The organism is Streptomyces sp. NPDC005962, from assembly GCF_040629205.1.
Lineage (GTDB): Bacteria > Actinomycetota > Actinomycetes > Streptomycetales > Streptomycetaceae > Streptomyces.
Genome location: NZ_JBEXVE010000011.1, coordinates 172,360 through 226,914 on the forward strand (window position 1 = coordinate 172,360; position 54,555 = coordinate 226,914).

59 protein-coding genes (2 of these 59 cut by a window edge) are annotated in these 54,555 nt (G+C 71.1%); 28 read left to right on the plus strand and 31 right to left on the minus strand.

Annotation, left to right across the window (positions count from 1 at the left end):
• The 6 genes from cbiE to ABZ370_RS20390 form a co-directional block, all read right to left on the minus strand.
• Positions 1-500: the start of a precorrin-6y C5,15-methyltransferase (decarboxylating) subunit CbiE gene (gene cbiE / locus ABZ370_RS20365; protein ID WP_358622578.1), read on the minus strand. The gene continues 754 nt to the left of window position 1, outside the view; the window shows 500 of its 1,254 coding nt (coding positions 1-500); its start codon is at positions 498-500; the stop codon falls past the left edge of the window.
• A gap of 228 nt (positions 501-728) precedes the next feature.
• Positions 729-1,385, minus strand: a complete 657-nt coding sequence (locus ABZ370_RS20370) for a GNAT family N-acetyltransferase (RefSeq protein ID WP_358622581.1) — start codon at positions 1,383-1,385, stop codon at positions 729-731.
• 200 nt (positions 1,386-1,585) lie between these two features.
• Positions 1,586-2,413 (minus strand): MetQ/NlpA family ABC transporter substrate-binding protein, encoded by an 828-nt coding sequence (locus tag ABZ370_RS20375; protein ID WP_358622584.1) that lies wholly within the window; start codon positions 2,411-2,413, stop codon positions 1,586-1,588.
• 27 nt (positions 2,414-2,440) lie between these two features.
• Positions 2,441-3,253, minus strand: coding sequence for a methionine ABC transporter permease (locus ABZ370_RS20380; protein WP_358622587.1), 813 nt, complete (start codon positions 3,251-3,253; stop codon positions 2,441-2,443).
• Positions 3,250-4,293, minus strand: coding sequence for an ATP-binding cassette domain-containing protein (locus ABZ370_RS20385; protein ID WP_358622589.1), 1,044 nt, complete (start codon positions 4,291-4,293; stop codon positions 3,250-3,252). The genes ABZ370_RS20380 and ABZ370_RS20385 overlap by 4 nt, the downstream gene beginning before the upstream one ends.
• A 412-nt stretch (positions 4,294-4,705) precedes the next feature.
• Positions 4,706-5,359 carry an HAD-IA family hydrolase gene (locus ABZ370_RS20390; protein ID WP_358622591.1) on the minus strand — a complete coding sequence of 218 codons (654 nt, stop codon included), beginning with the start codon at positions 5,357-5,359 and terminating at the stop codon, positions 4,706-4,708.
• Between the two features lie 149 nt (positions 5,360-5,508).
• Here ABZ370_RS20390 and ABZ370_RS20395 point away from each other — a divergent pair, with 149 nt between their 5' ends.
• Together ABZ370_RS20395 and ABZ370_RS20400 are read left to right on the plus strand one after the other, a co-directional pair.
• On the plus strand, positions 5,509-5,877 hold the full coding sequence (locus ABZ370_RS20395) for a hypothetical protein (protein ID WP_358622593.1): 369 nt from the start codon (positions 5,509-5,511) through the stop codon (positions 5,875-5,877).
• Positions 5,870-6,295 carry a hypothetical protein gene (locus tag ABZ370_RS20400; RefSeq protein ID WP_358622596.1) on the plus strand — a complete coding sequence of 142 codons (426 nt, stop codon included), beginning with the start codon at positions 5,870-5,872 and terminating at the stop codon, positions 6,293-6,295. Before ABZ370_RS20395 ends, ABZ370_RS20400 begins: the two co-directional genes overlap by 8 nt.
• Before the next feature lie 225 nt (positions 6,296-6,520).
• Here the strand turns inward: ABZ370_RS20400 and ABZ370_RS20405 are convergent, their stop codons facing one another.
• From ABZ370_RS20405 to ABZ370_RS20415, 3 genes are all read right to left on the minus strand, one after another.
• A complete protein-coding gene (locus ABZ370_RS20405) occupies positions 6,521-7,024 on the minus strand; it encodes a GNAT family N-acetyltransferase (RefSeq protein WP_358622598.1) in 504 nt (167 codons plus the stop codon).
• Between the two features lie 117 nt (positions 7,025-7,141).
• Complete coding sequence (locus tag ABZ370_RS20410) at positions 7,142-7,663, minus strand: sigma-70 family RNA polymerase sigma factor (protein ID WP_358622600.1); 522 nt, start codon at positions 7,661-7,663, stop codon at positions 7,142-7,144.
• Between the two features lie 115 nt (positions 7,664-7,778).
• Positions 7,779-8,939, minus strand: coding sequence for a glycerophosphodiester phosphodiesterase (locus tag ABZ370_RS20415; protein ID WP_358622603.1), 1,161 nt, complete (start codon positions 8,937-8,939; stop codon positions 7,779-7,781).
• Positions 8,940-9,200: 261 nt separating this feature from the next.
• On the opposite strand from ABZ370_RS20415, the gene ABZ370_RS20420 reads away from it, so the two are divergent.
• Entirely contained in the window at positions 9,201-9,875 is a 675-nt protein-coding gene (locus tag ABZ370_RS20420; RefSeq protein WP_358622606.1) for a lysophospholipid acyltransferase family protein, read from the plus strand.
• 250 nt (positions 9,876-10,125) lie between these two features.
• Positions 10,126-10,944, plus strand: a complete 819-nt coding sequence (locus tag ABZ370_RS20425; RefSeq protein WP_358622858.1) for an alpha/beta hydrolase — start codon at positions 10,126-10,128, stop codon at positions 10,942-10,944.
• 631 nt (positions 10,945-11,575) lie between these two features.
• Here ABZ370_RS20425 and ABZ370_RS20430 read toward each other — a convergent pair.
• From ABZ370_RS20430 to ABZ370_RS20440, 3 genes are all read right to left on the minus strand, one after another.
• Positions 11,576-12,532, minus strand: a complete 957-nt coding sequence (locus ABZ370_RS20430; protein ID WP_358622861.1) for an aldo/keto reductase — start codon at positions 12,530-12,532, stop codon at positions 11,576-11,578.
• Positions 12,532-13,962, minus strand: coding sequence for an argininosuccinate lyase (gene argH / locus ABZ370_RS20435; protein ID WP_358622609.1), 1,431 nt, complete (start codon positions 13,960-13,962; stop codon positions 12,532-12,534). The genes ABZ370_RS20430 and argH overlap by 1 nt, the downstream gene beginning before the upstream one ends.
• Before the next feature lie 84 nt (positions 13,963-14,046).
• Positions 14,047-15,243: an argininosuccinate synthase gene (locus ABZ370_RS20440; RefSeq protein ID WP_358622612.1), complete on the minus strand. Its 1,197-nt coding sequence runs from the start codon at positions 15,241-15,243 to the stop codon at positions 14,047-14,049.
• Between the two features lie 398 nt (positions 15,244-15,641).
• Between ABZ370_RS20440 and ABZ370_RS20445 the strand changes: the two genes are divergently transcribed.
• Both ABZ370_RS20445 and ABZ370_RS20450 read left to right on the plus strand, forming a co-directional pair.
• Positions 15,642-16,826 (plus strand): PP2C family protein-serine/threonine phosphatase, encoded by a 1,185-nt coding sequence (locus ABZ370_RS20445; RefSeq protein ID WP_358622615.1) that lies wholly within the window; start codon positions 15,642-15,644, stop codon positions 16,824-16,826.
• Positions 16,827-16,880: 54 nt separating this feature from the next.
• Positions 16,881-17,153 (plus strand): hypothetical protein, encoded by a 273-nt coding sequence (locus ABZ370_RS20450; protein ID WP_358622618.1) that lies wholly within the window; start codon positions 16,881-16,883, stop codon positions 17,151-17,153.
• On the opposite strand, the gene ABZ370_RS20455 is transcribed toward ABZ370_RS20450, so the two are convergent.
• The gene (locus ABZ370_RS20455; protein ID WP_358622621.1) at positions 17,134-17,583 is read right to left on the minus strand and encodes an ATP-binding protein; all 450 of its coding nucleotides are present in this window, start codon (positions 17,581-17,583) and stop codon (positions 17,134-17,136) included. The genes ABZ370_RS20450 and ABZ370_RS20455 overlap by 20 nt on opposite strands.
• 167 nt (positions 17,584-17,750) lie before the next feature.
• Between ABZ370_RS20455 and ABZ370_RS20460 the strand changes: the two genes are divergently transcribed.
• The 4 genes from ABZ370_RS20460 (at position 17,751) to ABZ370_RS20475 (ending at position 21,215) form a co-directional block, all read left to right on the plus strand.
• Positions 17,751-18,584, plus strand: coding sequence for a helix-turn-helix transcriptional regulator (locus ABZ370_RS20460; protein WP_358622624.1), 834 nt, complete (start codon positions 17,751-17,753; stop codon positions 18,582-18,584).
• The gene (locus ABZ370_RS20465) at positions 18,581-18,838 is read left to right on the plus strand and encodes a DUF397 domain-containing protein (RefSeq protein ID WP_358622627.1); all 258 of its coding nucleotides are present in this window, start codon (positions 18,581-18,583) and stop codon (positions 18,836-18,838) included. The genes ABZ370_RS20460 and ABZ370_RS20465 overlap by 4 nt, the downstream gene beginning before the upstream one ends.
• A gap of 153 nt (positions 18,839-18,991) precedes the next feature.
• A complete protein-coding gene (locus ABZ370_RS20470; RefSeq protein ID WP_358622630.1) occupies positions 18,992-19,897 on the plus strand; it encodes a hypothetical protein in 906 nt (301 codons plus the stop codon).
• A gap of 142 nt (positions 19,898-20,039) precedes the next feature.
• On the plus strand, positions 20,040-21,215 hold the full coding sequence (locus ABZ370_RS20475) for a Cmx/CmrA family chloramphenicol efflux MFS transporter (protein ID WP_358622633.1): 1,176 nt from the start codon (positions 20,040-20,042) through the stop codon (positions 21,213-21,215).
• On the opposite strand, the gene ABZ370_RS20480 is transcribed toward ABZ370_RS20475, so the two are convergent.
• Positions 21,199-21,777, minus strand: coding sequence for a hypothetical protein (locus ABZ370_RS20480; RefSeq protein WP_358622636.1), 579 nt, complete (start codon positions 21,775-21,777; stop codon positions 21,199-21,201). The genes ABZ370_RS20475 and ABZ370_RS20480 overlap by 17 nt on opposite strands.
• Positions 21,778-21,910: 133 nt before the next feature.
• Between ABZ370_RS20480 and ABZ370_RS20485 the strand changes: the two genes are divergently transcribed.
• The 3 genes from ABZ370_RS20485 to ABZ370_RS20495 all read left to right on the plus strand — a co-directional run bounded on the left by ABZ370_RS20485 (position 21,911) and on the right by ABZ370_RS20495 (position 24,548).
• Positions 21,911-23,281 carry a ferredoxin reductase family protein gene (locus ABZ370_RS20485; RefSeq protein ID WP_358622638.1) on the plus strand — a complete coding sequence of 457 codons (1,371 nt, stop codon included), beginning with the start codon at positions 21,911-21,913 and terminating at the stop codon, positions 23,279-23,281.
• 14 nt (positions 23,282-23,295) lie between these two features.
• Positions 23,296-23,742: an FMN-binding protein gene (locus ABZ370_RS20490; protein ID WP_358622641.1), complete on the plus strand. Its 447-nt coding sequence runs from the start codon at positions 23,296-23,298 to the stop codon at positions 23,740-23,742.
• Between the two features lie 62 nt (positions 23,743-23,804).
• On the plus strand, positions 23,805-24,548 hold the full coding sequence (locus ABZ370_RS20495) for an FAD:protein FMN transferase (protein WP_358622862.1): 744 nt from the start codon (positions 23,805-23,807) through the stop codon (positions 24,546-24,548).
• Positions 24,549-24,572: 24 nt separating this feature from the next.
• Here the strand turns inward: ABZ370_RS20495 and ABZ370_RS20500 are convergent, their stop codons facing one another.
• A complete protein-coding gene (locus ABZ370_RS20500) occupies positions 24,573-24,959 on the minus strand; it encodes a DUF488 family protein (RefSeq protein ID WP_358622644.1) in 387 nt (128 codons plus the stop codon).
• 51 nt (positions 24,960-25,010) lie between these two features.
• Between ABZ370_RS20500 and ABZ370_RS20505 the strand changes: the two genes are divergently transcribed.
• On the plus strand, positions 25,011-25,601 hold the full coding sequence (locus ABZ370_RS20505; RefSeq protein WP_358622646.1) for a pyridoxamine 5'-phosphate oxidase family protein: 591 nt from the start codon (positions 25,011-25,013) through the stop codon (positions 25,599-25,601).
• An 86-nt stretch (positions 25,602-25,687) separates the two neighbouring features.
• Positions 25,688-26,686 (plus strand): bile acid:sodium symporter family protein, encoded by a 999-nt coding sequence (locus tag ABZ370_RS20510; protein ID WP_358622648.1) that lies wholly within the window; start codon positions 25,688-25,690, stop codon positions 26,684-26,686.
• A 542-nt stretch (positions 26,687-27,228) separates the two neighbouring features.
• On the opposite strand, the gene ABZ370_RS20515 is transcribed toward ABZ370_RS20510, so the two are convergent.
• The 6 genes from ABZ370_RS20515 to ABZ370_RS20540 form a co-directional block, all read right to left on the minus strand.
• The gene (locus ABZ370_RS20515; protein ID WP_358622651.1) at positions 27,229-27,810 is read right to left on the minus strand and encodes an arginine repressor; all 582 of its coding nucleotides are present in this window, start codon (positions 27,808-27,810) and stop codon (positions 27,229-27,231) included.
• A 19-nt stretch (positions 27,811-27,829) separates the two neighbouring features.
• Positions 27,830-29,032 carry an acetylornithine transaminase gene (locus ABZ370_RS20520; RefSeq protein ID WP_358622654.1) on the minus strand — a complete coding sequence of 401 codons (1,203 nt, stop codon included), beginning with the start codon at positions 29,030-29,032 and terminating at the stop codon, positions 27,830-27,832.
• A complete protein-coding gene (gene argB / locus ABZ370_RS20525) occupies positions 29,029-30,009 on the minus strand; it encodes an acetylglutamate kinase (RefSeq protein WP_358622656.1) in 981 nt (326 codons plus the stop codon). Before argB ends, ABZ370_RS20520 begins: the two co-directional genes overlap by 4 nt.
• Entirely contained in the window at positions 30,006-31,163 is a 1,158-nt protein-coding gene (argJ, locus tag ABZ370_RS20530; protein WP_358622659.1) for a bifunctional glutamate N-acetyltransferase/amino-acid acetyltransferase ArgJ, read from the minus strand. The genes argB and argJ overlap by 4 nt, the downstream gene beginning before the upstream one ends.
• Positions 31,160-32,188 (minus strand): N-acetyl-gamma-glutamyl-phosphate reductase, encoded by a 1,029-nt coding sequence (gene argC / locus ABZ370_RS20535; RefSeq protein WP_358622662.1) that lies wholly within the window; start codon positions 32,186-32,188, stop codon positions 31,160-31,162. Before argC ends, argJ begins: the two co-directional genes overlap by 4 nt.
• A gap of 100 nt (positions 32,189-32,288) precedes the next feature.
• Positions 32,289-33,401, minus strand: a complete 1,113-nt coding sequence (locus ABZ370_RS20540) for a hypothetical protein (RefSeq protein ID WP_358622664.1) — start codon at positions 33,399-33,401, stop codon at positions 32,289-32,291.
• Positions 33,402-33,527: 126 nt separating this feature from the next.
• Between ABZ370_RS20540 and ABZ370_RS20545 the strand changes: the two genes are divergently transcribed.
• The 4 genes from ABZ370_RS20545 (at position 33,528) to ABZ370_RS20560 (ending at position 36,390) form a co-directional block, all read left to right on the plus strand.
• On the plus strand, positions 33,528-33,971 hold the full coding sequence (locus ABZ370_RS20545; RefSeq protein ID WP_358622666.1) for a hypothetical protein: 444 nt from the start codon (positions 33,528-33,530) through the stop codon (positions 33,969-33,971).
• Positions 33,972-34,143: 172 nt separating this feature from the next.
• Positions 34,144-34,500 (plus strand): YciI family protein, encoded by a 357-nt coding sequence (locus tag ABZ370_RS20550; RefSeq protein WP_358622668.1) that lies wholly within the window; start codon positions 34,144-34,146, stop codon positions 34,498-34,500.
• A 48-nt stretch (positions 34,501-34,548) separates the two neighbouring features.
• Positions 34,549-35,793 (plus strand): sigma-70 family RNA polymerase sigma factor, encoded by a 1,245-nt coding sequence (locus ABZ370_RS20555; RefSeq protein ID WP_358622671.1) that lies wholly within the window; start codon positions 34,549-34,551, stop codon positions 35,791-35,793.
• 78 nt (positions 35,794-35,871) lie between these two features.
• Positions 35,872-36,390, plus strand: coding sequence for a nucleoside deaminase (locus ABZ370_RS20560; RefSeq protein WP_358622674.1), 519 nt, complete (start codon positions 35,872-35,874; stop codon positions 36,388-36,390).
• Between the two features lie 25 nt (positions 36,391-36,415).
• Here the strand turns inward: ABZ370_RS20560 and ABZ370_RS20565 are convergent, their stop codons facing one another.
• From ABZ370_RS20565 to ABZ370_RS20575, 3 genes are all read right to left on the minus strand, one after another.
• Positions 36,416-36,940: a hypothetical protein gene (locus tag ABZ370_RS20565; protein ID WP_358622676.1), complete on the minus strand. Its 525-nt coding sequence runs from the start codon at positions 36,938-36,940 to the stop codon at positions 36,416-36,418.
• Between the two features lie 101 nt (positions 36,941-37,041).
• Positions 37,042-37,650 (minus strand): histidine phosphatase family protein, encoded by a 609-nt coding sequence (locus ABZ370_RS20570; RefSeq protein ID WP_358622679.1) that lies wholly within the window; start codon positions 37,648-37,650, stop codon positions 37,042-37,044.
• 98 nt (positions 37,651-37,748) lie between these two features.
• On the minus strand, positions 37,749-39,194 hold the full coding sequence (locus ABZ370_RS20575; RefSeq protein ID WP_358622682.1) for a PLP-dependent aminotransferase family protein: 1,446 nt from the start codon (positions 39,192-39,194) through the stop codon (positions 37,749-37,751).
• Here ABZ370_RS20575 and ABZ370_RS20580 point away from each other — a divergent pair.
• Together ABZ370_RS20580 and ABZ370_RS20585 are read left to right on the plus strand one after the other, a co-directional pair.
• Complete coding sequence (locus tag ABZ370_RS20580) at positions 39,193-40,206, plus strand: DMT family transporter (RefSeq protein WP_358622684.1); 1,014 nt, start codon at positions 39,193-39,195, stop codon at positions 40,204-40,206. The two genes, ABZ370_RS20575 and ABZ370_RS20580, sit on opposite strands and share 2 nt — an antisense overlap.
• A gap of 117 nt (positions 40,207-40,323) precedes the next feature.
• Entirely contained in the window at positions 40,324-40,524 is a 201-nt protein-coding gene (locus ABZ370_RS20585; RefSeq protein ID WP_358622687.1) for a DUF1918 domain-containing protein, read from the plus strand.
• Positions 40,525-40,561: 37 nt separating this feature from the next.
• Here the strand turns inward: ABZ370_RS20585 and ABZ370_RS20590 are convergent, their stop codons facing one another.
• Positions 40,562-41,827 (minus strand): family 10 glycosylhydrolase, encoded by a 1,266-nt coding sequence (locus ABZ370_RS20590; RefSeq protein ID WP_358622690.1) that lies wholly within the window; start codon positions 41,825-41,827, stop codon positions 40,562-40,564.
• Between the two features lie 180 nt (positions 41,828-42,007).
• Between ABZ370_RS20590 and ABZ370_RS20595 the strand changes: the two genes are divergently transcribed.
• The 3 genes from ABZ370_RS20595 to ABZ370_RS20605 all read left to right on the plus strand — a co-directional run bounded on the left by ABZ370_RS20595 (position 42,008) and on the right by ABZ370_RS20605 (position 47,158).
• Entirely contained in the window at positions 42,008-44,335 is a 2,328-nt protein-coding gene (locus ABZ370_RS20595) for a xyloglucanase (protein ID WP_358622692.1), read from the plus strand.
• Between the two features lie 261 nt (positions 44,336-44,596).
• Complete coding sequence (locus ABZ370_RS20600) at positions 44,597-46,249, plus strand: IS200/IS605 family accessory protein TnpB-related protein (protein ID WP_358622695.1); 1,653 nt, start codon at positions 44,597-44,599, stop codon at positions 46,247-46,249.
• A 48-nt stretch (positions 46,250-46,297) separates the two neighbouring features.
• Positions 46,298-47,158 carry a 3-hydroxybutyryl-CoA dehydrogenase gene (locus ABZ370_RS20605; protein WP_358622697.1) on the plus strand — a complete coding sequence of 287 codons (861 nt, stop codon included), beginning with the start codon at positions 46,298-46,300 and terminating at the stop codon, positions 47,156-47,158.
• Positions 47,159-47,335: 177 nt separating this feature from the next.
• On the opposite strand, the gene ABZ370_RS20610 is transcribed toward ABZ370_RS20605, so the two are convergent.
• Entirely contained in the window at positions 47,336-47,878 is a 543-nt protein-coding gene (locus tag ABZ370_RS20610) for a GNAT family N-acetyltransferase (protein ID WP_358622700.1), read from the minus strand.
• Positions 47,879-47,899: 21 nt separating this feature from the next.
• Positions 47,900-49,156, minus strand: a complete 1,257-nt coding sequence (locus ABZ370_RS20615; protein WP_358622703.1) for a hypothetical protein — start codon at positions 49,154-49,156, stop codon at positions 47,900-47,902.
• A gap of 176 nt (positions 49,157-49,332) precedes the next feature.
• Between ABZ370_RS20615 and ABZ370_RS20620 the strand changes: the two genes are divergently transcribed.
• The 3 genes from ABZ370_RS20620 to ABZ370_RS20630 all read left to right on the plus strand — a co-directional run bounded on the left by ABZ370_RS20620 (position 49,333) and on the right by ABZ370_RS20630 (position 51,227).
• Positions 49,333-49,926 carry a hypothetical protein gene (locus tag ABZ370_RS20620; RefSeq protein WP_358622705.1) on the plus strand — a complete coding sequence of 198 codons (594 nt, stop codon included), beginning with the start codon at positions 49,333-49,335 and terminating at the stop codon, positions 49,924-49,926.
• Positions 49,923-50,090, plus strand: a complete 168-nt coding sequence (locus ABZ370_RS20625; protein WP_358622707.1) for a hypothetical protein — start codon at positions 49,923-49,925, stop codon at positions 50,088-50,090. Before ABZ370_RS20620 ends, ABZ370_RS20625 begins: the two co-directional genes overlap by 4 nt.
• 342 nt (positions 50,091-50,432) lie before the next feature.
• Positions 50,433-51,227, plus strand: coding sequence for a DUF1868 domain-containing protein (locus ABZ370_RS20630; RefSeq protein ID WP_358622710.1), 795 nt, complete (start codon positions 50,433-50,435; stop codon positions 51,225-51,227).
• Between the two features lie 20 nt (positions 51,228-51,247).
• Here ABZ370_RS20630 and ABZ370_RS20635 read toward each other — a convergent pair whose 3' ends face one another.
• Both ABZ370_RS20635 and ABZ370_RS20640 read right to left on the minus strand, forming a co-directional pair.
• Positions 51,248-51,523, minus strand: a complete 276-nt coding sequence (locus tag ABZ370_RS20635; RefSeq protein ID WP_358622713.1) for a hypothetical protein — start codon at positions 51,521-51,523, stop codon at positions 51,248-51,250.
• Positions 51,524-51,709: 186 nt separating this feature from the next.
• Positions 51,710-52,477 (minus strand): MgtC/SapB family protein, encoded by a 768-nt coding sequence (locus ABZ370_RS20640; protein WP_358622864.1) that lies wholly within the window; start codon positions 52,475-52,477, stop codon positions 51,710-51,712.
• A 285-nt stretch (positions 52,478-52,762) separates the two neighbouring features.
• Here ABZ370_RS20640 and ABZ370_RS20645 point away from each other — a divergent pair, with 285 nt between their 5' ends.
• Positions 52,763-53,020 carry a hypothetical protein gene (locus ABZ370_RS20645; RefSeq protein WP_358622865.1) on the plus strand — a complete coding sequence of 86 codons (258 nt, stop codon included), beginning with the start codon at positions 52,763-52,765 and terminating at the stop codon, positions 53,018-53,020.
• A 50-nt stretch (positions 53,021-53,070) separates the two neighbouring features.
• Here the strand turns inward: ABZ370_RS20645 and ABZ370_RS20650 are convergent, their stop codons facing one another.
• Both ABZ370_RS20650 and ABZ370_RS20655 read right to left on the minus strand, forming a co-directional pair.
• Positions 53,071-53,601 carry an NUDIX hydrolase gene (locus ABZ370_RS20650; protein WP_358622716.1) on the minus strand — a complete coding sequence of 177 codons (531 nt, stop codon included), beginning with the start codon at positions 53,599-53,601 and terminating at the stop codon, positions 53,071-53,073.
• Between the two features lie 92 nt (positions 53,602-53,693).
• Positions 53,694-54,555: the 3' portion of a transcriptional regulator gene (locus tag ABZ370_RS20655; RefSeq protein WP_358622718.1), read on the minus strand. Its footprint extends 476 nt past the window's final position; 862 of the gene's 1,338 nt are visible here — the last part of the coding sequence; its start codon lies off the right edge, out of view; the stop codon is at positions 53,694-53,696.

The following is a 54,555-nucleotide window of genomic DNA, read 5'->3' on the forward strand; positions in this document are numbered from 1 at the left end:
TCGCAGATGACGAACGTGCGGTGCACCGGGCCGAGGAGCAGAGCGAGTTCGGCGGGGCCGGCGCCCGGGGAGGTGAGGACGGCGACCTTGGTGTGGGCGCGGCAGACGTTGACGGCGCGCCGCAGATCGCGGCTGTGGGCGACGACGACCTGGGCGTCGTCCCAGGGCATCCCGGCCCGGGCGAAGGCGGCGGCGACGGAGGAGACGGCGGGCACGACCTCGACCTCCAGGCCGTGCTCGGGGGCGCGCAGGGCGCGTACGACGCCGAAGAAGCCGGGGTCGCCGTCGGCCAGGACGACGGCCGAGCCGCGGTGCTGGGCGATGCGACGGGCGGCGAGGTCCACACTGCCGAGCCGGATGCGTTCGGCGCCGGGCGGGATTTCGGGCAGCGCCAGGTGGTGGGCGGCACCGGCCACGAGGGTGGCCGCGCCGAGGGCGGATCGGGCCACGTCCATGAGCGGGGAGCCATCCCAACCGATCACCGTGACGCGGTCGGCCATCGTCGTCTGTCTCCCCAATGTGTCGCAGGTCGGTCACGGGTGGTGCGAGCGGGTCGTGCGCGCGGGCGGTACCGCGTGCCGTGGACGCGCGTATCGCGGCGGTGGGCGGGTCCGGCCCGCAGGGTGCTCAGCCCGGAGAGGTTACCCCGCCTGGTCCGGGCCACCGGACCGGGGGCAGGGGAGGAGGTGGTGCGCCGGGGGCGCATTGGAGGCCCGGCACGCCGGGGTTCAGCGCCAGTCGGTGTACTCGGAATACGTGGGGAAGACGCTGATGCCCTCGACCTCGTCCCGGTGCTCGGGCATGCCCTCCAGGTCCTCGGGCAGCAGACTCCAGACGATGAGGTCGGTGCGGAGATCGGTCCAGCCGCCGTCCTCCATCTGCGTGCGCGCTATGCAGGCGTTGCGGAGCACGCCTTCGCTGATACAGCCGACCTTCTGGGCGACCTGCTGCCCGGCGGTGTTCCCGGCGGCCGTACGCAGCTCCATCCGCTCGAACTTCTGGTCCTGGAACAGCCAGCGGGCGACGGCCAGCACCGCCTCCACGGCATAGCCCTCGCCGCGCGCCCACGGGGCGGTGATATAGCTGATCTCGGTGCCCAGGACCTTCCAGTCGGTGTTGCGCAGATGGACGATTCCGACAAGCCGCTGAGTGAGGAATTCGGCGACCGCGAGGACGATTCCGCGCCCCGTGGTGCGTTCGGCGGGGGCGAGCCGCATCGCCTGGTCGCGTGCGTCGCGGGGGGCGTACGGGTAGGGGGCCCGACTCCAGGTGACGACGAGTTCGTCGTTCATCATGTCCGTGAGCGCGGGCAGGTCCGCTTCCTCGAACGGGCGCAGCACCAGCCGTTCCGTGCTGATGGAGATGTCCGGGAAAGTGGATGTCATGCGCCGCTCCGTAACCGGGGTCGTTTCAAAGTCGTGGCGAGCCTTGGCGAGTCAAGGCGAGTCGTGGCGAAGAGCCCAGCATGCAGCATCGCTCCGGCGAAATGCAGCACGGGGTGCGGAAACGGAAGGCTCCGCATCCGATTATCGCCCGGATGCGGAGCCTTGCGTGTTCGGTCGGTCGTTTTTCAGAATGGTATGTCTCAGAACGACGCGAGTACCGATCCGTCGTACTTGTCCTTGATGAACTTCTTCACCTGCGGAGAGGTGAGGAGCTTGGCGAGCTTCTTGACCCGCGGGTCGTCCTCGTTGCCCTTCTTCACGGCGAGGAAGTTGCCGTAGGGGCTGTTGTCCGGGGACTCCAGGATCAGCGCTTCCTTGGCGGGGTTGAGCTTGGCCTGGATGGCGTAATTGCCGTTGATGACGGCGGCGTCCACATCGTCCAGGGACCTGGGCATCTGGGGCGCCTCCAGCTCCTTGAACTTCAGGTCCTTGGGATTGTCGGCGATGTCCTTGGGGGTGGCCTCGGTGCCGACGCCCTTCTTGAGCTTGATGACGCCGTGGTCGGCCAGCAGCTGGAGCGCCCGGGCCTCGTTCACCGCGTCGTTGGGGACGGCGACGGTGGCGCCCTTCTTGAGGTCGTCGGCCTTCTTCACCTTGTGCGAGTAGAGGCCGAGCGGCTCCAGGTGCACGGTGACCACGGGCACGATGTCGCCGCCGCGCTTCTTCTTGTAGTCGTCGAGGAACGGCTTGTTCTGGAAGTAGTTGGCGTCCACCGAGCCGTCCTGGGTGGCGGGGTTCAGCGAGTTGTAGTCGGTGAACTCCTTGACCTGCAGCTTGAGCCCCGCCTTCTTGGCCAGATGGTCCTTGACGTAGTTCAGTATCTCCGCGTGCGGGACGGGGTTCGCGCCGACGATCAGCGCGCCGTTCTTGTCGGTCTTCTCCGCGGTGGGCGGGGAGCAGGCGGACGCACCGGCGGCGAGTGCGGCGGCGGCGAGCAGGGCGGCGGTGGTTTGGAGGCTGTTACGCACGAAAAGTGCCTTTCGGGGGACGAGGTGTCAGGGAGTCTTGGTCAGCTGGGCGGACTCGCCCGGCTCGGCGGTTCCGGCCGTGGCTGCCGAGTTGGCCGCGTCGGTCGTCGCGGCGGCCCGGGCACCGGCGGTCTTGCCGGTCCGGGAGCGCAGCAGGACCAGCCGGGGCGCGCCCGAGGCGGGGCTGCGGTGGGAGAGGGCGCGGGCCGCGACGTCACCCGCGAACTGGAAGACGGAGATCACCACCGCGAGGATGGCCACGGTGACCCACATCAGCTGGGTCTCGAACCGCTGGTAGCCGTAGCGGACGGCGAGGTCGCCCAGACCGCCCGCGCCGACCGTTCCGGCCATCGCCGAGTAGCCGATGAGCGCGACGATCGTCGTGGTCGCGCTGGAGATCAGCGACGGCAGCGACTCGGGCAGCAGGACCTTGCGTACGACGGTCCAGGTGGAACCGCCCATCGACTGCACGGCCTCCACCAGTCCGCCGTCGACCTCGCGCACCGCGGTCTCCACGAGCCGGGCATAGAAGGGGATGGCGCCGATCGCGAGCGGCACGATCGCGGCCGCGGGGCCGATGGTGGTGCCCACGATCGCGCGGGTGAAGGAGATCAGCGCGACCATGAGGATGATGAACGGCATCGAGCGGGCGATGTTGACGATCTGGCCGACGACCTTGTTCACGACCACGTTCGGCAGCACGCCGCCCCGGTCGGTGAGCACCAGCAGCACGCCGAGCGGCAGTCCGCCGACGATCGCGATGGCCGCCGACCAGCCGACCATCCAGAGCGTCTCCAGACATGCCTGCTGCAACAGTGGCTGCATCTCGGACCAGGTCACTTGGCGCCCTCCTTGAGCACGGCGGTCTGCGTCGCATCCACATCGGCCACGTCGACCTGGAGACCCTGCTCCCGCAGGAAGCCGATCGGCACGACGTTCTCGTCGAAAGGGCCGGGCAGCTCGATGCGCATCCGGCCGACCTGGTTGCCGCCGATGGTGTCCATCGCGGCGCCGAGGATCGAGATGTCGATGTTGTACGTACGGGACAGCTGGGAGATCACCGGCTTGGCCGCGGCCTCGCCCTGGAACGTCACGTCCACGACGGTGCGGTCCGGGCCCGAGGGGGCGCCGCCGACCGGGAACAGCTCCTCGGCCAGCTGGGAGCCGGGGGTGGCGAGCAGGTCGGTGACCTTGCCGGACTCCACGATCCGCCCGCCGCTCATCAGCGCGGCCGAGTCGCAGATCGTCTTGACGACGTCCATCTCGTGCGTGATCAGCAGCACGGTCAGGCCCAGCTGCCGGTTGAGGTCGCGCAGCAGCTGGAGGATCGAGCGGGTGGTCTCGGGGTCGAGCGCGGAGGTCGCCTCGTCCGACAGCAGCACCTTGGGGTCGCCCGCGAGCGCGCGGGCGATGCCGACGCGCTGCTTCTGGCCGCCGGAGAGCTGGGCGGGGTACGCCTTCGCCTTGTCGGCCAGGCCGACCAGGTCCAGCAGCTCCAGGGCCTTGCGGGTGCGCTCCTTGCCGGAGACGCCGAGGATCTCCAGCGGCAGCTCGACGTTGTCGCGCACCGTGCGCGAGGAGAGCAGGTTGAAGTGCTGGAAGACCATGCCGATCCGGCTGCGCGCCTGGCGCAGCGCGGACCCCGCGCGCTGCCCCCGTCCCGCGAGCGCCGTGAGGTCCTGACCGGCCACGGTGACCGTGCCGGACGTGGGGCGCTCCAGGAGGTTGACGCAGCGGATCAGGGTGGACTTCCCGGCGCCGCTCTGACCGACGACGCCGTACACCTCACCCTCGCGGACATGCAGATCGACGCCGTCGAGGGCGGTGACCTCGCGGCCTCGTGAGCGGTAGACCTTTGTCAGGTCCGTAGTGGTGATCACAGGGTTTCCGTCACTGTTGAGTGCAGGGCGGTTGTGCCGCCGGGCACGGTTCATTCCTTACGGAAGCGGCGTGGGCGGGCCGAGGGCGTGCGCCATGTGTGGGCGCGGGCTCGGGGTCCAGGTGACGCGGGGCATGGCGCGGTCCGCGCGCGGGCGCGCGGACAGGACGCGGCGGGTCTCGCTTCGGGGCGCGAGGCTCGGGCGGGGACCCTCAGCGGTCACACATTCGACACCGACAACGAGCACCGGGCGTCATCGTCGCCTCGGTCGCAGGGGTGCGGCAGCTCGTCGTGGTCATGGCCGCCAGTAAACCAGAGACCCTTACGGGCCGATCAAGCATGTCCGCATGACGGACGGAGCAGTCCAGTCCGTGGACAGCGGAGGAGATCGTTCCGGGTTCGGCGGAGTCCGGTCACTCCCCCGCGACGATCTCCACTGCCCCGTCTCCCCCGTCGACGACGCGTGCCGACACGGCCGACAGGTCCTCCACCACGATGTCGGCGTCCAGCTCCGCCCGGCCGGTCGTTGTGGTCAACGCCACCGTCCGCATCCCGGCCGCCCGGGCGGCGGCGAGCCCGGCCGGGGCGTCCTCGAAGACCACGCAGCGGGCCGGGTCGGCGCCCAGCTTCGCGGCGGCCAGCAGGAAGGGCTCGGGGTCCGGCTTGCCGCGGGTGATGTCGTCCGCGGTGATCAGCAGCCCCGGGCGTATCCCGGCCTCGGCGAGGCGCGCCTCGGCCAGTGCGCGGCCCGCGGAGGTCACCACGGCCCAGCGCTCCTCGGGCAGCCCGGCCAGCAGGTCGAGGGTGCCGGGCAGCAGCTTCACCCCGCCCGGGACGTCCTCGACCTCCAGCTCGTCGATGCGGCGGCGGGCCTCCGCGACGCGGTCGGGCGGGAGCAGATCGCCGATGATGTCGGTCGCCGGACGGCCGTGCAGCTCGACCCGCGCGAACGCCTCCGTCACGCCGTACTCCCCGGCCCAGCGGGTCCAGCAGCGGACCACGGACTCCATGGAGGAGACGAGGGTTCCGTCGTTGTCGAACAGCAGCGCGTCAGCGGTGATCCTCATGGGGCGCAGCGTACGTTGCGTGACGCGCCGGTCCGTGAACCGGCCGTCCCGGGGTGCGGGGCCGATCGCAACGCGGTCATTCGGGCCGATTACAGTCGTCCCATGCTTGTCACCCCCTGTGTGCGGGACCGCACCGCGCGGAGGTTCCGTTGTTCGACCTGCTGACCGCCGTACTCGGCGCGGCCGCCCTCGCGCTCGCCGCGTGGTGCGGTTTCGCCGCCTACCGTGACCAGCCCACCAAGGACTGGCACTTCATCGGCATGGCCGTGGTGTCCGTGCTGGCGATCGTCCAGCTGGTCATCGGGATCGTGCGGCTGGCCCAGGGCGACGACCCCCGGCAGGGCGTGGCGATCTTCATCGCGTATCTGATCGGCTCGGCGTGCGCCGTGCCCGTAGCGGCGTTCATGTCGCTGGCGGAGCGGACCCGCTGGGGCTCGGCGACGGTCACGGCGGCGGCCGTGGTGCTGGCGGTGCTGGAGGTACGGCTGTACGACATCTGGGGAGGCGTGGGTGGCTGAGTCGACCGAATCGACGAAATCTGTGCGCACGGGGCTCGGGCAGGGGCCCGGCCGACTGCTGGTGATGCTCTACGGGGTGTTCACGGTGGCCGCGGCGTCCCGCTCGATCTACCAGCTGATCGCCCAGTACGACGAGGCACCGCTGGCCTACATCCTCTCGGCGGTCTCCGCCGTGGTGTACGCCTTCATCACGGTCTCGCTGGTGCGGGGCGGGGAGGGTGCCCGCAAGGCGGCGATGGTGTGCTGCGCGGCGGAGCTCCTGGGCGTCCTCACGGTAGGCACCTGGACCCTCGCCGACCCCTCGGCCTTCCCCGACCAGACGGTGTGGTCGGACTACGGGATGGGCTACCTCTTCATCCCGATCTTCCTGCCCGTGACGGGCCTCATGTGGCTCCGCCGCGCCCGCCAGGCCGGATAGCTCCCCCACTCCGCCCCTCCGATGTGCGGCTCCGCCGCGTGGCAGGGGCTCCGCCCCGGCGGGGGTGCGGGGGCGGAGCCCCCGAAGCGGGGGTCTGGGGGCGCAGCCCCCGGGTTCGGGAAGGGGCGGGGTGGGGCAATCGCAGGGCGGCCACCGCGACGGCGGACGGGCTGGGGGCGCCGGTTGGCGGGCCCCAGCCCGTTCGCTATGGGCTTGCCGGAGGCGTTACGCGCTGGCGGCGAAGGCCACCGCGGCGGCGTCCTTTTCCAGGGTGACCAGGCTCAGGCGGCGGTTGACCTCCTGGGTGGCGACCTGGGCGTAGCCGTACTTGCGGTACAGCCGCAGGTTGCCATCGTTGCGGTGGCCGGTGGCGAGCCGGTAGCGCTTGGCGGCGCGCTCCTCCGCGAGCTGGGCCTCGATCGCCGCGAGCAGGCGCCCGCCGAGACCGTGGCGCTGCATCCGCGGGTGGACGATGAGCTTGCCGATGGCGGCCGTGCCCTTGTCGTCGACGGCGGCCCGGACGGAGCCGACGACCTCCTCGCCGAGCCGGGCCACCAGCACACAGCTCTGGCCCAGTTCGGCGCGCAGGTCGTCGAGCGTCTGCGTCAGCGGCTCGATGGAGTAGTCACCGTAGAGCTCGGCCTCGCCCTGGTAACACAGGTACTGCAGCTTGAGGATCTGCTCGGCGTCGTCCGCGGTCGCCGCGGAGATGGTCACGCTCATGCCCATGTGCGCATGCCTCCCCTTTGTTCGGTCCACCGGCCGCCTGAGGGTAGGGGCGACCGGGGTTCATTGCCTGGATGGAGCCGGGCGCATGGTTGCGGCCGCCTCCTGGGCGCCGATTGTCTAACGCTCCTTTCCCCACGGTTCAGGAGCCGCAACCTCCGCCGTGAGCATTCTGCGCAGGCAACCCAGACATCGGGAACGTACCGGGCCCAGACTGCCCTGTGAGATAGCCAACTCGGCCGCGATCTCGCGATATGTCAGGTCGGACCGGGACAGCATCGCCCCGAGCAGTCTCGGGCAGCGGCCGGGCAGTCGGCGCACCGCGGCGCGCAGCGCGCGCCCGGTCTCGGCGGTGAGCGCGGCGTGCTCGGCGGGGCGGGGTTCGGGGCCGCTCGGCGGGCCGTCGCCGACCGGGTCGTACGGGACCTCACGGCGTGCCCGGCGCCGGGCCCCGCGCACCTCGGCCCGGACCGCGCGGCGCAGCCAGCGCGCGGGCTGGGGCGGCGGGCCGCTGTCCCGGGTGCGCTCCAGCAGCCGCAGCCAGACGGCCTGCTCCAGCTCGGCGGGCTCGACCCCCGCGCCGTACGCCTCGGCCGCCGCTTCGGCGGCGAGCAGCGGACGCAGTTGCTCCACAAGGTCCATGCCGGGCGGGACGTGGCGGGCTCGGCACCCGGTTGCCGGAGGGCGGGTCTCTCACCCGACCGGGGAGGCGGTGGGCCGCGCCTTGACGCACACGGCGCGGCCCACCGGTCCCTGACTACTTGCGGAACTCCGCCGCCGCGAGGAGGGCGGTGTCCGGGTTGTCGGAGAAGAGCCCGTCGATGCCGGTGGCGAAGTACGCCTTGAAGACGCCGAAGGAGTCCCCGTACGCGTTGGGGTCGCTGCCACGGCGGTAGTCGGTCGGCAGGAAGGTGTTCTCGTTGCGCACGGTGTACGGGTGCAGGACGAGCCCGGCCGCGTGCGCGTCCTTGACCACGCTGGTCGGGGTACCGAGCTTGCCGTCGGACGTACGCGGGATGATCACCGTCAGGTCGGGGCCGATGCCCTGCGCGTAGGTCGCGATCCACTTCAGGCCCTCGGGCTTGACGAGGTCCGCGACCGTACGCGGGTCGTTCGCCTCGACGAAGTCCCACGGGCGGCTGGTCAGGGTCGACAGCAGCACGACCGACGGGGTGTCGACCAGCTTGCGCAGCCGCTGGATGCTGCTCGGCTCGAAGGACTGGAGGAAGAGCGCCGCGTCCTTCTTGTGGCGCCCGTACTTACGGAGCAGCTTGGCGACCCGCTCCTCCAGCCCGAGGCCGAGCTTGCGGAAGTAGGTGGGGTGCTTGGTCTCGACGTACAGCCAGACCTTGCGGCCCCGCTTGTGGCCCTCGCGCTCGGCCCACTGGAGGACCTCCTCGAAGGTGGGCACCTCCCAGTGGCCGTCGTAGAGCGTGTTGTGCTGGCGGTTGCCGGGGATGCGCTCCTTGGCGCGCAGCGTCTTCAGCTCGGCGAGCGTGAAGTCCTCGGTGAACCAGCCGGTCAGCTTGGCGCCGTCGACCGTCTTGGTGGTCTTGCGGTCGGCGAACTCCGGGTGGGCGGAGACGTCGGTGGTGGCCGTGATGTCGTTCTCGTGACGGCACACCAGCTGCCCGTCCTTGGTGGGGACGAGGTCCTGCTCGACGATGTCCGCGCCCATGTCCAGCGCGAGCTGGTACGAGCCGAGCGTGTGCTCGGGGCGGTAGCCGGAGGCGCCCCGGTGGCCGATCACGGTCGGCACCGGCAGCCCGTGCACGGGCCCGGGCTTCCCCGCGGTACCCGCCTCCGCGGCGGCCGCCGTGCCCGCGCCGCCGCCCAGGGCCACCGCTCCCGCGCCGAGGGCCGCGGCCCCCAGAAGGGCGCGCCGCCCGGGCTGTTGCTCGCGCTGTTCGGGCTCCATGAGCACTCCTCGTTCTGGTGTCCAGCACCGTCAATTCCTGTCAGAGAACGGGCTGATGGTAGGGGGGTGTGCCTTATCTGCGGGAGACCTGCGGCGAAACGCGTGGGAAACGGGTGTCAACACTGCGTATCAGGTGGGTGAACCCGGTGTGCGAGGCGACATGACCGGCGAGTATCGTCCTCAACGGCGTTTCTGTGCGGCACCGGGTTGACGGACCGTACGGCGAGACGCCCCCGACCTTGACCCCGACCGGAGGGCCCGTTGTCCCGTTTCGTGTTCCTGAAGGCAGTACTCGGTCCGCTGATGCGCCTGATGTTCCGTCCACGGGTCGAGGGCGCGGAGCGCATTCCCGGCTCCGGTCCGGTGATCCTCGCCGGGAATCACCTCACCTTCATCGACTCCGTGATCCTGCCCCTCGTCTGTGACCGTCAGGTCTTCTTCATCGGCAAGGACGAGTACGTGACCGGCAAGGGCCTCAAGGGCCGTCTGATGGCCTGGTTCTTCACCGGCGTCGGCATGATCCCGGTCGACCGGGACGGCGGACGCGGCGGCGTCGCCGCGCTGATGACCGGCCGCCGGGTGCTGGAGGAGGGCAAGGTCTTCGGCATCTACCCCGAGGGCACCCGCTCCCCCGACGGCCGCCTCTACCGCGGCCGCACCGGTATCGCCCGGCTCACCCTGATGACCGGCGCTCCGGTGGTGCCGTTCGCGATGATCGGCACCGACCGGCTCCAGCCGGGCGGCAAGGGGCTGCCGCGGCCCGGGCGGGTGGCGGTGCGGTTCGGTGAACCGCTGGAGTTCACCCGCTACGAGGGCATGGACCGCGACCGCTATGTGCTGCGGGCGGTGACCGACGAGGTCATGAGCGAGGTCATGCGGCTGTCCGGGCAGGAGTACGTGGACATCTACGCGACGAAGGCGAAGGCGGCGGCCTGAGCCGGGCGACGGTCCTGAGCCGGGTGATGAGCCTGAGCCGGGCGATGAGCCTGAGCCGGGCGATGCGTCTGGGCCCGGTGTTGAGCCTGAGGCGGGCGACGCGCCCGAGGCGGGCGGGAGCTGACATCGAAGTGTCAGTTTCCGCCCCCCTTCGCACCGTTCCGGTCACTGTCCTATCACCGTCGGTAGGGCTCCCCCGTGCACTGGTCTCGCCCCCGGGACGGCCACTACCGTGCCGCGAGTGACGACAATGACCGTGCCCTCCCCCGACTTCGTGTCCCTCCGCGGTCGCCGGTTCGCCCTCACCGACTTCGGCGGACCGGGAACCCCGGTCCTCGCCCTCCACGGCCACTTCGGCCGCGGCCGGATGTACGCGCCGCTGGCCGCCGCCCTGGCCCCCGCGTACCGGGTGATAGCGCTCGACCAGCGGGGACACGGGCTGACCGGGGGTGGCGGGCCGTTCACCCTGGACGAGTACGTCGCCGACGCCGCCGCCCTGCTGCACGAGCTGCGCCGCCCCGGTCCGGTGCCGGTCGTCGCCCATTCCACGGGCGCGGTCGCCGCGTACGCCCTCGCCGCGCGCCACCCGGAGCTGGTGAGCGCCCTCGTCGTCGAGGACATCGGCGCCGTGACGGACCGTCCGGTGGTCTCCCACCCCGTGCTCGACGTCTCCGGCTGGCCGACCTGGGCCGCCGACCGGGAGACGCTGCGCGACCAGATCGAGTCCCGTGGCATCCACGACGCCTCGTACTTCCTCGACAGCGCCGAGCGGGACCGGGCGACCGGCGGCTGGCGGCTGCTGTTCGAACCGGCCCACATGATGGCGTCGCAGGAGGCGATGCGGGGCGATTTCTGGGCCGAGTGGCTGAACTCCACGTGTCCGGCGCTGCTGATGCACGGCGAACACAGCTCCCTGCTGCCGCCCGGGCACGCCCGGGAGATGGCGCGGCGGCGGCCGCGCACCACGCTGCGGGAGTTCGCCGGGTGCGGGCACTGGATTCACGACGACGCGCCGAAGGAGTACGCCTGGGCGGTAGCCCGTTTCCTGGACTCGCTACCCGACGCCTGACGGCTCCGCCGGGGTCTATCCCCCACCCCGCCCCTTCCCGAACCGGTGCTCCGCCCCGGCCCCCGCTCCTCAATCGCCGGAGGGGCTGAAAGACACGGCTCCTGTCCCCGGGACCCCCGCTGGGCGCGGGGTGGGGCGTTGCCCCTTGCCGTTTCGTCGCCGGGTGCGGCCCGGTGGCCGGGTTGTGCCCACCCGTTCCTCCCCCAGCTACCGCTGGGAGGTGCCCCCCGGCGGAACGATTGCCCACAACCGGGTCGATGCGGCCCCCGGGGGCGTACGCCCACCTTTCAGCCCGTCGGGCGGTTGGGGATGCCGCCCGGTTTCCTGGTGTGGGTCCGCCGCCTGGCCTCCGGGCGGTGGGGCACGGTGTGGGGCCCTGGCGTGGGCGTGCCATCTGACCCCTTCGGTGGCCTGGTGTGGGGGCGCCGCCCGGCGCGTATCGGAGGTTGGGGCGGACGTGCCCCACATCCAGCCTCTCCGGCGTTTGAGGAGCGGGGGTGCAGGGGGCGGAGCCCCCGCAGCGGGGCCGGGGCGGGCGTGCCCCAACTCCAGCCCCTCCGGCGCTTGAGGAGCGGGGCCCGGGGCAGAGCCCCGGTTTCGGGAAGGGGCGGGGTGGGGGACTAGACCCCGGTCAGGACCAGGGCAGGGACGACCGCGTCCGCCAGTACGCCTCCGGGGGCTCCGCCAGGTCTTCCAGCTCCGGGAGGTGGACGTCCGCCGCAGCCAGGTTCGAGCGAAGCTGAGCCACCGTCGCCGCACCCGACAGCGCAACCGTCACCCACGGCTGCCGAAGAACCGCCGCCAAGGCGATCGCGTCCACCGGAGCACCCACCTCGGCAGCGACACGCCCCAGCGCCGCACTATCGACCAGACGGCCATTCGCCATGGCTTCCTTGACGATCACGGTCCGCCCCGCCCCATGCGCCTCCGCCAGCGCCGCCCCGGCCGACGGCTCCAGCAGGTTGTACGTGCTCTGGACCGTACGGAACAGCGGCTGCCCGTCGGCCTCGACCTCCAGCGCGGCGCGGATCGCCTCCCCCTGCGCGGGACCGCTGGTGGAGATGCCGACCGTCACCCCCTCCGCCGCGAGCCGGGCCAGCCGGGCGTGGAGGGCGGGATCGGTGAGCGCGGGAGACTCGGGCGTCACGGAGTGGATCTGGTAGAGGTCCAGGTGGTCGCCAAGGAGAGCGCGGGTTTCCTCCCGCTGACGCTCGTACGTCGCGACGCCGTGGTCCTTGACCTCGTGAGCGTCGGCGTCCATTCGCCAGTCGGCCACATACGTGTAGCCCCACTTGCTGCCGACCACCACCTCCCGCGCCGCCTCCGGCCGCTCCCGCAGCCAGTCGGCGAGGAACTCCTCGGCCCGCCCGTAGGAGCGGGCCGCGTCCAGGTAGCGCACCCCCGCCGCGTACGCGGCGTCCAGCAGCTCGTGCGAACGGCGCCGCATCGCGTCGACGGTGCGGTCGGCCGGGAGGTCACGGTCGCGGCCGAGGTTGATGTAGCCGGGGCGGCCGACCGCGGCCAGGCCGAGCCCGATCCGGGACACCGGCGTGGCGGCGGCAGCACCCACAAGACGGTCGACGGACATCAGCGCTTCGCGTCCGCCCACGCCCGCTGCGCCGCGAGGTCCGTCTTGACCTCGGCCAGCTGCGCGGCGACGGCCGACGGGGCGGTCCCGCCGCGCCCGTCGCGCGAGGCCAGCGCGCCCGGGACGTTCAGCACGCTCCGCACCTCGGGCGTCAGATGCGGGGAGATCTTCGCGAACTGCTCATCGGTGAGCTCGTCCAGCTCGATCCCCGTCAGCTCGCACTCCTTGACGCACGCGCCCGCGACCTCGTGCGCCACCCGGAACGGCACGCCCTGCCGGACCAGCCACTCGGCGATGTCGGTGGCCAGCGAGAACCCGGCGGGGGCCAGCTCCTCCATCCGCTCCCGGTTGACGGTCAGCGTGGCCATCATCCCGGTGAAGGCGGGCAGCAGGACCTCCAGCTGGTCGCAGGAGTCGAAGACCGGCTCCTTGTCCTCCTGCAGATCGCGGTTGTACGCGAGCGGCAGGGCCTTGAGCGTGGCCAGCAGCCCGGTGAGGTTGCCGATGAGACGGCCGGACTTGCCCCGGGCCAGCTCGGCGATGTCCGGGTTCTTCTTCTGCGGCATGATCGACGAGCCGGTGGAGAAGGCGTCGTGGAGGGTCACGAAGGAGAACTCCTTCGTGTTCCAGATGATGATCTCCTCGGCGATCCGCGACAGATCGATGCCGATCATCGCGGTGATGAAGCCGAACTCGGCGGCGAAGTCACGGGCCGCCGTGCCGTCGAGCGAGTTGGCGACCGAGCCGTGCTCGAAGCCCAGGTCGGCGGCGACGGCCTGCGGGTCGAGGCCCAGCGAGGACCCGGCCAGCGCGCCCGATCCGTACGGCGAGACGGCCGTCCGCTCGTCCCACTGCCGCAGCCGCTCCGCGTTCCGGGACATCGCCTGGACGTGGGCGAGGACGTGGTGGGCGAAGAGCACCGGCTGGGCGTGCTGGAGGTGGGTGCGGCCGGGCATCGCGACGTCCGGGTGCGCCTCGGCGAGCCCGACCAGGGCCTCCTGGAGGTCGGCGATCAGGCCGCCGAGGACCCGGGCGTGGTCGCGCAGGTACATCCGGAAGAGGGTGGCGATCTGGTCGTTCCGGGACCGCCCGGCGCGCAGCTTGCCGCCGAGGTCGGGGCCGAGCCGCTCCAGCAGGCCGCGCTCCAGCGCGGTGTGCACGTCCTCGTCGGCGATGGTGCCGGTGAAGTCGCCGGAGGCGACGTCGGCCTCCAGCAGGTCGAGCCCGGCGAGCATCCGCTCCAGCTCGTCTGCGGTCAGCAGATCGGCCGCGTGGAGCACCCGGGCGTGGGCACGGGAACCGGCAATGTCGTACGGCGCCAGGCGCCAGTCGAAGTGCACCGAAGCGCTGAGCTTCTCCAGTGCCTCGGCGGGCCCGTCGGCGAAGCGGCCGCCCCAGAGCCGGACGTCGCCGCTGTTGCCGTTGCTCACGCTGTTGCTCCTCAAGGCTGTGGGTGTACGACCGCCTCCCCACCGGACGGCGGGAAGGCGGCGTGGTGACGTCTCGTACGCAGGTTACTGCTGCAGGTCCCGCTTCGCGGCGATCTTGCTGGACATCCCGAACAGCTCGATGAAGCCCTTGGACAGCGACTGGTCGAACGTGTCGCCCGTGTCGTAGGTCGCCAGGTTGAAGTCGTACAGCGACTGCTCCGACTTCCGGCCGGTGACGACGGCCCGGCCGCCGTGCAGCGTCATCCGGACATCGCCGGAGACGTGCTCGTTCGCCTCGGAGATGAAGCCGTCCAGGGCCCGCTTGAGCGGCGAGAACCACAGACCGTCGTAGACCAGCTCGCTCCACCGCTGCTCGACCTGCCGCTTGTAGCGGGCCAGCTCACGCTCGACGGTGACGCTCTCCAGCTCCTGGTGGGCGGTGATCAGCGCGATGGCACCGGGGGCCTCGTAGATCTCCCGCGACTTGATGCCGACGAGCCGGTCCTCGACCATGTCGATCCGCCCGATGCCCTGCGCCCCGGCCCGCTCGTTGAGCTGCTGGATGGCCTGGAGGACGGTCACCGGCTTGCCGTCGATGGCAACCGGGATGCCTGCCTTGAAGCTGATGACGACCTCGTCGGCGTCCCGCTGGGTGGCCGGGTTCGAGGTGTACTCGTACACGTCCTCGATCGGCGCGTTCCAGATGTCCTCCAGGAAGCCCGTCTCGACGGCCCGCCCGAAGACGTTCTGGTCGATCGAGTAGGGGGACTTCTTGGTGGTCGCGATCGGCAGGCTCTTCGCCTCGCAGAAGGCGATGGCCTTGTCCCGCGTCATCGCGTAGTCCCGGACCGGGGCGATGCACTTCAGGTCGGGCGCGAGGGAGGAGATGCCCGCCTCGAACCGCACCTGGTCGTTGCCCTTGCCGGTGCAGCCGTGGGCGACGGTCGTGGCGCCGTGCTTCCGGGCGGCCGCGACGAGGTGCTTGACGATGGTGGGCCGGGAGAGCGCCGAGACCAGCGGGTAGCGGTCCATGTACAGCGCGTTCGCCTTGATCGCCGGGAGGCAGTACTCGTCGGCGAACTCGTCCTTGGCGTCCGCGACCTCCGCCTCGACCGCCCCACAGGCGAGCGCGCGCTTACGGATGACATCCAGGTCCTCGCCGCCCTGGCCGACATCCACGGCAACGGCGATGACCTCGGCGCCCGTCTCCTCGGCGATCCAGCCGATGGCGACGGAGGTGTCCAGGCCGCCCGAATAGGCGAGTACGACGCGCTCGGTCACGGGTTTCTCCTTACGATCCATGCACTGACTGGCATAAGTATGCACTGGCCCGTATGTTTCGTCAACGCGACCGGAAGAGGGAGGTCGGCGGGCGGCGCTATGGTGTGGTTTGTGAGTATTCAGGACGACTTCCTCAGTCGGACGGCTGAGTTCGTCCCAGGGCCCAGCGACAGGGGAGCCACCCTGTGGGGTGTGTGACATGCCGCTATCGGCGTAATAGTCGGGTTGGACTGTTCGGGCGGGGCAATCTGGGCGAGCCGCAGCTCCGCGGGGCCATCGCCGACCGCACCACGCACACCGTCTGACCAGACCGCCCCCGGCACGGATCTCGGCGGCCGGACCAAGCAGGTACTGCAAGCGTCTACAGAGCGGTGAGCCTGCGAAAGGGACCAACCGTCATGGACGAGAGGACGGAGCAGCTCCACGAACTGCTCAAGGCGGCAGACGCGGCGGCACCGGTGGAGTCGCTCGACGTGGTCGCCGAGAACCTGCGCCGGCGCTTCGGCGCCGAGACGGTCTCCTTCCTCATCGCGGACCTCACCGGCAGAGCGGTGGTCCGGCTGACCACCGCCGGCAACGTCGAGTCCGGCCGGCGCGCCGAGCGCATCGAGCTGTTCGGCAGCGTTTACGGACACGTGGTGCGCAGCCAGCAGCCCCACCAGGAACCGGTCGCCCGCGGACAGCTGGTGATCACTCCGGTCACGAACCGCGGAGACGCCATCGGACTGCTGGAGCTGACCCTGCCCACCCCACCTGAAGAGCCGGTGCTGCACGCCGTGCGCGAGGCCGCCCGCGCACTGGCCTACATCGTGATCGCCAACCAGCGGTACACCGATCTCTACACCTGGGGAAAGCGCACCACACCCCTCAGCCTCCCCGCGGAGATCCAATACCGGCTGCTGCCCGCCTCACTGTCCTGCGAAACGGCCCAATTCGCGATGAGTTGCGCCCTGGAGCCCTCCGCGACCATCAGCGGCGACACCTTCGACTACGCCCTGGACCGCGAGACCCTGCACGTGTCGCTCACCGACCCCATGGGCCACGACGTCCACGCCGCTCTGCTCGCCAGCGTCCTCGTGGGCGCCCTGCGCCGCGCCCGCCGCGCAGGAGCCGACATCGCCGAACAAGCCCGCCAAGCCGACCAGGCCCTTCTCGACTACGGCCGGGGCCATGCCACCGGGCAACTCCTGCGCGTCAACCTCGGCGACGGCCGCGTCCAGTTCCTCAACGCCGGGCACCCCTGGCCCCTGCGGGTACGCCAGGGACGGGTCGCAGAAGTCACCATCGCGGTCGATGAACCCTTCGGTCTGCCTCTCCCCCACACCTACCGGGCCCAGACCCTGGACCTCCGCCCCCACGACCGCCTGGTCATGCTCACCGACGGCATGCTCGAACGCAGCGCCGAAAATGTCGACCTCGGCGCTGTCCTGCTCGACTCCCAGGACCTCCACCCGCGCGAGACCGCGCTCGCCCTGACCACAGCAATCCTGGAGGCCAGCGACGGCAGGCCGGCCGACGATGCCGTCGTCATCGTCCTGGACTGGCACGGAGCACACCACCCAGCCGACACCAGCCAATTCTGACCCCGCCCACTCGTCCGCATTGGGGCGCTGATGCCACCATGGTGGGCGGCGGGGGTGGCGCTTCTGCGGACCGAGGGGGAGTCGGTGGCGGACAAGAAGAACCAGATGATCGTGCTCGGTGTGGTCGTGGTGGGGGTCCTGTGGATCAACGGCCGGGGCGACGCCGACGACAAGGGCGACGGCAAGTCGCCCACGCCGCACCAGACGGGGCGGTACCCCGTTCACTTCCAGAAGGATGCCAAGAAGAAGGACGACGGGAAGAAGGACACCAAGAAGCCGGTGCCGCGCTCCACGGTGTCCTATCCGATCAAGTTCCCCCACAAGTGAGGTCGATCTCGGCCCAGATCGTCTTGCCCGGCCCCTGCCGCTCCGCCACGCCCCAGCGCGCGGCGAGGCCCGCGACCAGCAGCAGGCCACGGCCGGTCTCGGAGTCGGACGGGGGCGCGGCCGGGGTCTCACCGGCCGGCGGCCGTTCCTCGGTACGGGTGTCCGCCACCTCGACCCGGAGAGCAGTGACGCTCCGCGTCAGCCGGACCTCGAAGTCCCGGCCCGGGACGCGACCGTGGGTGACGGCGTTCGCGGCGAGTTCGGCCACGATCGCGGCCACGAGATCGGACGGATCGCTCCGGTACGGGAACCCCCAATGGTCGAGCTGCTGAAGCACCAGCAGCCGGGCGAGGCGGGCGCCACGGCGGGTGGCGCTGAACCGATGGGTGAACTGGTCGGAAGTCGTTCGCGGATGCGCTGGGATTGGCATGGCGTCACCGTTCCGGCTCGACGTATGACCGGACCAGATCGGCTTCTCGTACGCTGCGTCACTGTACGAGTACGCGTGGTGGACTGTACGAATAACGGACCGTGACCATGGCCGAGTTGAGCCGATAGTCAGGTTCAGTACGTACGGCACCACCGGAGGTGGCCGCGATGGCGGACAACGTGGGCAGCAGCAACGGACCCGAGTCCTCGGACAGCCTCAAGACGTTCGGGGCGGTCGTCAAGGTCTTCCGAGAACGCGCGGGCTACACCCAGGAGCAACTGGCCCCGTTGCTCAGGTACTCGGTCCAGACCCTGGCCTCGATCGAACAGGGACGGCGCTACCCGCAACGGGAGTACGTGGACCGGGCGGAAGAACTGCTGGACGCGTTCGGGGTCCTGCGGGCAGCGTCGAAGCACTTGGTGCGGAAGCCGGGGCTGGCAGCGTGGTTCAACCAGTGGGCCACGCTGGAGGAGACGGCGATCAGCTTGTGCTCCTACGAATGTCGGTTGATCCCGGGGTTGTTGCAGACAGCAGCGTATGCCCAGGCGGTGTTCGAAAGTGGGGTGCCGCCGCTGGCTGATGAGCAGATCGAGATCCAGCTCACCGCCCGCCAGGAACGACAGCGTCTGCTCCGGGACAGGCCGAACACGGCGTTCAGCTTCATCATCGAGGAGGCGCTTTTCCGTCGCTGCACCGGAGGTGCGGATATCACTCGGGAACTCATCGACCATGTGCTGGAGTGCGCGGAGCTTCGCAACATCGAGCTGCAGATCATGCCTCTGGTGCAGGAGCAACACGCGGGACTGAACGGCCCCATCCGGCTGCTGGAGACTCCGGACCACGAGTGGCTCGGTTACTCAGAAGGTCAACGTGGCGGTTTGCTGATCTGTGACCGTAAAGACGTCAGCGTTCTCCAGATGCGCTATGCGAAACTGCGCTCACAGGCTCTTACCCATGAGGGCTCCATGAGCCTGCTGAGGCAGATCCGAGGAGCGCTATGAGCACCGAGCTTGCCTGGTTCAAGAGCAGCTACAGCGGAAGCGACGGCGATGACTGCGTAGAGATCGCCCTCTCCTGGCACAAGTCCACTCACAGCGGAAGCGACGGCGACGAGTGCGTCGAGGTCGCCACCTGCCCGGAGAACACCGTCCACGTCCGGGACTCCAAGGACAAGCAGGGCCCCCAACTCGCCTTCTCCCCCACCGCATGGACGGCGTTCGTTGTGAACACGGCGGCAGATCAGGGCGCGTCGTAAAGCCGCACGGCGGGCGTCCATGCTGGTCAGCCCGCTGGCCCGCGATCGCGTAAGGATGGGTAAAGCCGTCGATTCACGGCAATCTCCATTCGTATCGTGATTGGCGCAGATCTGCGTTGCCCTCTCGCACGCGACACCGTGACCATCGGCTTCATGAGTCCCTCTCGACGGCAGGCTCTTGAAGAGATCTCCGACCTGTCCGCCTTCATGAAGGCACTGCGCCAGTTGAAGAGCGATTCCCGGATGTCCTACCGGCAGCTGGAAGAGCGCGCGACGGCGTCCGGGGACGTGCTGCCGCGCAGCACCGCCTCCGTGCTGCTGAGCCGGGACACCGTCCCGAGCCGTGGCCAACTGGCCGTCTTCGTGAAGGCCTGCGGGGACGGGGAGCTGGTGGAGGCGTGGCTGGAGGCGCGGGACAGAATCGCCGTGCGGGAGCAGACGGCACCGCCGGAAAGCGACGACGACGCCGCCCCCGCGGTCTTCCGCGAAGTCCGGACAGACAGCTCTGATGAAGTCGAGGCGGGCCGCGAGCACAGCACCCGTTCGGTGTTTCCGCGGGGCAGGGCTCTTCTGACGCTGGGTGCGGCGCTGGTGGCGGCGCTGGGTCTGGGTGCCTGGGGGATGGCAGCCCTGTATCGCCATGGCACGCTCAAGCCCCCCTCCACCGCGACGGCTTCCCTGCCCACCGGAGCGGCTCAAGAGTCCGAGGACGGGTTCACCCTCTTCGAGGCGAGCAGCGCCAACGGCTCCACAACGGCCAGCATCGGCTACCGGAACTGGGAGACCCGGGACGGTTGGTACGGCATCGAGTACGTCATGCCGTACTCCCGGGATCAGCACGAGAACGAGCGGGACGGCTGGGGCGGAACCCTGCGCATGCACTACGAGGACCGCCTCGGAACCCACACCACCACCCTCACGGACAACCCCGACGGCGAACCCGACGCAGGCAAGGACAGCGTCCACTACGGCATGAAGGACGTGTGGTTCGAGGTCTGCGACTCCGGTCGGCAGCACCGGCTTCGCGGCTGCCAGCGCCTGCACATGGCCAGGCTCTGAGCTTGTCCACTGTTAAGGTGATCCACATGTCAAGTCCCGAGGCATCCAGGCTCTAGCCACCGGTCGTTCGGTGGCGCCTTCACTACCGGGCTTCCGGTCTCCGCAGTTCTCTCCGTCTTTCATGCCGGTGTGTGGAGTCTTCATGCCTTTTGCCATCTATGTGCTCGGACTGGCGGTCTTCGCCCAAGGGACATCCGAGTTCATGCTGTCCGGCCTCGGGCCGGACATCGCCAGTGATCTGAACGTTTCCCTCCCCGCCGCGGGCGCACTGACGTCGGCGTTCGCCGTGGGGATGATCGTGGGGGCGCCGCTGATGGCGCTCCTCAGCATGCGCTGGCCGCAGCGCCGCGCGCTGCTGGTGTTTCTGACGGCCTTCCTGGCCGTCCATGTCGTCGGCGCGCTCACCACGAACTTTGCCGTGCTGCTGGCCACCCGGGTGGTCGGGGCGCTGGCCAATGCCGGGTTCCTGGCTGTGGGGCTCGCGACGGCGACCGGGATGGTTTCGCCCGGCGCCAAGGGGCGGGCCACGTCCGCGCTGCTGGGAGGGGTGACGCTCGCGTGTGTCGCCGGGGTTCCGGCCGGGGCGCTGCTGGGGCAGGTCTGGGGGTGGCGTTCGGCGTTCTGGGCGGTGGCGCTCGTCTCCGTACCGGCGCTGTTCGCCATCGTGCGGTCGGTTCCGCGTTCCGAAGCGGTAAAGGCCGTGAAAGCGGTGGAGGCGCCGGGCGCACGCGGTGAGCTGCGGGCGCTGCGCGGTCCGCGGCTGCTGGTGACGCTGGGGCTCGGGATGCTGGTGAACGCCGCGACGTTCTGCACGTTCACCTATCTGACGCCGCTCATCACGCACGTGAGCGGCATCGGTCAGCCCTGGGTACCGGCCGTGCTGGCGCTCTTCGGGCTCGGGTCGTTCGCCGGGGTGACGGTCGCCGGGCGGTGGTCGGACGCCCGGCCGATGCTGGTTCTGGTGCCGGGCGGGCTCGCGCTGCTCGTCGGCTGGTCGCTGCTGTCGATGGGCGCGCACAGCGCGGTGGCGGCGGTCGTGCTGGTCCTCGTACAGGGGACGCTGTCGTTCGGCGTCGGCTCGACGCTGATCACGCGGGCGCTGTACGAGGCGGCCGAAGCGCCCGCGCTGGGCGGTGCGTTCGCGACCGCCGCCCTCAATGTGGGCGCGGCCGTCGGCCCCGCCCTGGGCGGGCTCACCCTGGGCGCGGGGCTGGGCTACCGGTCCCCGGTCTGGGTGAGCGCGCTGCTGGTGGCGCTGGCCATCGTCACGGCGGGCGTGGCGGCACCCGCCTACCGGGCCGCTACGGCCGCGCGATGAACAGGTACAGGAACCAGAGGATGGGCACCAGCGCGACGTACGACACCGGGCGCTGAAGCACCCGCTTTCCGGGGTCGGGGCGCGTCCCGTAAACGGCGGGCCCCGGCTCCGGGAGCTTGTTGAGCTTCCCGCGCACCACCAGGTTGCTGATGATCGTGTACGGGTTGAAGAGGAACGCGGAGAACGGGCTCCACCAGCCCTGGCACAGCGTGTTGGCGGCCGCGTCCCGGCGCAGCGCCGTCCCGCAGGTCCGGCAGAACGGCCCCTCCCACTTTTTGAACCGCATCATGAGCAGCAGGCCGACGTGGCTGCGGATGGTGACCTCGGCCGCGGGCTGCGCGGCGCAGATGCGGCAGGCGGGCACCTGCGGCACCCCGGCCATGGGCTGGCCGTAACCGGGCATCTGGTGTGGCTGGTTGTAGCCGGGGGCCTGCTGCGGATATCCGTACGGGGCCTGGGGCGGCGCGGCGTACGGGTTTCCCTGGGGCAGTGCGGCGTACGGGTTTCCCTGGGGCGGCGCCGCGGCGTACGGGTTCCCGTGCGGCGGGGGCGGTATCGACATGAGTGTCCTCACCAAGAATGACGTGGTCAGCGATCATACGAAACCGAAACTTGTGAATTCCGTCGGCCTTTGAGTCATCGCCCGCTCCCAGCCGTACCCCTGTGCACCGGAGCCCATAGGAAGGGGACGGGCCGTGACGACGCTTTTGAACAGCCGGGCCGGTCGGCGGCTGGCCTTGCGCCAAATTCGGCCACGGCGCTCCCCCGCCGTGCCGCTGGTGCTGCTGAGCTGGGCAGGGGCGGCAGCGGTGCTGTCCCTGTGGTGGTTCAACACCCCGAACGTCACCGGCAACGCCGCCTGGCTGAACGGCGCCGGGCGGCTCAGCGGACTGCTCGCCGGGTACGTACTGGCGCTGGTGGTGCTGCAGATGGCGCGGGTTCCCGCGCTGGAGCGGCGGGTGGGGTCGGACCGGGTGGCGCGGTGGCACGCGATGAGCGGGCGGTACGCGCTGTGCCTGATCCTCGCCCATGTGGGCCTGATCATCGCGGGCTACGCGACCCAGGGCGGCGTCTCGTTCGTCGCGCAGACCGAGACGATGGTGCTCACCTTCCCCGACATGCTCGAAGCGACGGTCGGCACGGTGACCCTCGTGGTGATCGGGCTGATCTCGGCCGGGATGGTGCGCCGGAGGCTTCCCTACGAGCTCTGGTACTACCTGCATCTGCTCACCTACGCGGCCGTCTTCCTGACCTTCTGGCACCAGCTCAGCAACGGCGCCGAGTTCGTGGGCGACATGACGGCGCAGACGGCGTGGTACGTGCTGTACGGCGCGGTCAGCGCGCTCGCGATCTGGTACCGGCTGCTGGTGCCGCTGCGGCTGAACATGCGGCACCGGATGCGGGTGGAGGCCGTCGTCCAGGAGGCGCCCGGGATCGTCTCGGTGCTGATCAAGGGGCGCAAGCTGCACCGGATCGGCGCGGAGGCGGGCCAGTTCTTCCGGTGGCGGTTCCTGGCCCCGGGGCTGCGGTGGGGCTCCCATCCGTACTCGCTGTCCGCCCCGCCCCGGCCCAATCTGCTGCGGATCACGGTCAAGGCGGTGGGCGGGCACAGCACGGGGCTCGCCGATCTGAAGCCCGGCACCCGGGTGTGGGCCGAGGGGCCGTACGGGGCGATGACCGCGTCCCGCCGCAGCCAGGGCAAGGTGCTGATGATCGCCGGTGGGGCGGGCATCACCCCCATCCGGGCCCTGTTCGAGACGCTGCCCGGCAAGGGCGGCGACCTGACCCTGCTCTACCGCGCCCGGACCATCGAGGACCTGGCGCTGTGGGGCGAGCTGAAGCAGATCGCGACCGAGCGGGACGCCCGGCTGCTGTACGCCGTCAACGGCCCGGACGGCGGCCGTCCGGAGATCAGCGCGGAGCGGCTGCGGGCGCTGCTGCCGGACATCGACGAGCACGACGTCTATCTGTGCGGGCCTCCGGGCCTGACCGACCACGCGTACGAGGCGCTGCACGACGCGGGGGTCCCGGACCGCCGTATCCATCATGAATCCTTCGAGCTGTGACCTGAGGTGGAGCCATGAAGAGGAAGAATCCGCTGCGCCGAATTCTGCTGGGCACCGCCGCCACCGTGGCCGGTGTCGTGGCGCTGCTCGCGCTGAAGCAGCCCGCCGGTGGCGGCCAGAACGTCGCCGGACCGCCGGCCGGACAGGCGCCGCCCGTCGCGGCCACCGCGCCCCAGGGCGCGGGCGGGGGGCAGACCCTCACCGGTGACGTCGTCGACACGCAGTACGGGCCGGTGCAGGTCAGCGTCACCATGAGCGGCGGGAAGGTCACCGCCGCGCAAGCCGTCAAGACGCCGAACTCCGGACCCCGCAGCGAACAGATCGCCAAGGACTCCATCCCCCAGCTCAACCAGCAGGCGGTGTCCGCCGCGAAGGTCGACACCGTCTCCGGTGCCACGTACACCAGCGAGGGCTATTCCAAGTCCCTCCAGAGCGCTCTCGACAAGGCGGGTACCCAATGACGTCCTACGACGAGCTGCCGACCTACGACGAGCCGGAGCCGCTGCGCCATGTCGAACACGTCATGGGCACCGTCTTCTCCTTCGACCTGCGCGAGGTCCACGACGCCGACCGGCCCCGGGTGCTGGCCGCGCTGGACGGGGCCGTGGTGGGGCTGCACCGGGTGGACGAGCTGTTCTCCACGTACCGTCACGACAGCCAGATCAGCCGTCTCGGGCGCAATGAGCTGACCCTGTCGCGGTGCGAGCCGGAGGTGCGGGACGTGCTGGAGCTGTGCGAGGAGTTCTCGTACCGCAGCGACGGCTGGTTCACCGCGCTCTACGCCGGGGGGCGGCCCGACCCGACAGGCCTGGTCAAGGGGTGGGCGGTCGAACGCGCCGCCCGGATGCTGGCCTCGGCGGGCGCCGGTTCGGTGTGCGTCAACGGCGGCGGCGACGTGCAGGTGCACGGCGGCCCGTGGCGGGTGGGCATCGCCGATCCGCTGCGGCGCGGTGAGCTGCTCGCGGTGGTGGAGGCGCACGGCGAGCTGGCCGTGGCCACCTCGGGCCCGGCGGAGCGCGGCTGCCACATCCTGGACCCCCACACCGGCCGCCCTCCGGCGGACGGCCTCGCCTCCGTGACGGTGGTCGGCACGAGCCTGACGGAGGCGGACGCCTGGGCGACGGCGGCCTGCGCGATGGGCGCCGAGCGCGCCCGCCCGTGGCTGCAGCGGCAGCCGGGCGCGGAGGCGTTCGTGGTGACGGCGGAGGGGACGACGTGGCAGACGAGCGGTTTCACGCGTTACTCGGCTGAGCTGTGCGTCTCGTGAGCTGTGCGTGTCTGAGCTGTGGGGTCAGCGGTGGCCGCGTACCGCGTCGGCCAGGAGGCCCGCGTGGCCGTGGCTCACGTCCTTCACGGCCGTGAGCAGCGTGAGCGTGCCCTGTCCGGCCAGCGCGCGCAGATGGTCCACGGCCTCGCGGCGCTCCGGTTCGGCCAGCTCGGCGCGGTACCGCCGGGCGAACTCCGCGAACCGCTCCGGCTCATGCCCGTACCAGCGCCGTAGCTCGGTGGAGGGAGCTGCGGCCTTGGCCCACTCGTCCAGACGGGCGTCGGCCTTCGCCAGGCCACGCGGCCAGATCCGGTCCACCAGGACGCGGGTGCCGTCGTCCGGCTCCGGCGCCTCGTACACGCGGCGGACCCGGATTCCGGGGTGGGCCCGCCGACCGCTTTTATCTGCCATGTCTCCATCGAAACATCCCTGTGGCGTGCACCTCGGCGGATAATGCGCCACATGGGCAAGGTGTACGAACGTATCGACGGCAGACTTCGCACATTCATCGAACAGCAGAAGATCTTCTTCACCGCCACCGCCCCGCTGGCCGGGGACGGCACCGTGAACCTCTCCCCCAAAGGGGTGGCCGGTTCGTTCGCGGTGCTCGACGAACTGACCGTTGCCTACCTGGACTTCTCCGGGAGCAACGCGGAGACCATCGCCCATCTGCGCGAAAACGGCCGCATCACGCTGATGTGGTGTGCCTTTGACGGGCCGCCGAACATCGTGCGGGTGCATGGGCGGGGTGAACCGGTGTTCCGCGACGACTCGCGCTTCGCCGGGCTGGTCACGCACTTTCCCACCGTCGACGTGCACACGCACGGGCTGCGGGCCGTGATTGTGGTGACGGCCGATCTGATCCGGGACACGTGTGGGTACGCGGTGCCCTTCATGGACTACCGCGAGGACCGCTCGCTGCACGCCCAGCGGTTCCGGCGCGAGGACGACGAGGAGAAGCTGACCGCTTACTGCGAGCGGAAGGAACACGTCGCCAGCAGTCTGGACGGGTTGCCGGGGTTGCCGCTTCCGGTGCCGCCGCTGTCGTTGTGACGGCTTTCCTCGTGACGGCTTCCTTGTAGTGACCACATAACGAGACGGCCTTGCGGAGCGGACCGTTCTCGGCGTTCGATCACGCGGTGCGATCCGAACCCAAGAGCCCCGCAACGGACTCCCCGTCGTCATCGGAGTCCGGCCCCGGGCCCGCCGACCGGGCGGCCCGGCTGGCCGTCACCGTCTTCCCGCTGCTCGTCCTCGCCGCCGGGGTGGCGGGCATGAGCACGCCCGGCACCTTCAGCGGCTGGGCGCCGAACGTGCCCTACCTGCTCGGTACGGTCATGTTCTGTATGGGGCTGACCATGACCCCGCAGGACTTCACCGGCGTGCTCAAGCGGCCCTGGGCGGTGGCGCTCGGGCTGGTCGCGCACTATGTGATCATGCCCGGTCTGGGGTGGCTGATCGCTCAGGGGCTGGGGCTGTCACCGCAGTTGGCGGCCGGTGTCATCCTGGTCGGCTGCGCGCCGAGCGGGACGGCGTCGAACGTCGTGACGTATCTGGCGCGCGGTGATGTGGCGCTGTCCGTCTCGGTCGCCACCGTCTCCACCGTGCTCGCCCCGCTGGTCACCCCGCCGCTGACGCTGCTGCTCGCCGGGGAATTCCTGCCGGTGGACGCGGCGTCGATGGTGACCGACATCCTCAAGACGGTGCTGCTGCCGGTGGTGGGCGGACTGGTCGTACGGCTGCTGGCCGGGCGCCTGATCACGCGGCTGCTGGGGGTGCTGCCGTGGCTGTCCGCCGTGACGATCGGGGTGATCGTCGCGGTCGTCGTCGCGGGCAGCGCGGAGGCGATCCGGTCGGCGGCGGGGCTGGTGCTGCTGGCCGTCGTCCTGCACAACGGGCTGGGGCTGGCGCTGGGGTACGCGGCGGGGAAGGTCGCCCGGCTGGGTGCGCCCGCGAGCCGGGCGATGGCGTTCGAGGTCGGCATGCAGAACTCCGGCCTCGCCGCCTCTCTTGCGGCCGCCCACTTCAGCCCCCTCGCCGCTTTGCCTGCGGCCGTCTTCTCGGTGTGGCACAACGTGTCGGGGGCGGTTGTGGCGGCATGGATGGCCCACCGCGACCGCAACCGGGCCGAGGCCTAATCCCCCACCCCGCCCCTCCCCGAAACCGGGGGCAAGCCCCCGGCCCCCGCTCCTCAATCGCCGGAGGGGCTGGGGTTAGGGCACGCCCGCCCCGGCCCCGCTGCGGGGGCTCCGCCCCCTGCACCCCCGCTCCTCAGACGCCGGAGGGGCTGGAGTTCGGCCGTCTCCGTCCCGGGCCCCGCTTCCCCAAGCACCGGGGGGCTGAGGGTTGGACCCGGCTGCTCGCACGCCCCAAAGGCTGGGTTGGGGCTCCGACCCTGACCGGGCGTGGGGCTGGATGGCCCCGGTTGTGGGCAATCGTTCCGCAGGGCGGAACGGGTGGGCACAACCCGGCCACCGGGCCGCACCCGGCAACGAAGCCCGCAGGGGCACCGCCGGACGCCGCCCCCGGCCACCAGCGCGCACCCGGCGACGAAACCCCAGGGCGGCGCCCTGACCACCGGGGCGCGCCTTGCAACGAAACCGCCAAGGGGCCCCGGTCAGCGAGGCGCGCCTGGCGGCGAAACGCCGAGGGGGCCGCCCCCGGGACCGGGGGCGAAGCGTTAGCGGGCCTTTTGGGCCAGGCGGAGGAGGTGGTCGGCCAGGGCCTGGCCGCCTGCTGGGTCTCGGCTGATGAGGAGCACCGTGTCGTCGCCCGCGATGGAGCCGAGGATGACGTGGAGTTCGGCGGAGTCGATGGCCGAGGCGAGGAACTGGGCCGCGCCGGGTGGGGTGCGGAGGACGACGAGGTTGGCGGAGGCCTCCGCCGAGATGAGGAGTTCGGCTGCCAGACGCCCCATCCGCGCCTCGCTGGCCGACTCGCCGAGGGGGGCGCGCGGGGTGCGGTCGCCGCCCTCGCTGGGGACGGCGTAGATCAGCTCGCCGCCGGTGTTGCGGATCTTGACCGCGCCCAGTTCGTCGAGGTCGCGGGAGAGCGTCGCCTGGGTGACGGAGAGTCCGTCGTCGGCGAGGAGCTTCGCGAGCTGGCTCTGGGAGCGGACCGGCTGCCGGTTCAGGATGTCCACGATCCGGCGGTGGCGGGCGGTGCGGGTCTGCGGCACGGACGGTCCGTTGTGGTTCGCGTCGGCGTGGTTCGCCTCCCCGTTCGCGTCCGCGTTCGCGTCGGTGTGCTGCGCCTCGGTCATCGTCTCGTCAGTCTCCGGATCATCGTTCCCCTTGGCCCTCATGTGCGGCGTTCAGGACGGCGGTCAGTACGCCGGGGAGCTCCCGGAGCAAGGTGTCCACCGCGTCATCCTCGACGACGAGCGGGGGCGCGAGCCGGACCACGTCCGGCCCGGTCGCGTTCACCAGGAGTCCCGCGTCCTGAGCCGCCTGCTGCACCTGCGGCGCGAGGGACTCTGTGAGCACGATACCGAGCAGCAGGCCCGCGCCACGGACGTGGCCGATCAGCGCGTGGTCGAGCGATTCGATTCCGTCACGCAGCCGCTCCCCCGCCCGCTTGACGCGGTCGAGGATGCCGTCGGCCTCGATCGTGTCGAGGACGGCGACGGCGGCGGCGCACGAGACCGGGTTCCCGCCGAAGGTGGACCCGTGCTGACCTGGGGTCAGCAGGTCGGCGGCGGGGCCGAAGGCGACGGTGGCGCCGATGGGCAGACCGCCGCCGAGACCCTTGGCGAGGGTGACGACGTCGGGTTCGACGCCCTGCGCCTGGTGCTCGAACCAGTGTCCGGTACGGCCGATTCCAGTCTGTACCTCGTCGAGGACCAGCAGGGTGCCGGTGGCCCGGGTGATCTCGCGGGCGGCGGCCAGATAGCCCGCCGGGGGGACGATGACGCCGTTCTCGCCCTGGATCGGCTCCAGGATGAGCAGCGCGGTGTCGGTGGTGACGGCCGCGCGCAGCGCCTCGACGTCGCCGTACGGCACATGGGTGACGTCACCCGGCAGCGGACGGAAAGGTTCCTGCTTGGCGGGCTGGCCGGTGAGGGCCAGGGAACCCATGGTGCGGCCGTGGAAGCCGCCGTGGGTGGCGACCATATGGGTGCGGCCGGTCCGCCGTCCGATCTTGAAGGCGCCCTCGACCGCCTCCGCGCCGGAGTTGGAGAAGTAGACCCGCCCGGCCCGGCCGAAGAGCTGGAGCAGCCGCTCCGCGAGCGCCACCGGGGGCTCGGCGACGAACAGGTTCGAGACATGGCCGAGCGTGGCGACCTGGTCGGATACGGCCCGTACGACGGCGGGGTGGGCGTGGCCGAGGGAGTTGACGGCGATTCCGCTGACGAAGTCGAGGTACTCCTTGCCGTCCGCGTCCCACACCGTGGCGCCCTCGCCGTGGGTGAGCGGGACGCGCGGGGTGCCGTAGTTGTCCATCATCGCGCCCTGCCAGCGCCGCTTCAGCTCCGCGTTGCTCACTGGTCCGCCCCCTCGTGTTCCGCGTCCGGCACGACCATCGTGCCGATGCCCTCGTCCGTGAAGATCTCCAGCAGGATCGAGTGCTGCACCCGCCCGTCGATGACGCGCGCTGTCTGCACGCCGTTGCGTACGGCGTGCAGACAGCCCTGCATCTTGGGCACCATGCCGCTGGCCAGCTCCGGCAGCAGCTTCTCCAGCTCGCTCGCGCCGAGCTGGCTGATCACCTCGTCGCTGTTCGGCCAGTCCGCGTACAGGCCCTCGACGTCGGTGAGGACCATCAGCGTCTCGGCGTTCAGCGCGGCGGCGAGCGCGGCCGCCGCCGTGTCGGCGTTGACGTTGTAGACGTGGCCGTCGTCCGAGCTGCGCGCGATGGACGAGACGACGGGGATGCGCCCGTCGTCCAGGAGCGCCTTGATGGCGCCGGTGTCGATGTCGGTGATCCGGCCGACCCGGCCGATGTCCACCTGTTCGCCGTCGATCTCGGCGAAGTGCTTGGTGGCGGACATCAGATGGGCGTCCTCGCCGGTCATGCCGACGGCGAGCGGACCGTGCTGGTTGAGCAGCCCGACCAGCTCGCGCTGCACCTGCCCGGCCAGCACCATCCGTACGACGTCCATCGCGTCGTCGGTGGTGACCCGCAGGCCCGCCTTGAACTCGCTGACCAGGCCGTGCCGGTCGAGCTGGGCGCTGATCTGCGGGCCGCCGCCGTGGACGACGACCGGGCGCAGCCCGGCGTGCCGGAGGAAGACGACGTCCTGGGCGAAGGCGGCCTTCAGCTCCTCGTCCACCATGGCGTTGCCGCCGAACTTGATGACGACGGTCTTGCCGTGGTGGCGGGTCAGCCAGGGCAGCGCCTCGATGAGGATGCGGGCCTTCGGCTGGGCGGTGTGCTTGCGGGCGGTCGGCTGGTCCGCCTTCTGGGACCGGTCCGGCTTCTGGGACTGGTCCGTCTTCTGGGACGAATTCGGCTCGCTCATGACGAGTACGCGCTGTTCTCGTGGACGTAGTCGGCGGTCAGGTCGTTGGCCCAGATGACGGCGGATTCGCCGCCCGCGGCCAGGTCCGCGGTGATCCGGACCTCGCGGTAGCGCATGTCGACCAGCTCGCGGTCCTCGCCGACCGAACCGTTCTTGCAGACCCATACGTCGTTGATGGCGACGTTGAGCTGGTCGGGGTCGAAGGCGGCGGAGGTGGTGCCGATCGCGGACAGCACCCGGCCCCAGTTGGCGTCCTCGCCGTGGATGGCGCACTTGAGGAGGTTGTTGCGGGCGATGGAACGGCCCACCTCCACCGCGTCGTCCTCGGTGGCCGCGCCGACGACCTCGATGCGGATGTCCTTGGACGCGCCCTCGGCGTCCCCGATCAGCTGCCGCGCGAGATCGGCGCAGACGATGCGGACGGCCTCGGCGAAGTCGTCCGCGGCGGGGGCGGTCCCGGAGGCGCCGGAGGCCAGCAGCAGCACGGTGTCGTTGGTCGACATGCAGCCGTCGGAGTCGATGCGGTCGAAGGTGGTGCGGGTGGCCTCGCGCAGCGCGGCGTCCAGCGCGGGGGCTTCGACGTGGGCGTCGGTGGTGAGGACGACGAGCATGGTGGCCAGGCCGGGGGCCAGCATGCCCGCGCCCTTGGCCATGCCGCCGACGGTCCACGCCCCGTCCGGGCCCTGGGCGACGGCCGACTTGTGCACGGTGTCGGTGGTCTTGATGGCGATGGCGGCCTTCTCGCCGCCGTGCTCGCCGAGCGCGGCGGCGGCCGTCTCGATGCCGGACAGCAGGGGGTCCATGGGCAGCCGGAGGCCGATGAGCCCGGTGGAGGCGATGGCGATCTCGCCCGCGCTGTGCCCGAGGACGTCGGCGGCCTTCTCGGCGGTCGCGTGGGTGTCCTGGAAGCCGAGCGGGCCGGTGCAGGCGTTGGCACCGCCGGAGTTGAGGACGACGGCGGAGACCTGGCCGCCCTTGAGCACCTGCTCGGACCAGAGCACCGGGGCGGCCTTGACGCGGTTGGAGGTGAAGACGCCCGCGGCGGCCAGTCGTGGTCCGTTGTTGACGACGAGAGCGAGATCGGGGTTCCCGTTCGCCTTGATTCCCGCCGCGACGCCGGAGGCGGTGAAGCCCTTGGCTGCCGTCACACTCATGGAGCGACTCCGATCGTGGAAAGTCCCAGCTCCTCGGGGAGACCGAGGGCGATGTTCATGCTCTGGACCGCGCCGCCCGCGGTGCCCTTGGTGAGGTTGTCGATCGCGCTGATCACGATGACCCGGCCGGCCGCCTCGTCGAGGGCGACCTGGAGCAGGGCGGCGTTCGATCCGTAGACGGCGGCGGTGGAAGGCCACTGGCCCTCCGGCAGCAGGTGGACAAACGGTTCGTCGCCCAGCGCCTTCTCGTACGCGGCCCGCAGCGTCCCCGCCGTCACGCCGGGCTTCGCCGGGGCGCTGCAGGTGGCCAGGATGCCGCGGGACATCGGGGCGAGGGTCGGGGTGAAGGAGACCGAGACCCGCTCACCCGCCGCGGCCGACAGGTTCTGGATCATCTCCGGGGTGTGCCGGTGGCCGCCGCCCACGCCATACGGGCTCATGGAGCCCATGACCTCGCTGCCCAGCAGATGCGGCTTGGGCGACTTGCCCGCGCCCGAGGTCCCGGTCGCGGCGACGATCACGGCGTCGGGCCCGACCAGCCCCGCCGCGTACGCCGGGAACAGCGCGAGCGAGACGGCGGTGGGGTAGCAGCCGGGAACGGCGACGCGCCGGGAGCCCTTGAGTGCGCTACGGGCCCCCGGCAGCTCGGGGAGGCCGTACGGCCAGGTCCCGGCGTGCGGCGAACCGTAGAACTTCTCCCAGTCGGCCGCGTCCTCCAGCCGGAAGTCCGCACCGCAGTCGATCACCAGCACCTGGTCGCCGAGCTGCTCGGCGACGGCGGCGGACTGCCCGTGCGGCAGCGCGAGGAACACCACGTCATGCCCGGCCAGCGCCTCGGACTCGGTCGGCGCCAGCACCCGGTCGGCCAGCGGGAGGAGGTGCGGCTGAAGGGCCGCGAGCGGCTGTCCGGCGTTGGTGTTGCCGGTCAACGCGCCGATCTCGACCTCGGGGTGCGCGAGCAACAGCCGCAGCACCTCACCGCCCGCGTATCCGCTCGCTCCCGCCACCGCTGCGCGTATCGCCATTGCCATCCTCCCTCACGGATGGCATGACTATACGATCGACGGCAGCTTTATGCAAAGGATTCGCGCGCGGAACGCCCACTGGGACCGCGTCAGGGCCGCGTCAGGACCGCGTCGCCCTCCTGCACTCGTCCCCCGAGGACTCGCCCCGCCCGACCGGCCCGCTGCGGTCGTACGGGTCGACCTCCGTACCGGCCTCGTCCGCCCGGCGGTCCGTGCCGAAGGGCGGGGTGAAGTAGCCCGTGGGGGCTCCGCAGCCGCCGTTGGTCATGTCGTACTTGTAGGAGACGATCGAGAACGTGCCCGGCTCGGTGATCACCTTGGCAGGGTCGTCCCAGCTCAGGACCAGCTCGCGCCGGACGATCGTGCGCACGATCTCGTCGTCGTCGCCGCCCGCGTCCGCGCCCTCGTTCGCGCGGGTGACCGGGTAGACGAAGGTGACGTCGGCGGTCACCTGGAGCGCGCCGCGCTCGCCCTCCCGGTAGGTGAGGCGGCCCCGGGTCTTCACGACGTCGCCGACCAGGTGGGTACGGGAGGGCCGGAAGCGGCTGAAGAGGAGAAGCGGGTCGCTCTTCTCGCCCGGGGTTCGGAATGCGGTCTTCAGAAGGTCCTGGACGTCCTTCTGGTGCGGGTTGATCAGCGCTATCGCCTTCTCGGGGCGCTCGCCCCGCAGCACCCCGCGGTCCAGGCCGGACGCGACGAGGAAGTCCCGGCTGCGGGCAAGGGCCCGCCTGACCTCGGCCGCGCTCATCCAGCCGACCGCCCCGGCCTTCGGCACGGTGATCCCCGCCGCTCCACTCGCCCAGCTCGCCGCGGGCGAACCGCGGAACGGCTCGTCCACGGTGGGGCGTTGAGCCGCCTCCGCCGGGGGTGCCTGGGCCGGGCGGCCGGTCTCCGCCGCCAGCGGCGGGGAGCCGGGGTCGTCCCCCGCGAACAGGTCCACTATCCACCCCGGCGCGAGCGCCACCACCAGCAGCACCAGCGAGGCCAGCAGCCCGGCCACGTACCAGCCCGTGCGCCGCTTGGGCCGCGCGGGCGAGTAGCCGCGCCAGCCCTCCGGACCGCCGGGCTCCGCGCGCAGCCGCTTCGCCACGTCGCGGGCCCGCGCCGACGGCTCCTTGGGCGCGTCGGCGGCACCCGCCACCGACTCGCGCAGAAACCGCTCCCACTCCTCGTCGGATCTCGACGATCCGTCCGGCCCCGTACCCACACCCATCCCCAACCCCCTGGCATTCAGCAGCCCGCGACCCTCCCCTGGGACGCGTCCGCATAATGACACAGAGCACCGACAACGGGGCCGGCTGGGAGGAACCGGCCTTGGTCTCGCCATGTCCTGGCAGGCATGGCAGAACTTCTCTTCCTGGCCCTGGTCTTCGCGCCGCTCCTGGCGCCCTTCGTGTTCGTGATCGCCGCCGTGGGGCTCGTCCTGCGGGCCTGTCTGCTGCTGCCGGGCAGCGGGTGGCGCCTGCCGGGCGTCACGACGTGCGCGCTGGCCGCGGTCATGGGTGGATCGGCGGCGTTCGGGGCGTACGCGTGGGGGGTGACGAGGGGGTTCTATCTGCTCGACCCGGATCAGTTGTGTACGGCGCGGGGCGCACAGGGCGATCACATCGTGACGCGGGGAACGCTGCCGGTCAGCGCGCGGTGCGTCACGTCGGACGGGGTGGGAACCGAGCTGGTGCCGGGCTGGGTGAATCCCGTGATCTTCCTGGGGCTCACGCTGTTCGTGCTCGCCCTCGTGGCGGGAACCCACGCGAGGGCGCGCCGACGCCCCGCACTGGGGTGAGACCACCCGCGGGCCCGGTGCACATGGGCTGCCCCGTTCGTGCTCCCCGAAGAATTCCGCGAAGATTTTTCCGGGAAGATTTTCCGGGGAGCTGTCGATCCGGGCGTCTCCCGTTCGACGTCAACGGTGAGAGGCGGGGAAAAGCCCCCGCCCCGGCGACCGAGGAGTCACCATGCCGCGCTTTCTGACCCTGATCCGCATCGACGAGAAGAACGCCCCCGCCGAGGGCCCCAGCCCCGAGCTGATGGAGCGCATGGGCGCCCTGCTGGAGGAGATCACCAAGGCGGGCGTCATGCTCGACACGGCCGGGCTCAAGCCCACCTCCGAGGGCACCCGGGTCACCTGGTCCGGCGGCAAGATCGGCTACACCGACGGGCCGTTCACCGAGAGCAAGGAGGTCATCGGCGGCTACTCGCTCATCCAGGCCAAGGACAAGGCCGAGGCGCTGGAGTGGACCAAGCGGTTCCTGGAGACCCACGAGGACCACTGGACCATCACCGCCGAGGTCCGCGAGCTCGACGAGGGCTGATCCGGTTCCGCTTGCCGCACCACCGGGCGGCTGCTCTGATGGGTGGCCGTGACGGCAGCACACGCGACCGCGACGGTCGAAGCGGTCTTCAGGATCGAATCCGCGCGCATCATCGCCGGTGTCACCCGCATCGTGCGGGACGTCGGCATCGCCGAGGAACTCGCGCAGGATGCCCTGATCGCCGCGCTGGAGCAGTGGCCGGAGTCGGGCGTCCCGGACAAGCCGGGAGCCTGGCTCATGGCCACCGCCAAGCACCGGGCGATCGACCTCGTACGCCGCAAGGAGACGTACGCGCGCAAGCTGGCCGAGGTCGGGCGGGCGCTGGAGGACGTACCGGCGCCGGGTCCGGAGGACATCGCGGACCTCGACGACCCCGACGCCATCGACGACGACCTGCTGCGGCTGATCTTCACCGCCTGCCATCCGGTGCTGTCGCCGCAGGCCCGCATCGCCCTCACCCTGCGGCTGCTGGGCGGGCTGACCACGGAGGAGATCGCCCGCGCCTTCCTGGCCTCGGAGGCGGCCGTCGCCCAGCGGATCGTGCGGGCGAAGCGGTCGCTGGCCAAGGCCCGGGTGCCGTTCGAGGTGCCGTACGGCGAGGACCGGGCCGCCCGGCTCTCGTCGGTCCTGGAGGTCATCTACCTGATCTTCAATGAGGGCTACTCCGCGACGGCCGGGGACGATCTGGTCCGCCCGGCCCTGTGCGAGGACGCGCTGCGGCTGGCCCGGGTGCTGGCGGGGCTCATGCCCAAGGAGCCCGAGGTGCACGGGCTGGCCGCGCTCCTGGAGATCCAGGCCTCCCGCATCCCGGCCCGCACCGGCCCGGACGGCGCGCCGGTGCTGCTCGCCGACCAGAACCGGGCCAGGTGGAACCGGCTGCTCATCCGCCGTGGCATCGAGGCGCTGCACCACGCGGGCCACGGCCCGTACGCCCTCCAGGCCGCGATCGCCGCGTGCCATGCGCGAGCGGTCCGCTACGAGGACACGGACTGGACGACCATCGCCACCCTCTACGACCGGCTGGCCGCCCTCACCCCGTCCCCGGTGGTCGAGCTGAACCGGGCAGTCGCCGTCTCGATGGCGGAGGGCCCCGCGGCCGGGCTGGAACTGGTCGACGCCCTGGTGGCGGACCCCGCGCTGCGCGACTACCACCTGCTGCCGAGCGTCCGCGGTGATCTGCTGGAGCGCCTGGGGCGGCGGGCGGAGGCCCGCGCGGAGTTCGAGCGCGCCGCCTCCCTCACCCGCAACGCCCCCGAGCGCCGCCTGCTGCGGGAGCGCGCCGCGCGGGCCTGAGACGCGGGCCGGGGATGGGGACGACTCCGCAGCCTGCTGACGGACCTGCTGGCCGAGGAGCTGACCTGACGGATTAGCATGCGGGCCTCGACAAAGGGGATCACCACCGGGGGAGGCGTCGTGGCGGACGACGACCTGCGGCATCTGCGCCGCTGTGTGGAGCTGGCGACCGAGGCCCTGGAGACGGGCGACGAACCCTTCGGCTCGGTGCTCGTCGGCGAGGACGGGACCGTCCTCGCCGAGGACCACAACCGGGTGGCGGGCGGCGACCACACCCGCCACCCGGAGTTCGCGCTGGCGCGCTGGGCGGCGGCGCGGCTGACCCCCGCGGAGCGGGCCGCGGCCACCGTCTACACCTCGGGCGAGCACTGCCCGATGTGCGCGGCCGCGCACGGCTGGGTCGGGCTCGGCCGCATCGTGTACGCCAGCTCCTCGGAGCAGCTGTCGGACTGGCTCGCCGAACTCGGCGTGCCCGCGCCGCCGGTGCGGACTCTGCCGATCCGGGAGGTGGTGCCCGGCGCGGTGGTGGCGGGCCCGTATCCCGCACTCGCCGAGGAGGTCCGTACGCTGCACCGCCGCTTCCACGGCGCGGCCTGACCGGGGGGCAACGGCCCGACCGGGGTCAGCGGATGAGGTGCACGGTGACGTTGGTGTCCGGCGCGCTGGCGTTGACGGCGTGGACGAAGCCGTGCGCCGTCCGATAGCGGCCGGTGCCGCCGGTGATCGCCAGGTTGATGTCGCCGGGCCCGGCGGCGGTGATGGAGATCAGCCCCTGGATGGTGATGTCGCCGTCGGGGAGGACGAACGTGACCACGCACTGCTGGTCGAAGGAGTCGACGGCGGGCCCGACGCGGGTCAGCGTGCACACCTCACCGAACGTACCCACCGTGGCAGCGCCCTGGAGAAGATCCCCGCTGATGATGAACGCGTCCCCCTGGCTGGGCCCGGGCGTGCCCACGTCGACGAAGCTGCTCTGGGTCTGCCGCGCGACCAGGTCGAAGACCTGCTCCCGCCCGCCGGGGTACAGCGGGTGACCGCCGCCCGGCACGGGGTCGGCGGCGGCCGCCACCGGGGCGGCGCAGACGAGGGCGAGGGCGAGCGCGGCGGCGCGGCCGAAGTGGCGGTCGAAGCGGGGGAAGCGGCGCATGATGAGGGGGTCCTATCGGGTCGTGGTGGCTCTGGCGTCAGCCTTGCGGGACGCGCGGTCCACCGCGACCGGAGATGATCATCCAGGTGAACGCCGCCCGCTCAGCGCGCCCCCTCGCCAGTCGCACCACCCGTGCCGTCCGTGCCGTCTATCCACAGCCGCCACTGTCCGGCACCGCCGGTGAGGGTGACGGTCGACAGCGGGATCACGTCGACGTTCCAGTAGCAGTGCGGCGGTGCCTTGATGGCGTACATCAGGGCGGCGCGTATCACCCCGGGGTCGGCCACCGCGAGCATCTTGGCGTGTTCCTCGACGGGCCGGGTGTCCAGCCAGCCGCCGACCCGGGTGATGAACGCCAGCAGCGATTCGCCACCGTGCGGCGCCGAGCGGGGGTCGGCGAGCCATACGTCGACCGCGCGGGACTCGCGCGCCATCACATCGGCGAGGGTGCGGCCGCTCCAGCGGCCCATATCCCAGTCGCGCAGGGCGAGTTGGACGAGCGGGGTGAAGCCGAGCGCGAGACCGGTCTCCCGGCTGCGCGGCGACGGCGAGCAGTAGCGCAGCTCGGCCGCGGCCAGCGGCAACAGGACGGGCGCGGCACGCTCGGCGGCACGACGGCCCGCCGGGTCCAGCGGCCGGTCGTCGCCGAAGCGCTCCCCGAGCCGTGAGGAAGTCGACCCGGCGGCGACCAGCGTCAGCCGAAACGTCATTGGCGCATCGTATGGTTCGCCGGGCCCCGGGGTGGGCTGCTGCGCGAGATCCGTGGGTGTCCGGGGCCGGACGCCGATCCGCGGCGGGACGCCTTGCCCTACCCCAGGGCCTCGTCGCACGCGGTGCGCAGGCGCCGTACGCCCTCGGCGAGTTCGCCGGTGCCCGCTACCGAGGCGAAGCTCAGGCGGACGTGCGGGGCGGGCGGTTCCGCGCTGAAGTACGGGCGGCCGGGGGCCACGGCGACCCCGGCGCGCAGTGCGGCGGAGGCGAGCGCGGTCTCGTCCGTGCCGTGCGGCAGGCGCAGCCACAGGTGGTAACCGCCGGGCGGCACATGGGGCGGGGGCAGTTCGGGAAGCTCCTGGTGTACCGCCGTGACGAGCGCCTCGCGGCGGGTGCGCAGTTCGGCGGCGACGGTGCGCAGATGGCGCGTCCAGGACGGGGCGCCGACCAGTTCGAGCGCGGCCTCCTGGAGCGGGCGCGGGACGAAGAAGCTGTCCACGACCTGGATCGCGCGCAGCCGTTCCAGCGCCGGGCCGCGGGCGGCGAGCGCGCCCACCCGGAGGCTGGGCGAGGTGACCTTCGTCAGGGAGCGGACGTGGACCACCACCCCGTCGGGGTCGTCCGCGGCGAGGGCCGCGGGCAGCGGGGGCGCGCCCTCGTGGACGAGGTGGCGCGCGAAGTCGTCCTCGATCACGAACGCGCCCGCCTCGCGCGCGATCCGGATCACCTCGCGGCGCCGTTCGGCGGAGAGCACCGCGCCGGTCGGGTTCTGGAACAGCGGCTGGCAGACGACGACGCGGGCGCCGCCCGCCCGCAGCGCCTCGGCGAGCAGATCGGTGCGGATGCCGTCGGCGTCGGCCGGGACGGGGACCGGGCGCAGCCCGGAGGCGCGGGCGGCGGCGAGCATGCCGGGGTAGGTGGGCGATTCGACCAGGACGGGCGCGCCGGGCGGGGCGAGGGCGCGCAGCGCGCAGGTCAGCGCGGACTGGCCGCCCGCGGTGACCAGGACGTCGGCGGCGGCGACGGCACCGCCGCGGCCGCCGATCTCACGGGCGAACCAGGCGCGCAGCTCGGGAAGGCCCTCCATGGGCGGGCGGCCCCAGGCGCCCGGCCGTCGGCCCGCCCGGGCCAGGGCGGCGGCCATGGCGCGCTCGGGCTGGAGGGAGGGGTGCAGATAGCCCGCGTTCAGCTCCAGGATGCCGGGCGGCGGGGCGGCGAGGGTGGCCAGGACGCCCGAGGCGTCGACCGAGCGCGGCACCGATTCGCCCGGCGTCTCGACGCTCAGCGCGACCTCCTGCCACGAGGTGTCCCCGGCGCGCGGCGCCTCGACCCGTGGCGCGGCCCGGAAGGCACCGGCACCGGGCCGGGTGACGACCAGCCCCTCGGCGGCGAGTGCGGCCAGGGCGCGGGAGACGGTGACCGGGCTGACCCGATGGCGTTCGACCAGGGCGCGGCTGGACGGCAGCTTCTCACCGGGAGAGTAGCGGTTCAGCTCCCGCCGGAGCGATTCCACCAGTTCGGCCACACTGCTACGCTCTTGCATGAGAGCACAGGATAGCGCTACTGCCGACGACACGATAGCGGTGAGCGGTGCGGCGGGCCCCCGGCGGGAAGGCGCGGACGCCGCCGGGAGCGCGCACGACCCCGCCCCCGCCGCCGGGACCGCGCATGACCCCGCCTCCGCCGCATCCGCGCACGACCCCGCCGCCCGGAGCGGGACGCTGCTGGCCGCCCTCGGGGTGGTCGCCTTCTCCCTCACCTTCCCCGGCACCGCCTGGGCGCTGGAGGGCCTCGGCCCCTGGTCGGTGACCACCTGCCGGGTGGTGCTCGCCGCGCTGGTGGCCGGGAGCGCGCTGCTGGCGCGGCGGGCGGCGCCGCCGGAGCGGCGCCACTGGCCCGGACTGCTGGTGGTCGCGGCCGGGGTGGTGGTCGGATTCCCTCTGCTGACCACGCTCGCGCTGCAGACCTCCACCACCTCCCACGCCGCCGTGGTCGTCGGGCTGCTGCCGCTCACCACGGCCGTGTTCTCCGCCGTACGCACCGGGGCCCGGCCGTCGCGCAGGTTCTGGGCGGCGGCGCTGACCGGGGCCGCCGTGGTGATCGGCTTCGCGGTGCAGCAGAGCGGCGGCACGCCGACCACCGGTGACCTCTACCTGTTCGGCGCGCTGCTGGTGTGCGCGGCGGGCTACGCGGAGGGCGGGCGGCTGGCCCGCTCCATGCCGGGCTGGCAGGTGATCGGCTGGGCGCTGGTGGCATGCGTACCGGTGGCCGTTCCGGGCGCGGCGATCGCACTGTACGCCGAGCCCGTCCACCTCGGCGGCCGCGCCGTCGCCGGGCTGCTGTGGCTCGCGGTGGGCTCGCAGTTCGTGGGGCTGGTGGTCTGGTATCGCGGCATGGCCGCCATCGGCGTGGCCCGGGCCAGCCAGCTGCAGCTGGCCCAGCCGCTGCTGACCCTGGTGTGGTCGGTGCTGCTGCTCGGCGAGCACATCGGCCCCGCCGCGCCGATCGCCGCCGTCGCGGTGCTCGTGTGCATCGGCGTGACGCAGCGGGGATGACGGGGCGGAGACGCGGGACGGGTGCGAACCGGCGGGGCGATCCCGGTGGACCGGCCATAGACTGGCCACAGGGATCGCATCGCCCTCCGGGTAGCCGTACTACAGGAGGTCACGCAGATGGAGGCGACCGTAGGCGACAAGCTGCTGGTACACGGCAGGGTTGTCGGACTTCACGACCGGACCGCAGAGATCATCGAAGTGCTCGGGAACCACGGCGAACCGCCGTACCGCGTCCGTTACGAGGACGACGGTCATGAATGCCTGTTCTCCCCGGGGCCCGACTCCGTCGTCCGTCACCTGCCCGCCGGACGCCGGTAGCGATAGCGGTAGGGCGGGCCGGGGCCCGGGCTCGGGCTCAGCGGGGCGGACGTACCCGGCACGGATAGTGGTCGGCGACCACACGCGCCATGGCGCCGTTGCGGTCGGCGGCCACTTCCTTCGCCGAGAAGTACACGTTCCCCCGCACCTGTGCATGGTCCGCGCAGAGGGTGAGGTGCCGGGACAGCTCCGCCGGGTCCTGCCAGGGCGCGGGCTGCGCCGGATCGCCCGCCTTGTACAACGCCTCGCCGATGTAGAGCCCGACGCCGGTCCCCCGCACCACCTCCGCCCACCAGGGCACGAGTTTCGCGTAGTCGGCGGCCGCGAAACCGATATTCCAGTACACCTGCGGGACGACGTAATCGATCCAGCCCTCCCGCACCCAGCGCCGGGTGTCCGCGTACAGATCGTCGTACGTCTGCACTCCGGCCCGGGTGTCGGAGCCGAGCGGGTCGGTGGCGCGGTTGCGCCACACGGCGAACGGGCTGACGCCGAACCGCACACCCCGCTTCAGCCGCTTGACGCGTACGGCGGTCTCCCGCACCAGCAGGTCGATGTTGTTCCGCCGCCAGGCGGCCCGGTCGGGGAAGCCCGCGCCGTGGGCCGCGTACGCCACGTCGTCGTCGAAGACCTGGCCCGCCACCGGATAGGGGTAGAAGTAGTCGTCCCAGTGGACGGCGTCGATGTCGTAGCGCGCGACCGCGTGCAGCATCGCGTCCTGGACGAAGCGGCGGACCTCGGGCAGCCCGGGGTTGTAGTAGAGCTTGCCGCCGTACGGCACGACCCAGTCGGGGTGCACCCGGGCCGGATGGGTGGGGAGCAGCCGGGTCGGGTCGGCGTGGTTGGCGACGCGGTACGGGTTGAACCAGGCGTGCAGCTCCAAACCGCGCCGGTGCGCCTCGCGCACCGCCGTGCCCAGCGGGTCCCAGCCCGGGTCCTGGCCCTGCGTCCCGGTCAGCCACTCCGACCAGGGCTCGTACGGGGACGGCCACAGCGCGTCGGCGGTGGGCCGGACCTGGAAGACGACCGCGTTGAGCCTGCGCTCGACGGCGGTGTCGAGGAAGGCGAGCAGCGAGGCCCGCTGTTCGGCGGCGGGGAGGCCGGGCTTCAGTGGCCAGTCGCGGTTGGCGACCGTGGCCAGCCACATCCCGCGGAACTGTCTGTGGCGCCCCTGCCCATCGGCTACCGCCCCGTCCGCCACCGCCTCGTCCGCCACCGCCTCATCCGGCCAGGCTGCCGTGGCGAGTGCCCCGGCAGCGGCGGCCGTCAGGCTGCGTCGTGTGATGCCCGTGATTCGGTCCATGCTCACTCCTCACTCAGGCGCAACTCCCGCCGATGATGGGCGCCTTGGGGGCGGGCGGCAATGGGTACCCCGTGACTTCACTCTTCTCGCACGGCCATCCGGCCGTTAGCATCGAAAGCACGCACGCATGGGAGCGCTCCCAACACCCCACACCCCCACAGGCCCGGAGAGGAAGTTCCCGTGCGCAGCAGAGGCAGCAGCAGAGGCAGGAGAACACCGCTCGGCGCGCTCATGGCCGCGCTGGCACTCGTCGGCGGCTTACTGACCGCGGCCGCCGCACCCGCCGCCGCCCGCCCCGACGACTCCCCCGCCCCACAGCACATGGCGGAAAGCTACAGCTGGAAGAACGTCCGCATCGACGGCGGCGGTTTCGTCCCCGGCATCGTCTTCAACCGCAAGGAGAAGAACCTCGCCTACGCCCGCACCGACATCGGCGGCGCCTACCGCTGGGACCAGTCCGGCAAGCGGTGGATACCGCTGCTGGACTCGGTGGGCTGGGACCACTGGGGCTGGACCGGAGTGGTCAGCCTGGCCAGCGACCCGGTCGCGCCGGAGAAGGTGTACGTGGCGGCCGGTACGTACACCAACAGCTGGGACCCGGGCAACGGCGCGATCCTGCGCTCCTCCGACCGGGGCGCCACCTGGCAGTCGACCGCGCTCCCCTTCAAGCTCGGCGGCAACATGCCGGGCCGCGGCATGGGCGAGCGGCTGGCGGTCGACCCGAACCGGAACAGCGTGCTGTACCTCGGCGCCCCCAGCGGCAACGGCCTGTGGCGCTCGACCGACTCCGGGGTCACCTGGTCGAAGGTGACCGCCTTCCCCAACCCCGGCAACTACGTCCAGGACCCGAACGACACCAGTGGCTACGCGAGCGACAACCAGGGCGTGGTGTGGGTGACGTTCGACGAGCGCACCGGCTCGTCCGGCAGCGCCACGAAGACCATCTACGTGGGCGTCGCCGACAAGGACAACACGGTCTACCGCTCGACCGACGCGGGCGCCACCTGGTCGCGGGTGGCCGGTCAGCCCACCGGCTACCTCTCCCACAAGGGCGTCCTCGACACCAAGAACGGCTACCTCTACCTCACCACGAGCGACAAGGGCGGCCCGTACGACGGCGACAAGGGCCAGGTGTGGCGGTACGCCACCGCGACCGGCGAGTGGAAGAACATCAGCCCCCTGGCGGACGCCGACACCTACTTCGGCTACAGCGGGCTCACCGTGGACCGCCAGAAGCCCGGCACCCTCATGGTGACCGGCTACAGCTCCTGGTGGCCGGACACCCAGATCTTCCGCTCCACCGACTCCGGCGCCACCTGGACCCGGGCCTGGGACTACACCAGCTACCCGAACCGGTCCTTCCGCTACACCCAGGACATCTCCTCCGTGCCCTGGCTGAATTTCGGCACCAACCCCACACCGCCCGAGGTCACTCCGAAGCTGGGCTGGATGACGGAGGCGCTGGAGATCGACCCGTTCGACTCCAACCGGATGATGTACGGCACCGGCGCGACCGTCTACGGCACCGAGAACCTGACCGCGTGGGACTCCGGCGGCCAGGCGAAGATCACGCCGATGGTGAAGGGCCTGGAGGAGACGGCCGTCAACGACCTGGCCAGCCCGCCGTCCGGGGCCCCGCTGCTCAGCGCGCTCGGCGACATCGGCGGCTTCCGCCACACCGACCTCGACGCGGTTCCCGCGAAGATGTACACCTCGCCGTCGTTCACCACCGCCACCAGCCTCGACTACGCCGAGACCAGCCCGAACACCGTGGTGCGGGTGGGCAACAACGACACCGCGCCGCGCATCGCCTTCTCGACCGACAACGGCGCGAACTGGTTCCAGGGCACCGAGCCGCCCGGCGTCACCGGCGGCGGCACGGTGGCCGCGGCGGCGGACGGCAGCGGCTTCGTCTGGAGCCCGGACGGCGCGTCGTCCGTCTACCGCACCACGGGCTTCGGCAACTCCTGGACGGCGTCGAGCGGCATCCCGGCCGGAGCGACCGTCGAATCCGACCGCAAAAACCCCAAGAAGTTCTACGGCTACAAGTCGGGCACCTTTTACGTGAGCACCGACGGCGGCGCCACCTTCACCGCCAAGGCGTCCTCCGGGCTGCCCGCCGAGAGCGTGCGCTTCAAGGCCGTCCCCGGCACGGAGGGCGACATCTGGCTCGCGGGCGGCACCGCGAGCGGCGCGTACGGGCTGTGGCACTCCACCGACTCCGGCGCGACCTTCACCAAGCTGCCGGGCGTCCAGCAGGCCGACACCATCGGCTTCGGCAAGGCCGCCCCCGGCGCCTCGTACCAGACGCTCTACACCAGCGCGAAGATCGGCGGGGTACGCGGAATCTTCCGCTCCACCGACACCGGGAAGAGCTGGACCCGGATCAACGACGACGCCCACCAGTGGGGCTGGACCGGCGCCACCCTCACCGGCGACCCACGGGTCTACGGCCGGGTCTACGTCGGCACGAACGGCCGCGGCATCCTCCGCGGAGACCTGTCGTAACCGCCTCGTCGGCGCACCGTGAACACGGGCGGGCCGGGACCGCGTCAATGCGGCCCCGGCCCGTCCGCCGTTGCTAACCGGGGGGTGGAAAGCTGCCGCCGAGACCTACTCACGCGTGTTCTGGCGTGAATGCGTGCGCTTCCGTGACCGCGCGAAGGACCTTGGCGGGGAACGGAGGTTCTTGTGTCGAATGAGTGACCTTTACGAGAAGTGCTCGTTGGTTGTGGTGGCGGGATCTTCGATATTCGGGTGGGGACGCGGATGGGCGGGTTGCGTGATGTGGCGGCACCATTCGTGGTGCCGGGTCCGTCCGGAGTGGCCATCCGTGGCAGTCTCAAGGGTCTGACCGGGCAGGACGAGATGGTCCTGCGTCTGATCGGTAGCCTGCTGGGCTCCTTAGCCTCCCGGGACTGGAAGGCCCGCTGTGCTGCGGGGCCGGATCATGACAGTGACCAGTGGGCGCGGCGCAAGCGGGCGTTGACCGGACAGTGCTCCTCGCGCTGGGCGGGCAGTATCACCAAGGCCACGCATGATCAGTGGGCGCTGGCCCGACGCGGTCAGCTCGCGTATATCCAGTCCCTTGAGGCCGGTGTTCGTACGATCGCTCATCGGCTGTCGCTGCCGGTCGGGGCGAAAGGGGCCCGGGGCTTGCCGGGTAGTTACCGTTCCCGGCAGGAGTGGTTCGCCAAGTCGCGGCGCCTGCACCTGCTGCAAGACCGGCTGCAGCAGGAGCGGGCCGACCGTGAGGCCGGACGTGTGCGGGTGGTGCGGGGCGGCAGGAAGCTGCTGCGCAACCGGCACAACCTGCAAGCCGCCCGGCTGACCGAGACCGAGTGGCGTGTGCGGTGGGAGGCTGAGCGCTGGTTCCTCCAGGCCGATGGCGAGTCCGGCAAGCGGTATGGGAACGAGACGATCCGCGTCAGCCCGGACGGTGAGGTGAGCATCAAGCTTCCGGCGCCGCTGGCCGGGCTGGCGAACGCGTCCCACCGCCGGTATGTGCTGGCCTGCCGGGTCGGCTTCCGGCATCGGGGCGAGGACTGGGCAGACCGTATCGCGGCCGACCGTGCCGTGGCCTATCGCATCCACTTCGACGTGGAGCGAGGCCGCTGGTATCTGACCGCCTCCTGGAAGATCCCGCCGGTGAGGACGGTGTCTCTGGAGGCGGTCCGGTCCGGCGGGCTAATCGGTGTGGACACCAATGCTGATCACCTGGCGGCGTGGCGTCTGGACGTCCACGGCAACCCGGTCGGCGAGCCCCGCCGGTTCGATTACGATCTGTCCGGCAGCGCATCGCACCGGGAAGCGCAGGTGCGGCACGCCCTCATCCGCCTCCTGCACTGGGCCAAACGTCACGGAGTGGCCGTCGCGATTGAGGACCTGGATTTCGCAGCGGAGAAGACCCGCGAGAAGCACGGGCGCAGGAAGTGGTTCCGCAAGCTGATCTCCGGCATGCCTACGTCCAAGCTGCGGGCACGACTGGCATCGATGGCCGCCGAACTCGGCATCGCCGTCGTCGCCGTGGACCCGGCCTACACCAGCCGCTGGGGCGCCCAGCACTGGCAAAAACCCCTCACCAGCAAGAACAGGAAGACCACTCGCCACCATGCGGCAGCGGTGGCGATCGGAAGGCGCGCCCTGGGGCACCCGATCCGGCGACGGACGGCACCGCCCCCGCATCACCAGAGCGATGGTGCGGGGCATCGGGCCGTCCAGGCCGCATCAGGCATCCCGGGGCGTGAGGAAACCCGCCCCCGCATTCCCGGACCACGGACACGATCCGTCGGCACCAGACGCGGAGCGAAAGCGGGCGACCAGGGTACCCACAACCGTTCGGGGCACCCGGCTGAGCACGAGTCCTGGCACCAGGACTCACTCCCGCTCAGTCTCACTAATGCTAGGAACGGTAACGTCTGATCGATACGGGGAGCACCACACGACAGCTAGCTCAGCGAAAGGCACGATGTGACCGACATCGAACGCGTCGGAGTAGTGGGCTGCGGCCAGATGGGAGCGGGCATCGCGGAGGTGTGCGCGCGGTCCGGCCTGGAGGTCATGGTCGCCGAGACCACCGGCGAGGCCCTGGAGATCGGCCGTACCCGCCTGACCACCTCCCTCGACAAGGCCGCCGCCCGCGGCAAGATCACCAAGGAGGAGCGGGACGCGACGCTGGAGCGGCTGAGCTTCACCACCGACCTCGGGGAGTTCGCCGACCGCGATCTGGTCATCGAGGCCGTCGTCGAGAGCGAGCAGATCAAGACGCAGATCTTCCAGGTCCTGGACCAGGTGGTGACCCGCCCCGACGCGATCCTCGCCTCGAACACCTCGTCCATCCCGCTGGTCAAGCTGGCCGTCGCGACGTCCCGCCCGGACCACGTCATCGGCATCCACTTCTTCAACCCGGCCCCGGTGCAGTCGCTGGTCGAGCTGATCCCGGCGCTCACCACCGGTGAGGAGACCATCAAGCGGTCCGAGGCGCTGGTCGAGAACGTGCTCGGCAAGCACGCGATCCACGCCCTGGACCGGGCCGGGTTCGTCGTCAACGCGCTGCTGATCCCGTATCTGCTGTCCGCCATCCGGATGTTCGCCTCCGGCGTCGCCACCCGCGAGGACATCGACAACGGCATGGAGATGGGCTGCGCCCATCCGATGGGCCCGCTCAAGCTGTCCGATCTGATCGGCCTGGACACCATCGCGGCCATCGCCGACTCGATGTACGGCGAGTACAAGGAACCGCTGTACGCCGCTCCCCCGCTACTGCTGCGCATGGTCGACGCGGGGCGGCTGGGCCGCAAGACGGGCTCGGGCTTCTACGAGTACGCCTGACCAGCGCTAACACCTACGCTGGGCGATCACCGGCAGACCCCGGTGGGCATCAGCAGGGGCCGCTGCTTGAGAGTCGGATAGCGGCCCCGACTGATCGTTTATGCCGCCAGGGAGCTCTCAGGGAGTTTCGGTGGGGGTTCACGCATCTCGGCCTTGCCTTCAGGCCGGGCGAAGCCGTCAGCGCAAAGGCAGCACCAGCGCGTCATACCGCGGTGAGTCTGAGAACGGCTGTATCTCGCCGACGAGGCGATACCCCCACTTCTCGTAAAGCGCGCGCACCTTGCGGCGCTCGTGATCCACCAGTAGGGAAGCCCGCTCCTCAGCGCGTTGCCGCATCAGTTCGTCGTGGATGCCGCGAGCTACGCCCTTCCCTCGCCAGGGCAGCCGGACCATGATCTCGCACAGGCCGAACGTGCCGTCGGAACCGTAGTTGCGCACGCTGGGCTCGACCGGGCTCAGCATCTCGCGCCACTCGCGGACGCTGTCCAGGCGCCCATAGGCGTAGCCGACCACTTCGCCGCCAAGTTCTCCGACGACACACGTCCAGTCGCCGCCTGAGGCGTGGCCGGACAGCCGATCGTCGAACCGCTCGATGGAGAAGAACGGGTCAGTCGCGGCCTCCTTCGCCCAGACCTCGGCGTACACGTCGAGCAGCGTCGAGCGAATCTCGGGCAGGTGGGCGCTCTGGTAGGTGCTCAGCGTGATGACGTCGGCCTTCATGCGGTCATCTCCTGGTGGCGATCAACGAACTCCGAGCTCAGGGCTGCCGGGAAGCGGGTTTTCCATGTCACGCCGGACCTGGGCCAGGGGCCCGGCCCACCGAGGGCTGCGTACTGCGGGGAGCAGATCAAGGGCCTGATGCCCGGAGACGAGGGCTTCGTCCAGTTCCCCACCCGCAAGGAGACTCCGGGCGAGACTGACGTGGGTGGCGAACTGGTTGCGGCGGAACGCGGGCGCCAAGTCGGTGAGCGCATCCCTGTCAGCTTGAGCCGCCTTGGCGTAGTCGCCCAGGTTGTAGAAGCACAGGGCGACCTGTCCCGCCAGTTCGCCGGGGCCGCAGAACGCGAGCCATGGTGGCGTCTCGTCGTGCTCCCGGTCCATCTCCTGTTCGGCGCGGTGGAGTGACTGACCGCACCGCCCTTTCTCACCGTCCACGGAGCACCCAAGAGCGACACGGGTATGCAGGAGGGCGGACAGGCGACGGTGCCGCCGGTTGCGCGTGGCGTCGAGCGCGGCCCTCGCGATCGCAACCGCCTCGGCGCCGTGTCCAAGGTCTACGGCCTGCCTGCTCATACCCGCCCAAATGCGGGCCTGGAGCGTGGAGTCGCGGGCCAGCAGGGCGTAGCGCAGGCCGGTGTCCCACCAGTGGCGGGCCTGCTCATACCGGCCGGAGTCGTACGAGAGCCAGCCGGTCTGTTCGCACATTTCCCCGAGAGTCTGATGGAGACTCGTCTGGACGCGGCCGCCGTAGGTGCAGCGCCTCATGGAGTATTCGACGTGCTCGACGTATCGGGCGGCGACCTCAGCCAGCTGCGCGCTGCCGTGCTGGGCGTCAAGGGCGACCAACCGCGCCTCCGCGCCGCGGATTCGAGAGATGTCGCTCATGCCCAGGCGTCCCGATTCGGGAAGGGTCGGCAGGGCTAATAAAGTGCCGAGTCCAAGGATGAATTTGCGTCGGTACACGGGCGGTTCCTGACGCCGGAAGGGTACTGGTGGTCGCACAGTAACCCCGGCAGGGCCGCTGACGGGAGGGCGGAACCCCAGCTCGACGGCGCTTCGTCCGAATACAGCCTCCAGGCCGAGGCGACTGCGTTCCCTGGGCCAGGTGACGTCGCCGCTGAGCCAGCGGCCCACGTGGCGTGCGGTGGTGGTCCCGAGTACGGCGGCACCCCTTTCCGTAACGGCATTGATCGCTTCCGCGAGCCCTTCGCGCGTAAGCCCGTATTCGGTCATGAGCTTGCGCAGTGCGACGTTGCGACGGCGGCATGGATCAGACATCAGCTCTCCCTGCTGTAACCCACGCCACCGTAGCGGGGTCGTGACACTGGGTGAAGAGAAGTGTCCCTGTCCCATGAAGTAACGCGCGCTCGGACATCCTTTCCGCCGATGGGCACCGCGCGGCACGGTGATGACGCCAGGGATGTTCCCTGGCCCGCACACGCACGGAGCCGACCATGACGACCAACGCCCTGCCGTGGACCCCGCCGAACACCGAGGACGTCGAGGCGTTACCGGTGGGCAAATGGTGGGACGCCGTGTCCGCACCCACCGCCGTCGCAGACCGCGCTCTGGAACTCCTCGGGCAGGACTCGGGCGCCGTGATCCAGGACGACACCTACGGGAAAACCTACTGGCTGATCGGCATCGACACCGCCCGCAGCTGGGGCATGCGCCAGGTCCGCGTCCTCACCGAACTCGCCGACGAAGGCACCCTCCTCGGCGTTCCGCCCGCCTCCTGGCGGGCGGAACGCATGACGTACTGGCGCATCCCCCTCGCCCCGGACCGGTATCTCACCGGCCCCGACCACCTGGCTCGTGCCCTGCGCCGGGCTGTCGACGAAGTCCTCGGCCCCGTCCCCTCAGGCCGACAGCTCTGCTACCGCTGCCAACTGCCCACCGACGAACCGGTCCAGGTCTCCATCGAGCACAGTGGCAGTGTCGCCGGCGCGACCGTCTACGTCTGCCCCACCCACGCCCGGGACTACCCACGCGATGCCGTGAACCAAGCCGCCGCCATGCGCCGCGCCCTCGACCGGGGCAGGCGATGACGGCCGCCGACCCGTTCGCCGACGAGACGTGGTGCGCTGCCATCAAGCACGCCGCGGACTTCCAGGACTGCAAGACCCCCGGCGCGGGATGCGAGACGGGTGAGCAACTGCTGCACGCCTACGAAGAGGCCACACAACGGGCTCGGGCAAGCGGGGCGACATGAGCCACCGCCTGCAGTCTCGGTCCGAGCGTGCCGCGGCGCTCGTCCTCCCCGCGCCGGACGTGACCCCAGTGGCCTGCCCCCTTCAACCCTGCGGTCGGCGCGCGACCGCAGGCTACAGGGCGACGGGGCTCCGGACCGGAGTCCCGTTCAGACAGTCCCCGCCCCGACCGCCCGTTAACGGTGAGGACAGAGCGGGCCCGTAGGACGGTCAGGCAGGCGTGGGCGGCCGTGGCCAGGGACAAGCTCACAGTGGCTCCGCCTGGGTGCAGCCCTGGGGCCATCCAACGTTCAGGTCGCCCCGGCACATTTCGCCTGTCCGGGCCTCGACTCAACAGGAGCGACATGTCTACCCCCAAACGCCGAGGCGTCCTCTTCGGCGCTGCCGGCGCTGCCGCCAGTCTCGCGATTGCCCCGGCCACGGCGGTTGCCGCCGCGCAGCGCCCCGGGCGGCGCGAGCCGCTGGCCGCCGGACCCGGCAAGAAATGGGACCTCGACGGCAACGCGCAGCGCTTCCGTGGCAACACGTTTGTCTGTCCCGTGCCCCAGGACTCGGCCTTCTTCCACGCCGAGACCGAGGCGATGAAGATCATGAAGCGGTCCTCCCTCGCCGACCAGTACGCCTGCCTGCCGCGCCAGAGCATGCATATGACGGTCTTCGACGCCACGACACAGGACGACATCAGCAACAAGCGACTCCCGGCCTGGCTCGCCGACTGCACGGATGTCTCCGAGGTGTCCCAGCGGATCTTCGCGCGCCTCCAGGAGTCGACGCTGACCCCGGTCGGCCCGATCACGATGAAGGTCAAGGGGTTCCGTCCCTTCGACGCCAACTTCACGATGGACCTCACCCCCGCCGACGACGCCACCTTCACCACACTCTGGACGACCCGACGGGAGCTGAGCGCCCTGCTGGAGATCCGGGCGTCGGACTTCGAGACCTACCAGTTCCACTCGACCATCGGTTACCGCCTGGTCAAGCCGCTGGCATCCGACGTGCCGCCCATGGCGCGACTGGCCGCGAAGTGCTCCGCACTCTTCACCGGCGACGCCGCCACCGTGACCATGGAGCACCCGGCGTTCAACCTCTTCGACGACATGCTCGCGTTCCCGCGGTTGTGGCGGCTGCCGAAGGCCTGATTCGCTTTCACGCTGCGGACCTAGGTGTTCTGCCGGTCCTCTGCCTCGTGCGCACGCGAACGACGGCTGCGGAGGCGTTCCAGGACGGCCGCGCCGAGGAGTACGAGCCCGATGGCGACGATTTTGCTCCCCTGGTAGCCGGCCGCCGGGTCGTCCGCGGCGCCGGAGCCCAGGAACTCCCACAGCGCCCAGGCGATCCCGGTGACGACGAGGAGGACGGCCCCCACCGGGCCGATGCCCCACCACCACGGCGTCTGGGGATGCTCGTCGGATTGGTCGCGTTCGTCGTGCGCCAAGGTTGTTCTCCAGGTCATGAGGCGGGTAGCGGTGCCCGGCGCCGTCACGGGCGGGCAAAAGGAGAGACGGGTGGCGCGAACCACCTGGTTGCCTGCGGCGCTGTTCCACCGCCTGCCGCAGCCGGCGCGGCAGTTGCGCGCCAGGCGCCGCGAGCCCGCCGCGATGCAAACGACGTGCCCCGGCTGTCAGTCGGCCGTGTCCAGATCCTGCCCCGCGTCCGCGCCGAAGACGCCGTCCAGCTCGGAGATGTCCGCGACCAGCCGGAGCACATCGCCGGTGCCCTCCAGGGCGAGCTGTACCTCGGCGACGCCGGTGTCGGCGGGGCGGGCCTCCTCCTCGGCACGGACCACCCGGGTCGAACGGTCCGGGCCCTTCCAGGGCGCCCGGTCCACCCGGACCCGCTCCACCGTGAACCCGGCGGCGGTGCACAGCTCCAGGACGCGCGGCAGCAGCCCGCTGCCCACCCGGTAGGAGAGCTGCACCTCGATCCGCTCGGCCGACCAGACGGTCGACATTCGGCGGGTGAGCAGTGGATAGCCGCGGACGACCAGGAAGTGGACCGCGGTCGCGGCGGTGGCCAGCAGCGCCAGCCCGCCACCGCAGGCCATGCCCACCGCACAGGTCAGCCAGATGGTGGCGGCGGTGGTCAGACCGCGTACCGCGTCGCGCCGTACGAAGATCAGGCCGCCGCCGATGAAGCCGATGCCGGAGACGATCTGCGCGGCCACCCGGGAGGGATCGAGGGTGATGTGTTCGCGCAGCAGCACATCGGCGAAGCCGTACTGGGAGACCTGCATGAACAGCGCGCTGCCCACGCCGACCAGGGTGTGGGTGCGCAGGCCGGCGCTCTTCTGCTGCACCGCCCGTTCGAGTCCGATCAGGGTGGACAGCACCAACGCGACCCCGAGTTCGGCGAATTGCCGGGCTCCCTGGTCGGCGCCGAACTCCCACATCGGAGCGGCGATCTGTGGCACGTCGCACCTCACTCTCCGGCCGGGGCCTCGCTCTCCGGCCTGGTCTTCGACGATTCCACCATCAGTACCCGACAGTGCCCCCAGGACACGGGAAGCCGAAGGGTAAGCGGACCTGACGGTTCCGGGCGGCTCGGAATTCGCACGGGGTGTGCGCCGGTGACTCACACACAATCCCCACACACGCTCCCGCACCCCTTGGTGATGCGCTTGACTCGGAGCGTGAACAGTGCAGCACGGACGTACATCCGGAAGGGGAGCAAACCCGTGACCACCGAGCCCGAGCAGGCCGCGTTAGCCGTGGAGCTCGCGGAACTCCGCCGGAGCGTCGAAGTGGGCTTCGCCCGCGTCGACGGCCGGCTCATCTTGCACGACCACCGCGGAGAGCAGTCGGAGGAGGAGCTGAACCAACTGGGCGGGCGGGTCCGCGTCCTGGAGCACGGACGCTGGCCGCTACCCTCCATCGCCGCTCTGACGGGGGTATCCGCGCTGGCGCTGGCGGTGTGGCAGGCGGCGGGACACTAGCCGTCACCGGCCGGTCGTCCCGGCGCCTGCCGTGGCCCGCGCGGTGGGGGTCAGCCCAGGCGGATGTGGTGGAGCAGCAGCAGGGCAGCCGCCATGTTCGCCGCGGGCACCTCACCGCGCGCTACCAGGTCGGGCACCAGCTTGAGCGGAACCCATTCGCGGCGGTCCGACTCGAAGTCGTCCTCCGGGGGGCCGACGTACTCGGCGTCCTCGGCCCAGTAGATGTGGTGCCGGGCGTCGGTGAGCCCGTTGGACGGCTCCACGGAGAGCAGATGGCGCAGCGGGCCGGGGCGCCAGCCGGTCTCCTCCTCCATCTCGCGCGCCGCCGCGCCCTCGATGTCCTCACCGTCCTCGACGACGCCCGCGGCCAGTTCCCAGCCCCAGTTGTCGGTGATGAAACGGTGCCGCCACAGCAGCAGTACTTCGTTCGCCTCGTTCACGACCGTCGCCACGGCAACCGGCCGCAGCCGGATCAGATAGTGGTCCAGATGACGGCCGTCGGGGAGTCTGACGTCAGCGAGGTTGACCCGGAACCATCGGTTCTCGTACACGGTCTGCTCCGTGAGATTCTTCCATCGCATTGGCTCGGCCACCTTCCGTCGGAGAGATGGCAATCCTCGGCCACCCGCTGACGAGGGCGCGGCCCACATTCGGGCCGCGGTGGCGGCCACGGTCAGAACGGAACGCGCAGGGCCCCGTCGATGAGTTCCGCGGCCTCGGACGTCGCGGCGCAGTCGTTGGCGGCCAGATGCTCGCGTACCGCGCGGAGGCGGTCGCGTAACCTCTGGGACTCCATCCCCCGGGCCCTTTCGGTCATCTCGACCGCCGTGGCGCCCGCCCGGTCCGCGTCTCCCTGGCGCAGTTCGATGTGGGTGAGCATGGCCAGCCGGTGCACCCGGCCCCGGTCATGGGCGGGTGTGCCGACGGCGGCGGTGGCGTGCTCCCGGGCGGCGCCGAGGTCGCCGAGGCTCAGCAGGGCCTCCGCGACCTGGATGTTGACCAGGCCCGGCTGCACATAGCCGGTCTCGTCCGGCTCCTGGCCGGGCCGGATGCGGTCGGCGGCGGTCTCGGCGCGCCGGATGCAGGCCAGCGCGCTGTGCCCGTCGCCGAGCCGCGCGTACGACTTGGCCTGCATGGCGTACAGGTCGGCGGCGAGCGCCGGGGTGATCTGCGACCCGGCGGCGCGCAGCGCCGATTCGGCGAACGCGACGGCCTGCCGGTACTCCTTCATGAACAGGGACTGGGTGACGAGCAGCGCTATCACATACGCGCCCAGGCCCCGGTCCCCGCTGGCCTTGGCGAGCCGCAGCGCCTGGTGGAAGTAGCGCTGGGCCAGGCCGTGGGCGTTGGAGTCGTACGCGCAGATCCCGGCGATGGCGACCAGCCCGCCGGTCGCCCGGTGCAGCTGGCGGCCCATGTCGTCGGCGTAGGCGCCGCGCAGCAGGGGCGCGGTCTCGGAGTTGAGGAAGCCGACGACCCGGGTTCTGGTCGCGATGCCGCCTGCCTTGCGGTACATCTGCTCGTAGTGGGCGCGG

Coding starts and splice junctions, on each gene's coding strand:
- ABZ370_RS20370 (WP_358622581.1), bottom strand. CDS start 1,385: ATGACATCCACTTTCCCGGACATCTCCATCAGCACGGAACGGCTGGTG.
- ABZ370_RS20390 (WP_358622591.1), bottom strand. CDS start 5,359: ATGAGGATCACCGCTGACGCGCTGCTGTTCGACAACGACGGAACCCTC.
- ABZ370_RS20405 (WP_358622598.1), bottom strand. CDS start 7,024: ATGGGCATGAGCGTGACCATCTCCGCGGCGACCGCGGACGACGCCGAG.
- ABZ370_RS20410 (WP_358622600.1), bottom strand. CDS start 7,663: ATGGACCTTGTGGAGCAACTGCGTCCGCTGCTCGCCGCCGAAGCGGCG.
- ABZ370_RS20415 (WP_358622603.1), bottom strand. CDS start 8,939: ATGGAGCCCGAACAGCGCGAGCAACAGCCCGGGCGGCGCGCCCTTCTG.
- ABZ370_RS20425 (WP_358622858.1), top strand. CDS start 10,126: ATGACCGTGCCCTCCCCCGACTTCGTGTCCCTCCGCGGTCGCCGGTTC.
- ABZ370_RS20430 (WP_358622861.1), bottom strand. CDS start 12,532: ATGTCCGTCGACCGTCTTGTGGGTGCTGCCGCCGCCACGCCGGTGTCC.
- ABZ370_RS20445 (WP_358622615.1), top strand. CDS start 15,642: ATGGACGAGAGGACGGAGCAGCTCCACGAACTGCTCAAGGCGGCAGAC.
- ABZ370_RS20455 (WP_358622621.1), bottom strand. CDS start 17,583: ATGCCAATCCCAGCGCATCCGCGAACGACTTCCGACCAGTTCACCCAT.
- ABZ370_RS20460 (WP_358622624.1), top strand. CDS start 17,751: ATGGCGGACAACGTGGGCAGCAGCAACGGACCCGAGTCCTCGGACAGC.
- ABZ370_RS20465 (WP_358622627.1), top strand. CDS start 18,581: ATGAGCACCGAGCTTGCCTGGTTCAAGAGCAGCTACAGCGGAAGCGAC.
- ABZ370_RS20470 (WP_358622630.1), top strand. CDS start 18,992: ATGAGTCCCTCTCGACGGCAGGCTCTTGAAGAGATCTCCGACCTGTCC.
- ABZ370_RS20475 (WP_358622633.1), top strand. CDS start 20,040: ATGCCTTTTGCCATCTATGTGCTCGGACTGGCGGTCTTCGCCCAAGGG.
- ABZ370_RS20480 (WP_358622636.1), bottom strand. CDS start 21,777: ATGTCGATACCGCCCCCGCCGCACGGGAACCCGTACGCCGCGGCGCCG.
- ABZ370_RS20490 (WP_358622641.1), top strand. CDS start 23,296: ATGAAGAGGAAGAATCCGCTGCGCCGAATTCTGCTGGGCACCGCCGCC.
- ABZ370_RS20495 (WP_358622862.1), top strand. CDS start 23,805: ATGGGCACCGTCTTCTCCTTCGACCTGCGCGAGGTCCACGACGCCGAC.
- ABZ370_RS20500 (WP_358622644.1), bottom strand. CDS start 24,959: ATGGCAGATAAAAGCGGTCGGCGGGCCCACCCCGGAATCCGGGTCCGC.
- ABZ370_RS20505 (WP_358622646.1), top strand. CDS start 25,011: ATGGGCAAGGTGTACGAACGTATCGACGGCAGACTTCGCACATTCATC.
- ABZ370_RS20515 (WP_358622651.1), bottom strand. CDS start 27,810: ATGACCGAGGCGCAGCACACCGACGCGAACGCGGACGCGAACGGGGAG.
- argB (WP_358622656.1), bottom strand. CDS start 30,009: ATGAGCGAGCCGAATTCGTCCCAGAAGACGGACCAGTCCCAGAAGCCG.
- argJ (WP_358622659.1), bottom strand. CDS start 31,163: ATGAGTGTGACGGCAGCCAAGGGCTTCACCGCCTCCGGCGTCGCGGCG.
- argC (WP_358622662.1), bottom strand. CDS start 32,188: ATGGCGATACGCGCAGCGGTGGCGGGAGCGAGCGGATACGCGGGCGGT.
- ABZ370_RS20540 (WP_358622664.1), bottom strand. CDS start 33,401: ATGGGTGTGGGTACGGGGCCGGACGGATCGTCGAGATCCGACGAGGAG.
- ABZ370_RS20545 (WP_358622666.1), top strand. CDS start 33,528: ATGGCAGAACTTCTCTTCCTGGCCCTGGTCTTCGCGCCGCTCCTGGCG.
- ABZ370_RS20550 (WP_358622668.1), top strand. CDS start 34,144: ATGCCGCGCTTTCTGACCCTGATCCGCATCGACGAGAAGAACGCCCCC.
- ABZ370_RS20560 (WP_358622674.1), top strand. CDS start 35,872: ATGCGGGCCTCGACAAAGGGGATCACCACCGGGGGAGGCGTCGTGGCG.
- ABZ370_RS20565 (WP_358622676.1), bottom strand. CDS start 36,940: ATGCGCCGCTTCCCCCGCTTCGACCGCCACTTCGGCCGCGCCGCCGCG.
- ABZ370_RS20570 (WP_358622679.1), bottom strand. CDS start 37,650: ATGACGTTTCGGCTGACGCTGGTCGCCGCCGGGTCGACTTCCTCACGG.
- ABZ370_RS20580 (WP_358622684.1), top strand. CDS start 39,193: ATGAGAGCACAGGATAGCGCTACTGCCGACGACACGATAGCGGTGAGC.
- ABZ370_RS20575 (WP_358622682.1), bottom strand. CDS start 39,194: ATGCAAGAGCGTAGCAGTGTGGCCGAACTGGTGGAATCGCTCCGGCGG.
- ABZ370_RS20585 (WP_358622687.1), top strand. CDS start 40,324: ATGGAGGCGACCGTAGGCGACAAGCTGCTGGTACACGGCAGGGTTGTC.
- ABZ370_RS20590 (WP_358622690.1), bottom strand. CDS start 41,827: ATGGACCGAATCACGGGCATCACACGACGCAGCCTGACGGCCGCCGCT.
- ABZ370_RS20600 (WP_358622695.1), top strand. CDS start 44,597: ATGGGCGGGTTGCGTGATGTGGCGGCACCATTCGTGGTGCCGGGTCCG.
- ABZ370_RS20610 (WP_358622700.1), bottom strand. CDS start 47,878: ATGAAGGCCGACGTCATCACGCTGAGCACCTACCAGAGCGCCCACCTG.
- ABZ370_RS20615 (WP_358622703.1), bottom strand. CDS start 49,156: ATGTCTGATCCATGCCGCCGTCGCAACGTCGCACTGCGCAAGCTCATG.
- ABZ370_RS20620 (WP_358622705.1), top strand. CDS start 49,333: ATGACGACCAACGCCCTGCCGTGGACCCCGCCGAACACCGAGGACGTC.
- ABZ370_RS20625 (WP_358622707.1), top strand. CDS start 49,923: ATGACGGCCGCCGACCCGTTCGCCGACGAGACGTGGTGCGCTGCCATC.
- ABZ370_RS20630 (WP_358622710.1), top strand. CDS start 50,433: ATGTCTACCCCCAAACGCCGAGGCGTCCTCTTCGGCGCTGCCGGCGCT.
- ABZ370_RS20640 (WP_358622864.1), bottom strand. CDS start 52,477: ATGTGGGAGTTCGGCGCCGACCAGGGAGCCCGGCAATTCGCCGAACTC.
- ABZ370_RS20650 (WP_358622716.1), bottom strand. CDS start 53,601: ATGCGATGGAAGAATCTCACGGAGCAGACCGTGTACGAGAACCGATGG.